General features: G+C 60.6%; 48 protein-coding genes and 6 pseudogenes (2 of these 54 cut by a window edge). 35 read left to right on the top strand and 19 right to left on the bottom strand.

Features of this window, described 5'->3' with window-relative positions; genetic code table 11:
• Positions 1-17 carry the 3' portion of a methyl-accepting chemotaxis protein gene (locus tag AO240_RS29435; protein WP_371918678.1) on the top strand. 748 nt of this gene lie to the left of the window's left edge, so only the last 17 of its 765 coding nucleotides appear in the window; its start codon lies off the left edge, out of view; it ends in the stop codon at positions 15-17.
• Between the two features lie 34 nt (positions 18-51).
• Here AO240_RS29435 and AO240_RS28695 read toward each other — a convergent pair whose 3' ends face one another.
• Both AO240_RS28695 and purU read right to left on the bottom strand, forming a co-directional pair.
• Positions 52-222: a hypothetical protein gene (locus tag AO240_RS28695; RefSeq protein ID WP_162839871.1), complete on the bottom strand. Its 171-nt coding sequence runs from the start codon at positions 220-222 to the stop codon at positions 52-54.
• A 95-nt stretch (positions 223-317) separates the two neighbouring features.
• Complete coding sequence (gene purU / locus AO240_RS24360) at positions 318-1,166, bottom strand: formyltetrahydrofolate deformylase (protein ID WP_058412500.1); 849 nt, start codon at positions 1,164-1,166, stop codon at positions 318-320.
• Positions 1,167-1,514: 348 nt separating this feature from the next.
• On the opposite strand from purU, the gene mvaT reads away from it, so the two are divergent.
• Positions 1,515-1,889: a histone-like nucleoid-structuring protein MvaT gene (gene mvaT, locus AO240_RS24350; RefSeq protein ID WP_058412501.1), complete on the top strand. Its 375-nt coding sequence runs from the start codon at positions 1,515-1,517 to the stop codon at positions 1,887-1,889.
• Between the two features lie 90 nt (positions 1,890-1,979).
• Here mvaT and sbcB read toward each other — a convergent pair whose 3' ends face one another.
• Positions 1,980-3,407: an exodeoxyribonuclease I gene (gene sbcB, locus AO240_RS24345; RefSeq protein WP_099239911.1), complete on the bottom strand. Its 1,428-nt coding sequence runs from the start codon at positions 3,405-3,407 to the stop codon at positions 1,980-1,982.
• A 181-nt stretch (positions 3,408-3,588) separates the two neighbouring features.
• On the opposite strand from sbcB, the gene AO240_RS24340 reads away from it, so the two are divergent.
• From AO240_RS24340 to AO240_RS24305, 8 genes are all read left to right on the top strand, one after another.
• Positions 3,589-4,281, top strand: coding sequence for an RDD family protein (locus AO240_RS24340; protein ID WP_099239909.1), 693 nt, complete (start codon positions 3,589-3,591; stop codon positions 4,279-4,281).
• Positions 4,278-5,258 carry a stage II sporulation protein M gene (locus tag AO240_RS24335; RefSeq protein WP_099239907.1) on the top strand — a complete coding sequence of 327 codons (981 nt, stop codon included), beginning with the start codon at positions 4,278-4,280 and terminating at the stop codon, positions 5,256-5,258. The genes AO240_RS24340 and AO240_RS24335 overlap by 4 nt, the downstream gene beginning before the upstream one ends.
• Positions 5,245-6,774, top strand: coding sequence for a DUF4129 domain-containing protein (locus AO240_RS24330; RefSeq protein WP_099239905.1), 1,530 nt, complete (start codon positions 5,245-5,247; stop codon positions 6,772-6,774). The genes AO240_RS24335 and AO240_RS24330 overlap by 14 nt, the downstream gene beginning before the upstream one ends.
• Positions 6,771-7,928 (top strand): DUF4350 domain-containing protein, encoded by a 1,158-nt coding sequence (locus AO240_RS24325; RefSeq protein ID WP_099239903.1) that lies wholly within the window; start codon positions 6,771-6,773, stop codon positions 7,926-7,928. The genes AO240_RS24330 and AO240_RS24325 overlap by 4 nt, the downstream gene beginning before the upstream one ends.
• A gap of 165 nt (positions 7,929-8,093) precedes the next feature.
• Positions 8,094-8,417 (top strand): hypothetical protein, encoded by a 324-nt coding sequence (locus tag AO240_RS24320; protein ID WP_099239901.1) that lies wholly within the window; start codon positions 8,094-8,096, stop codon positions 8,415-8,417.
• Positions 8,418-8,498: 81 nt separating this feature from the next.
• Complete coding sequence (locus AO240_RS24315; protein ID WP_099239899.1) at positions 8,499-12,272, top strand: hypothetical protein; 3,774 nt, start codon at positions 8,499-8,501, stop codon at positions 12,270-12,272.
• A gap of 13 nt (positions 12,273-12,285) precedes the next feature.
• Positions 12,286-13,605, top strand: coding sequence for a hypothetical protein (locus tag AO240_RS24310; protein ID WP_099239897.1), 1,320 nt, complete (start codon positions 12,286-12,288; stop codon positions 13,603-13,605).
• Between the two features lie 56 nt (positions 13,606-13,661).
• The gene (locus AO240_RS24305) at positions 13,662-14,420 is read left to right on the top strand and encodes a hypothetical protein (RefSeq protein WP_099239895.1); all 759 of its coding nucleotides are present in this window, start codon (positions 13,662-13,664) and stop codon (positions 14,418-14,420) included.
• A gap of 42 nt (positions 14,421-14,462) precedes the next feature.
• Here AO240_RS24305 and AO240_RS24300 read toward each other — a convergent pair whose 3' ends face one another.
• Entirely contained in the window at positions 14,463-15,905 is a 1,443-nt protein-coding gene (locus tag AO240_RS24300) for a tetratricopeptide repeat protein (RefSeq protein WP_099239893.1), read from the bottom strand.
• A 277-nt stretch (positions 15,906-16,182) separates the two neighbouring features.
• Between AO240_RS24300 and AO240_RS24295 the strand changes: the two genes are divergently transcribed.
• Together AO240_RS24295 and AO240_RS24290 are read left to right on the top strand one after the other, a co-directional pair.
• On the top strand, positions 16,183-17,199 hold the full coding sequence (locus AO240_RS24295) for an AAA family ATPase (RefSeq protein WP_371918674.1): 1,017 nt from the start codon (positions 16,183-16,185) through the stop codon (positions 17,197-17,199).
• A 7-nt stretch (positions 17,200-17,206) separates the two neighbouring features.
• Entirely contained in the window at positions 17,207-18,538 is a 1,332-nt protein-coding gene (locus AO240_RS24290; RefSeq protein ID WP_099239891.1) for a DUF58 domain-containing protein, read from the top strand.
• A 15-nt stretch (positions 18,539-18,553) separates the two neighbouring features.
• Here the strand turns inward: AO240_RS24290 and AO240_RS24285 are convergent, their stop codons facing one another.
• Positions 18,554-18,913, bottom strand: coding sequence for a pilus assembly protein PilZ (locus AO240_RS24285; protein WP_099239890.1), 360 nt, complete (start codon positions 18,911-18,913; stop codon positions 18,554-18,556).
• A 224-nt stretch (positions 18,914-19,137) separates the two neighbouring features.
• Positions 19,138-19,512, bottom strand: coding sequence for a tol-pal system YbgF family protein (locus AO240_RS24280; protein WP_058412509.1), 375 nt, complete (start codon positions 19,510-19,512; stop codon positions 19,138-19,140).
• A gap of 175 nt (positions 19,513-19,687) precedes the next feature.
• Between AO240_RS24280 and pyk the strand changes: the two genes are divergently transcribed.
• Positions 19,688-21,139: a pyruvate kinase gene (gene pyk / locus AO240_RS24275; protein WP_058412510.1), complete on the top strand. Its 1,452-nt coding sequence runs from the start codon at positions 19,688-19,690 to the stop codon at positions 21,137-21,139.
• A 186-nt stretch (positions 21,140-21,325) separates the two neighbouring features.
• On the opposite strand, the gene AO240_RS24270 is transcribed toward pyk, so the two are convergent.
• Together AO240_RS24270 and AO240_RS24265 are read right to left on the bottom strand one after the other, a co-directional pair.
• Positions 21,326-22,075, bottom strand: coding sequence for an enoyl-CoA hydratase-related protein (locus tag AO240_RS24270; RefSeq protein ID WP_099239888.1), 750 nt, complete (start codon positions 22,073-22,075; stop codon positions 21,326-21,328).
• Positions 22,076-22,105: 30 nt separating this feature from the next.
• Positions 22,106-23,038, bottom strand: coding sequence for an iron-sulfur-binding ferredoxin reductase (locus AO240_RS24265; protein WP_099239886.1), 933 nt, complete (start codon positions 23,036-23,038; stop codon positions 22,106-22,108).
• Between the two features lie 766 nt (positions 23,039-23,804).
• On the opposite strand from AO240_RS24265, the gene AO240_RS24255 reads away from it, so the two are divergent.
• The 5 genes from AO240_RS24255 (at position 23,805) to AO240_RS24235 (ending at position 31,192) form a co-directional block, all read left to right on the top strand.
• Entirely contained in the window at positions 23,805-25,328 is a 1,524-nt protein-coding gene (locus tag AO240_RS24255) for a fumarate hydratase (protein WP_099239884.1), read from the top strand.
• Between the two features lie 227 nt (positions 25,329-25,555).
• Positions 25,556-27,322, top strand: a complete 1,767-nt coding sequence (locus AO240_RS24250; protein WP_099239882.1) for an ATP-binding protein — start codon at positions 25,556-25,558, stop codon at positions 27,320-27,322.
• A complete protein-coding gene (locus AO240_RS24245; RefSeq protein WP_099239880.1) occupies positions 27,316-28,641 on the top strand; it encodes a sigma-54 dependent transcriptional regulator in 1,326 nt (441 codons plus the stop codon). Before AO240_RS24250 ends, AO240_RS24245 begins: the two co-directional genes overlap by 7 nt.
• Positions 28,642-28,926: 285 nt before the next feature.
• Positions 28,927-30,246 carry an MFS transporter gene (locus AO240_RS24240; protein WP_099239878.1) on the top strand — a complete coding sequence of 440 codons (1,320 nt, stop codon included), beginning with the start codon at positions 28,927-28,929 and terminating at the stop codon, positions 30,244-30,246.
• Positions 30,247-30,559: 313 nt separating this feature from the next.
• Positions 30,560-31,192, top strand: coding sequence for a flavin reductase family protein (locus tag AO240_RS24235; protein ID WP_099239876.1), 633 nt, complete (start codon positions 30,560-30,562; stop codon positions 31,190-31,192).
• A 49-nt stretch (positions 31,193-31,241) separates the two neighbouring features.
• Here the strand turns inward: AO240_RS24235 and AO240_RS24230 are convergent, their stop codons facing one another.
• Together AO240_RS24230 and AO240_RS24225 are read right to left on the bottom strand one after the other, a co-directional pair.
• Entirely contained in the window at positions 31,242-31,490 is a 249-nt protein-coding gene (locus tag AO240_RS24230) for a hypothetical protein (protein WP_058414762.1), read from the bottom strand.
• A 42-nt stretch (positions 31,491-31,532) separates the two neighbouring features.
• On the bottom strand, positions 31,533-31,874 hold the full coding sequence (locus AO240_RS24225) for an antibiotic biosynthesis monooxygenase family protein (protein WP_099239874.1): 342 nt from the start codon (positions 31,872-31,874) through the stop codon (positions 31,533-31,535).
• 328 nt (positions 31,875-32,202) lie between these two features.
• Here AO240_RS24225 and AO240_RS24220 point away from each other — a divergent pair, with 328 nt between their 5' ends.
• The 6 genes and pseudogenes from AO240_RS24220 to cmrA (AO240_RS24195) all read left to right on the top strand — a co-directional run.
• Positions 32,203-33,132 (top strand): AraC family transcriptional regulator, encoded by a 930-nt coding sequence (locus AO240_RS24220; protein WP_058414764.1) that lies wholly within the window; start codon positions 32,203-32,205, stop codon positions 33,130-33,132.
• A 222-nt stretch (positions 33,133-33,354) separates the two neighbouring features.
• Positions 33,355-33,612, top strand: a pseudogene (cmrA, locus tag AO240_RS24215) (AraC family transcriptional regulator CmrA); the annotation flags it as partial.
• 222 nt (positions 33,613-33,834) lie between these two features.
• Positions 33,835-34,092, top strand: a pseudogene (gene cmrA / locus AO240_RS24210) (AraC family transcriptional regulator CmrA); the annotation flags it as partial.
• Between the two features lie 222 nt (positions 34,093-34,314).
• Positions 34,315-34,572, top strand: a pseudogene (gene cmrA, locus AO240_RS24205) (AraC family transcriptional regulator CmrA); the annotation flags it as partial.
• Positions 34,573-34,794: 222 nt separating this feature from the next.
• Positions 34,795-35,052 (top strand): annotated as a pseudogene (cmrA, locus tag AO240_RS24200) (AraC family transcriptional regulator CmrA); the annotation flags it as partial.
• Positions 35,053-35,274: 222 nt separating this feature from the next.
• A pseudogene (gene cmrA, locus AO240_RS24195) lies at positions 35,275-35,532 on the top strand (AraC family transcriptional regulator CmrA); the annotation flags it as partial.
• A 177-nt stretch (positions 35,533-35,709) separates the two neighbouring features.
• Here the strand turns inward: cmrA (AO240_RS24195) and AO240_RS24190 are convergent.
• The 4 genes from AO240_RS24190 to edd all read right to left on the bottom strand — a co-directional run bounded on the left by AO240_RS24190 (position 35,710) and on the right by edd (position 40,836).
• Positions 35,710-37,137, bottom strand: coding sequence for an ATP-binding protein (locus AO240_RS24190; protein ID WP_371918677.1), 1,428 nt, complete (start codon positions 37,135-37,137; stop codon positions 35,710-35,712).
• Positions 37,138-37,168: 31 nt separating this feature from the next.
• Positions 37,169-37,903, bottom strand: a complete 735-nt coding sequence (locus AO240_RS24185) for a response regulator (RefSeq protein ID WP_058414766.1) — start codon at positions 37,901-37,903, stop codon at positions 37,169-37,171.
• Positions 37,904-38,056: 153 nt separating this feature from the next.
• Positions 38,057-39,013 (bottom strand): glucokinase, encoded by a 957-nt coding sequence (locus AO240_RS24180; RefSeq protein ID WP_099239870.1) that lies wholly within the window; start codon positions 39,011-39,013, stop codon positions 38,057-38,059.
• Complete coding sequence (edd, locus tag AO240_RS24175) at positions 39,010-40,836, bottom strand: phosphogluconate dehydratase (RefSeq protein WP_099239868.1); 1,827 nt, start codon at positions 40,834-40,836, stop codon at positions 39,010-39,012. Before edd ends, AO240_RS24180 begins: the two co-directional genes overlap by 4 nt.
• A gap of 221 nt (positions 40,837-41,057) precedes the next feature.
• Between edd and gap the strand changes: the two genes are divergently transcribed.
• The 8 genes and pseudogenes from gap (at position 41,058) to AO240_RS29425 (ending at position 50,049) form a co-directional block, all read left to right on the top strand.
• Positions 41,058-42,059, top strand: a complete 1,002-nt coding sequence (gene gap / locus AO240_RS24170; RefSeq protein ID WP_058414769.1) for a type I glyceraldehyde-3-phosphate dehydrogenase — start codon at positions 41,058-41,060, stop codon at positions 42,057-42,059.
• Positions 42,060-42,276: 217 nt separating this feature from the next.
• Positions 42,277-42,795, top strand: a complete 519-nt coding sequence (locus AO240_RS24165; protein WP_099239866.1) for an RNA polymerase sigma factor — start codon at positions 42,277-42,279, stop codon at positions 42,793-42,795.
• 74 nt (positions 42,796-42,869) lie between these two features.
• On the top strand, positions 42,870-43,838 hold the full coding sequence (locus AO240_RS24160; RefSeq protein WP_099239864.1) for a FecR domain-containing protein: 969 nt from the start codon (positions 42,870-42,872) through the stop codon (positions 43,836-43,838).
• A 116-nt stretch (positions 43,839-43,954) separates the two neighbouring features.
• Positions 43,955-46,519, top strand: coding sequence for a TonB-dependent receptor (locus AO240_RS24155; RefSeq protein WP_099239862.1), 2,565 nt, complete (start codon positions 43,955-43,957; stop codon positions 46,517-46,519).
• A gap of 141 nt (positions 46,520-46,660) precedes the next feature.
• Complete coding sequence (locus AO240_RS24150) at positions 46,661-47,269, top strand: biliverdin-producing heme oxygenase (RefSeq protein WP_099239860.1); 609 nt, start codon at positions 46,661-46,663, stop codon at positions 47,267-47,269.
• 99 nt (positions 47,270-47,368) lie between these two features.
• Positions 47,369-47,770 carry a YbaN family protein gene (locus AO240_RS24145; protein WP_099239859.1) on the top strand — a complete coding sequence of 134 codons (402 nt, stop codon included), beginning with the start codon at positions 47,369-47,371 and terminating at the stop codon, positions 47,768-47,770.
• A gap of 140 nt (positions 47,771-47,910) precedes the next feature.
• Positions 47,911-49,191: pseudogene (locus tag AO240_RS29430) on the top strand (HAMP domain-containing protein); the annotation flags it as partial.
• 102 nt (positions 49,192-49,293) lie between these two features.
• Positions 49,294-50,049, top strand: a complete 756-nt coding sequence (locus tag AO240_RS29425) for a methyl-accepting chemotaxis protein (protein ID WP_371918676.1) — start codon at positions 49,294-49,296, stop codon at positions 50,047-50,049.
• A 231-nt stretch (positions 50,050-50,280) separates the two neighbouring features.
• Here AO240_RS29425 and AO240_RS24135 read toward each other — a convergent pair whose 3' ends face one another.
• Positions 50,281-50,844, bottom strand: coding sequence for an NAD(P)H nitroreductase (locus tag AO240_RS24135; protein WP_058414776.1), 564 nt, complete (start codon positions 50,842-50,844; stop codon positions 50,281-50,283).
• A 139-nt stretch (positions 50,845-50,983) separates the two neighbouring features.
• Between AO240_RS24135 and AO240_RS24130 the strand changes: the two genes are divergently transcribed.
• The 3 genes from AO240_RS24130 to AO240_RS24120 are packed head-to-tail and all read left to right on the top strand — an operon-like array spanning position 50,984 to position 54,634.
• Positions 50,984-52,438 (top strand): di-heme oxidoredictase family protein, encoded by a 1,455-nt coding sequence (locus tag AO240_RS24130; protein ID WP_099239855.1) that lies wholly within the window; start codon positions 50,984-50,986, stop codon positions 52,436-52,438.
• A 31-nt stretch (positions 52,439-52,469) separates the two neighbouring features.
• Positions 52,470-53,534 carry an imelysin family protein gene (locus AO240_RS24125; protein ID WP_099239853.1) on the top strand — a complete coding sequence of 355 codons (1,065 nt, stop codon included), beginning with the start codon at positions 52,470-52,472 and terminating at the stop codon, positions 53,532-53,534.
• 2 nt (positions 53,535-53,536) lie between these two features.
• Positions 53,537-54,634, top strand: a complete 1,098-nt coding sequence (locus AO240_RS24120; RefSeq protein WP_099239851.1) for a DUF1513 domain-containing protein — start codon at positions 53,537-53,539, stop codon at positions 54,632-54,634.
• A 79-nt stretch (positions 54,635-54,713) separates the two neighbouring features.
• Here the strand turns inward: AO240_RS24120 and AO240_RS24115 are convergent, their stop codons facing one another.
• From AO240_RS24115 to AO240_RS24100, 4 genes are all read right to left on the bottom strand, one after another.
• Complete coding sequence (locus AO240_RS24115) at positions 54,714-54,941, bottom strand: hypothetical protein (protein WP_099239849.1); 228 nt, start codon at positions 54,939-54,941, stop codon at positions 54,714-54,716.
• Positions 54,938-55,657: a lipopolysaccharide kinase InaA family protein gene (locus AO240_RS24110; RefSeq protein ID WP_099239847.1), complete on the bottom strand. Its 720-nt coding sequence runs from the start codon at positions 55,655-55,657 to the stop codon at positions 54,938-54,940. Before AO240_RS24110 ends, AO240_RS24115 begins: the two co-directional genes overlap by 4 nt.
• Positions 55,658-55,661: 4 nt before the next feature.
• Complete coding sequence (locus AO240_RS24105) at positions 55,662-56,342, bottom strand: class I SAM-dependent methyltransferase (protein ID WP_099239845.1); 681 nt, start codon at positions 56,340-56,342, stop codon at positions 55,662-55,664.
• Between the two features lie 189 nt (positions 56,343-56,531).
• Positions 56,532-57,671: the 3' portion of a HAMP domain-containing sensor histidine kinase gene (locus AO240_RS24100; protein ID WP_099239843.1), read on the bottom strand. 141 nt of this gene lie beyond the right edge of the window; only the last 1,140 of its 1,281 coding nucleotides appear in the window; its start codon lies beyond the right edge, outside the window — the gene reads right to left on this strand; the stop codon is at positions 56,532-56,534.

Genomic DNA, 57,671 nt, shown 5'->3' with positions numbered 1-57,671 from the left:
GCAGTTTCCGCATCTGAGCACATGCCCGCCGCCGGGGTCGGCGGCGGGCGATTATTCTTCGCCGGGCTGGGCCTTGCTGCGCTCGCGCTGCCACAACTCGGCGGCACCGGGAAATTCGGTGCCGTCCTCCGCGTCCAGGTCGTCCGGGTCAAATCGACTCAAACAGCCCTCCCCCAACGTCGCAGGGGCTTTGGAAGTGGCTTTGTCCAGTGGGTCGCTCATCAGTCAGTCCTCGACGGCAGGCAAACAAAAAGGGCCTGAAACGATTTAACGCCCAGGCCCCCTGACTGTTCAATCAAAAACGTTGAATGCCCTGATCAGAACACCACGGTTTTGTTGCCGTGCACCAGCACGCGGTCTTCCAGGTGATAGCGCAGGCCACGGGCCAACACCATCTTCTCGACATCACGGCCAAAACGCACCATGTCTTCAATGCTGTCGCTGTGGCTGACGCGCACCACGTCTTGCTCGATGATGGGCCCGGCGTCGAGCTCTTCGGTGACGTAGTGGCAGGTTGCGCCAATCAGCTTTACGCCACGCAGCGAAGCTTGGTGATAGGGCTTGGCACCGACAAACGACGGCAGGAAGCTGTGGTGAATGTTGATCACCTTGCCTGCGTATTCGCGGCACAGCTCCGGCGGCAGGATTTGCATGTAGCGCGCCAGCACCACCACGTCAGCGTCGTGTTGCTTGACCAGGCGCGAAACCTCGGCGAAGGCCGGCTCCTTGTCCTGCGGGTTAACCGGGACGTGGTAATAAGGGATGCCATGCCATTCGACCATGCTGCGCAGGTCGTCGTGGTTGGAAATGACACAGGCGATCTCGCAGTCCAGCTCATCACTGTGCCAGCGGTGCAGCAGGTCGGCCAAGCAGTGGGACTCACGGCTGGCCATCAGCACCACACGCTTTTTCTGCTCGGTGTCGGTGATGTGCCAGGTCATCGAAAACTCTTCGGCGATAGGCGTAAACGCCTCACGGAAGGCTTCAAGACCAAAGGGCAGTGTGTCGGCACGAATTTCGTGACGCATGAAAAACCAACCGCTGAGATCGTCCGAGTGATGGCTCGCCTCGGTGATCCAGCCGTTGTGGGAGGCCAGAAAGTTACTGACTTTGGCAACGATGCCAACCCGGTCCGGGCAAGCGATCACCAGCCGAAAAGTGCGCATTAGGGGGAAACTCCAGAACTTCGCAAAGGCCGCCATTCTAGCGATTACGCAGAAAAACTGCAGTAGTCCTTGCGGCTTATTCGAGCTCCTTGCGCCGGCTACGCCCCCTGAGCGAGTAAGGTTTTACGCTCGCTATATGCACCCGCAAACGAACGCATGGGCTGTTAACAAAAATAAACGAGATTATTCTTAGGTAACCACCGACTAATTAACTCAATGGCAGCGCTTCACCGTAAACATTCAACGTAATTCACCTAAAAACATCCTTAAATGTTTACTTGCAGAGTTTGCCTGACTATTATTAGGCCACTTACCCTGACAATCAGCGCTCTCCATAAGGTAGCCCACATGTCCCTGATCAACGAATACCGAGCCACCGAAGAAGCTATCAAAGAGCTGCAAGCTCGTTTGAAGAACCTGTCCGAAGACGACAAGCTGCAAACTGAGCTGGAATTCGAAGGCAAACTGCGCGCCCTGATGGGTGAATACTCCAAATCCCTGCGTGACATCATCGCGCTGTTGGATCCAGAGTCGAAAGTTAAAGCGCCGCGCGGTGCTGTGAAAACTACCGGCACCAAACGTGCTCGCAAGGTTAAGCAATACAAGAACCCGCACAACGGCGAAGTGATTGAAACCAAAGGCGGCAATCACAAAACCCTGAAAGAGTGGAAAGCCAAGTGGGGCGGCGACGTCGTTGAAGGCTGGGCTACCCTGCTGGGCTAAGCCTGGTCGGGCCTTGGCCTGATAGACGCTACATAAGAAACGCCAGCATGCTGGCGTTTTTTATTGTCCGCATACTGTGTAATTAGCTGTCTACAGATTCAGCCGCGCGGCTAAAGAGTCGGCATACGCCTGCCATTGATCCAACACCTCGCGCTGAAACGATGTAGCACTTATCGCCAACTCCTGACGTGCCTGCTTAAATGCCTCAAGGGTATTCGGCGCGCCCCATTGCGACTTGGACAAACGCTGCTGACAGAAAAGTTTCCAGCGTTGTTGCTCCTCGTTGTTCAAGGTGTCAGGAAAGTTACGTGCACGGTAGCGAAATAATAATTCCGGTAAACGTTCATCATCAAAAGGCCATGGCTGGCGCGCGAGATGTACAGGCTCTGCCGCCCGGACTTGCTCGCACAGACGGCGGTCGCGGTCACCTATAAAACCATCGTAGAGCTGCTGCTCGGGGTCGCTACTCGGCGCAAAATCTTCCTCGGCATAAATGGCCGCCAACTTGTCGCGCCACACTTCCTGTGCGTCAGTTAGTCGCAGCGCGCGCGCCTGGCAAGCGTCAATATCCAATTGAAGCCGCTCACGGTCCTGCGCCCGCAGCACATTCAAGGGGGCAACCACCGGGCACCGGTTGATATGAATTAACTTGAGTGGCACTGGCAGCTCACCTTCCGCCAGCTCATCACGCCGCGTGTAGAGGCGCTGGCGCAAGGTAGCGGCGTCCAGATCAAGCAAGCCCTGCGGGTCGAGCCCGAGGTCACACACAATCAGCGCATTGCGATTGCGCGGGTGCCACGCCAGCGGTAGTACCACGCCGAGGTAATGCCGCTCAGCAGAAAACCGCCCGGAGATATGCACCATGGGTTGCAGCAACCGCACCTGATCCATCACCCGCTGCTTGCTGCGCAGGTGGAACAGCCAGTCATACAACTTGGGTTGTTTGTCCCGAACCAGACGCGCCAAAGCAATGGTGGCACGCACGTCCGACAAGGCATCGTGGGCCTGGCCATGGTCGATGCCGTTCGCCTCGGTCAAGCGTTCAAGCTTGAGGGTGACGCGCCCGTCCTGCTCAGGCCACACAAGCCCATCCGGGCGCAGCGCGTAGGCGGTGCGCACCACATCGATCAAATCCCAACGACTGTTGCCGCCCTGCCATTCACGCGCGTAGGGGTCAAAAAAGTTGCGGTACAGGCTGTAGCGCGTCATTTCATCGTCAAAGCGCAGGGTGTTGTAACCCGCGCCACAGGTGCCTGGCGCGGCCAACTCAGCGTGTACACGGGTCATGAAGTCAGCTTCAGCCAAGCCCTTCTCGGCCAGAATGCCGGGGGTGATACCGGTGATCGCGCAGGCGGCCGGGTGCGGCAGAATATCGTCGCTGGGCCGGCAATAAAGATTGACCGGCGGGCCGACCTCGTTGAGTTCGAGGTCGGTACGAATACCGGCAACCTGCAGCGGGCGATCGCTGCGCGGGTTGATACCGGTGGTTTCATAGTCGTACCAGAAAATGGAGGTCACGGGCTGTTCCTGTACTGAAGATCGACGAAGTCTAGGCGCTGTAAGGCGTCGGGGGCCAGCGATACCTGACTGTACAAACATCCAGCAAAAACTTGACCAGCAAAAACTTGAGTAGTTGCTTCCATCGGCGACACTGCTAGCATCCGTCTCTCCCAACCGCTTTGCACTGCCAGGGATTGCAATGCCACCAGCCCCTTTGGACACCCGCTATCAGATCGAGACGCCCGAGGGCATCGATCTGCCCTTGCGCCCGGCAGGCTTGCCCCCTCGCGCACTGGCCTTTGCCTTCGACCTGGGCGTGCGTGGGCTGCTCATGGGCACCCTGCTCGTACCGCTGGCGTTGCTCGGCAATATTGGTATTGGCGTGGGTTCATTGCTGCTGTTTCTGGTCAGTTGGTGGTACATGGTGCTGTTCGAAGTGCTCAATCAAGGCTGCTCTCCGGGCAAACAGGTGATGGGCCTGCGGGTGGTGCAGGACGACGGCACGCCGGTCGGCTGGTCCGCTTCGCTGATTCGTAACCTGCTGCGGTTTGTCGACATGCTGCCCTTCGGCTACTTCCTTGGCGCCATCAGTTGCCTGCAACATCCCCATTTCAAACGCCTCGGTGACCTGGCAGCCGGCACCCTGGTGATCTACCGCGAACGGCCCCTGGTGCGCCCGCAAATACCTCACGCTACGGCCCTGCGCCTGCCCTTTGCCCTGGAGCTGAGCGAACAGCGCGCCATCCTTGGCTTCGCCGAACGCCAGGCAGAACTGTCCGCCGAGCGGGTGCATGAACTGGCCGCAATCCTTGCCGAACCCTTGCAAGTGTCCCCGGCGCGCGCCGTCGAGCAACTTAACGGTGTCGCCCGTGGCCTGTTGGGGCCTGTATGAAACAGAGCCAGTTCGAGAGCCGTCACCAAGCCCAGTGGCAGGCCTTTGCAGAGCAACTGAAAGCATTGGAGCACGGTAAAGCCAGGCCCGGTGACGCGGCCGAGTTTCCTCATCACTATCGACGTTTATGTCAGCACCTGGCCCTGGCTCAAGAGCGCGGTTACAGCAGTTACCTGGTCGACCCGCTGGAGCAACTGGCGCTGCGTGGCCACCAACAGTTGTATCGCCATCGCAGCCAATTGGGCGCGAACCTGTTGGCTTTTATCCTGGCCGACTTCCCGCGTCTGGTGCGCGAACAATGGCGCTTCGTGCTGGTCGCCAGCCTGCTGTTCTTCGGCAGCCTGGTGGGCATAGCCCTGCTGGTGTATGCGTTTCCAAACTTGATCTACAACATCATCAGCGCCCAACAGGTCGCCGAGATGCAGAGCATGTACGACCCCGACGCCAGCCGCTTGGGCCGCGCCGCCGAACGCGCTTCCAGCGAGGACTGGATGATGTTTGGCTACTACGTGATGCACAACATCGGCATCGCCTTCCAGACCTTTGCCGCCGGTTTGCTGTTCGGCTTGGGCAGCGCGTTTTTTCTGATTTTCAACGGTTTGATCATCGGTGCCGTCGCCGGTCATCTGACCGAAATAGGCTATGGCCAAACGTTCTGGTCATTTGTTATCGGGCACGGTGCATTCGAATTGAGCGCCATCGCCCTCGCCGGTGCGGCAGGGTTGCAATTGGGCTGGGCGTTGATCGCGCCGGGGCCACTGGCGCGCAGTGAGTCACTGCGTTTGGCGGCGCACAAAAGCGTGCAGATGCTCTGCGGTGTGATCGTGTTCCTGTTGATCGCAGCGTTTATCGAGGCCTACTGGTCTTCCACCACCACCATCGCCCCCTGGGCCAAATACCTTGTGGGCACTGCGCTTTGGCTGCTGGTAGCTGCTTACCTGACCCTCGCTGGAAGGACTCGCCATGCGCCTGAGTGATGCCAGCGTGGTTATCCGCCCCCGTACCACTTGGGAAGCCATGGACCTTGGCATCTTAATGGCGCGCAAGTATCGCCTTTTATTGATGAGCAGTTGGGCGCTGGTCAGCTTGCCGGTGTTTGCCCTGCTCACGGCGCTGCTCTGGGAACACCCCTCTGTCGCACTGTTGGTGTTCTGGTGGCTCAAGCCGGCTTTCGAACGCTTGCCGCTGTACATCCTGTCCAAGGCCCTGTTTGGTGAAACGCCGAGTATCAAACAAGCCGTACGCCATTGGCCAAGCCTGCTCAAAAGCCAGTTGCTGGTCAGCCTGACCTGGCGCCGCCTCAGCTTGAGTCGCAGTTTTGTGCTGCCGGTGAGCCAGCTTGAAGGCCTGGCTGATCAGGCGCGCCAACAACGCCTCGGGGTGTTGCTACGGCACAACGCCGGCGCCGCGCGCTGGCTGACCCTCATCGGTATGCACCTGGAAGTCGGCCTGTGGCTTGGCGGCATGACACTGCTCTACCTGTTCATTCCAGAACAGGTTGAACGCGATTGGGACTGGCAACAGCTCGCGCTTGCGGTGGGCTCGGACTGGCTTTGGCTGGAACACCTGACCAACGCCTTTTATGCACTGGTTCTGGTGTTCTGGGAGCCCATTTATGTGGCCTGCGGGTTCAGCCTGTACCTCAACCGACGCACTGTACTGGAAGCCTGGGACCTGGAACTGGTTTTACGCCGGTTACGCCAGCGCCTGAGCAACAGTGCGCCTTTACTGGTGCTGGTTGTGGGCCTGTTGCTAATACCCGCCAGCCCGCCAGCGATGGCTGATGGCGCAAGCGAGCAGCCACCGCTCAGTACTCAAACCGCCAGCCAATCGATCAAGCACGTGCTGGAACAGCCGCCCTTCAAAAACCCGCAAACCGTTACCCGCTACCGTTTTGGTGACGAAAAAACCGTGACTGAAAAGCAGGCACGCGGCGACGGTAAATTACCCGCGTGGCTTCAGGCGTTGCTGAACCAGTTCAACAGCAACACCTTTAAAACGCTTGGGCAAGGGTTGGAAATACTCCTCTGGAGCGTGGTGATCGGCGGCGTCGCGCTGCTGCTCTGGCGCTACCGTGAGTGGCTGCGCGCGTTTGTCAGCCGACGCCCGCAGCGCAGCCCCAAAATAGCCAAAGCGGCACCGGCGCAGATGTTCGGCCTGGCGCTGGGCACAGAGACATTGCCCGAAGACATCGCCAGCGCCGCTGAACAATTATGGCCGACGCAGCCGCGCGAAGCCCTTGGCCTTCTGTACCGGGGCCTGCTCAGCCGCTTGTTGCATGACTTCAACCTGCCACTGAAAAGCGCCGATACCGAAGGCCAGGTGCTGCAGCGTGTTGACCAACTGCAACAACCGCAACTGCTGGCGTTCAGTGATGAACTGACCCGGCACTGGCAGAACCTCGCGTATGGTCACCACCTGCCGCCTGCCTTTGCCCAGCAAAAACTCTGCAACGATTGGCGGGCGCTGTTCGGTTCGGAGGCCGCGCAATGAACCGGCCGTGGATATACGTCGGGCTGCTGCTGGCGTGCGTGCTGGGCGCTGGCGCTTTTTATGCGTGGCACAAGGCAATCCCGTATGACGAAGTGGTCGATCGCGGCCCCTCGCCACTCGCCCAGGCGAACCCCTACCTGGCGGCAGAATACTTTCTGCGCCAACAAGGGCTGGCCGTTGAGCACGCCAATAGCCTTGAACGACTCACCAACCTTCCCGCCAAAGGTCATAGCCTGTTACTGCTGGGCGAACGCAGCAACATGAGCCCACGCCAAGTGGATCAATTGATCGGCTGGGCGAATTCAGGCGGCCACCTGCTGGTGGTCGCCGAAGCACTGTGGGATGAAGAAACCGGCAAAAGCGCTGACCTGCTGCTTGATCGGTTGAACATCCACTCAGTCATGAGTGAGGCCGTTGACGCGCCAGCGCCGCCGCGCAAAAAGAAAGCGCCGGACCTGACCAAACTGTACGTCGACAACGAAACCGCCCCGGCGTATTTCAGCTTCGATACCGACTTCAACCTCACCGACCCCAAGCACCTGGCACAATTTTCCGCCAACAGCGCCCGGTCCAGCCACCTGATGCAACGCGGCCTCGGCCAGGGCACCGTGACGGTTGTAACCGACAGCGACCTGTGGAAAACCGCTGGCATCGGCAAACACGATAACGCCTGGTTGTTGTGGTACCTCAACCAGGGCACCGACGTGACCCTGCTGTTTAACAGTGACGAAGACAACCTGCTGAGCCTGTTGCTGCGCAATTTCCCGCAAGCCCTGGTGGCGCTCGTCGCGCTGATTGCCCTGGCGCTCTGGCAGGCCAGTGTGCGCCAAGGTCCGATCCAGGCACCTGCGCCCAAGGCTCGCCGGCAATTGCAGGAACACCTGCAAGCCAGCGCCGACTTCCTGCTGCGCCGCTGCGGCCAAGGCAGCCTGTTGCAAGCCTTGCAACGCGACGTGCAACGCGCAGCAAGGCGTCGTCACCCAGGCTTTGAACACCTCGACAGCGCTGAACAGTGGCAGGTGCTTGAAGGCCTGACGCGCCAACCCTCCCACCTTATCCGCCAGGCCCTCGGCCCACTCCCGGCAAAACGGCTCACCAGCGCCGATTTCAGCCGTCAGGTGGCGTGCCTGCAAACGCTCAGGAATGCCCTGTGATCCGGCACTTGGTTGCCTCTTAGGAAAGTTGGGTAAAGACCGACTGTCGGATGGTGATTTGCTAAACAAAAGGACGCCTACTACAGTAGCAAAGCGCCACTACCGTGTGCCGGGAAGCTGGTCACACACCGCAATCGCTAGTCAATGCAGAATGGAGTTCTAATAATGGCTATCAGTGCTGTCGTTAACGCCGTCTTCAACATCGACAACAAAATCTACACCGCCTCGCTCGCCATCCCAAGTTCCGCGCCCACCAAAGAAGTGCCGTTCCTGTTCAGTGTCATCTCCCAGGCTCCCGCAGCTGGCGGCACGACTCCGCCCCCTCAAACCCTGCTCGCCGTCGCAGTGGGTGGCACCAGCGAGGTGTATGTCGCGGTGTCGCCACCGATGGACATCATCTCGGGCGCCATCGGCAGCGATGTAGTGCAAGACCTGAACGTAGTCGTCTCGGAAGGCACTTACGATCCCAAGACCCATACCTTCAGCTGATCCGCGCTCGCTCACTTGGCGGGGCAATGGTCATTGCCCCGCTGCTTCGAAGTACCTTGCCTGCGGGAGGGCCACTCGCCCATGGATATCCGCGTCTCGGCACATTTTGCCTGGTCACAGATTTTTGGCGGCACGTTCGCCACCCAGAGCAAGTGCCAACTCGACCTTTCAAGCCAATACAGCCTGATCTACGCAGATTTGGCCGCCGCGAATGCTGGCGGGATGGATGTCCTTGAACTGATCAACAAAGCCTTCAATACGCAACTGCCTACCGGCAGCTTGCTGGTGCAGGATGCGGGTTTCTTCACCTTCAGCCATTTCGGCAACGGTACGCCGCCCAGTGGCACTAATCTGTTCAGCATTTTTCCACAGACTCCGGTGCCCATCAGTGTGGCCAAAACCACCCTGACCATGGCCAACACTTGTGGGTTCTGGCTCACGGTAAGTCTAAAGGACATAAAACTGTTCGGCAGCTTGCTGCAGATCGGTTACGACACCTCGACGGGTGCCGGTGACACACTCTCGTTGTCCGCCCTGCTAACCAGCGGCAGTACAGCCGGCGCCGCAGTCCAACAGGCGGTCTACTCTGCAGCGCTGCCAAACATTAAGTTGTTCGGCCTGTTCGGCTTCGAGAACGTCAATATCCTCTACCAGTTCACCACGGCCAGTAAACTCAGCGTCAACGGCAATCTCACTGTCTCGCTGTTCGATAACAACTATGTCTTCAGCGGTGCGCTGGTTTCCGATGATGTCACCCAGACATTCGCCGCCTGCCTGCGGACCGCCAAGCCCGATAACATCCCGGAACTGTTCGGTGGGGCCATGAGCGGCATCTCGTTCAGCAACCTGATGTTCGGCGTCTTTGCTCGTTATGGCGACGCCACCGCGCAGAAAAACTTCCAGGTACAGGGCACAGTCAAGGTGGGTTCGGCCCAGCTCACCGGGTACATCTACCTGCAAAACAGTACCCCTCAAGTTGCCAGTGTCAAAGTCGACAAGACCCTTTCGATCGGTGATGTGTTCAACCAGTGCATCGGTAGCGCGGTATGGCCCACCTCTTTGATCGACATCGTTTTCAAGGCTGGCAGCCAGCTCTACTACTGCAAAACGGCGAGCAGCCAACCGCTGAGCCTGGATACGTTTGCCTGCCCTGCCACGGCCGGCACCTTGCCTGCCGCTCCGCCGGCCAGCAGTATCGTCTACCAGCCGGGTTTTAATATTCAGGCACTGTTCGACCTGACACTGGTTACCACCTTCGAAGTGGTGGGCAACATCCAGATCGCCAAAGACGGCGTCACCGCCTCCATCGCCCTGGCCAACCCCATCGACATCTACATCATGACCATCGCCGCGCCCAAAGCGACCAGCGCCAGCGGTGGCCCGGCGCTGGCGATATCCACGGTGGCGGGCAAACAGTCGATGGGGTTTGCCGGCAGTGTGTGGTTCATGCAGGCATCATTCGGCGTCGATGTCAGCGTGATGAGCAGCAAGAACAGCAAGGGCAACATGCAAATCGACGGCACGCTCACCGCGCTGTCCGATTACTCACCGTTCCTGCCGAAAAACACCTCGCTGGGGGTGCGCTACAGCAAAGATGATGGCGGTTTCCAGGTCACCAACTGGCCGAGCTTCGACTACCTGACCAAGGCGATCGACTTCATCAAGACGCTGCAAGAGCTGTCCGAGCAAGGCAGTTCCGGATGCGGCAAGTTGGCAGACTTCGCCTTCAAGTCCTTGCTTGCATCGACGTTCAACATAAGCGTGTCGTTCAGCACACAGGACGACGGCGTGAGCCTGCAACTGAACGGAAAATACACCCTGTCGGTTGCAGGCACTTCACTGACCGCGGTGGCGATCCCCTTTCCTGCGATGGTTTCGATCCCACTGCCCAACTCGATCAATTTTTCGGAATTGGGGGGTTACATCGACCGCGCGCTCGCCGGCGCCGCAGAATCGTTCGTCAAAGGCTTGGCAAGCAACAGCGAGGCCATCGCAGCAGTGATCGGCCTGACGGCTGGCAAGGCTGCAGCGTCCTACGCCGCCACACTGGCCTGCCAAAGCCTGATCGACGGCGCAGCCGCCGACGCCGTCGCGGCAACCGAGGCCGCAGCGCTGGCGGCAGCCGAAGCGGCCGCCGCCGGAGCAGCGGGCGCAGCTGCAGCGGTAGCCGGTACGGTTTTGGCTATCATCTCGATCGTTGGCGGGACAGGTACCGGGACAGGAACGGGAACGGGAACCGGGACAGGCACTGGGACGGGTACAGGAACGGGTACAGGTACCGGAACAGGCACAGGCACAGGCACCCAAAGTGCACCTGACCACCCCAGCATCAGCATCGCCAACCGAGTAGTGACACTTACCTGGGGTGGTGGCCAGGGCAACGCCGGCTATAACGCGCAATTGCTCGACAGTGCCGCAAAAGTGCTGCTCGACCAGCCTGGCCTGAACATGACCGCGCGCGCGACCCAGTTCGATTTCGACGCGCAATGGTCCGCCGGCCCCTATAAGGCCCAGGTACAGGGTGTCCATGGCGACGCCAAAACTCAATGGGCCGACGCAACGTTCCAGCGTCTTGCCGCGCCGACAGCCCTGCTGGCGCACGCCGACAGCAGCATTATCGCGCCTGACTGCGGCGTAGTGCTGAGCTGGACAGCCGTGCCCGAAGCGCAGTCCTATGTGCTCTCCAGCACACATGCAGGCGGCACCTGGGTAGCTGACCGTCAGATCGAACCGGCGCAACCACAACAGGCGCCGCCCACGCAGTGCTCGATCACCTTTGATGTGGCGGCACCTGTCGGCGACTTCGGTTTCAGCCTGGTCACACAAGGCAGCAATACCACCGTGGCTAGCCCTGCAAGCGCAGTGCTGACCCTGAATCGTTTGGGTCAGCCGCAGAAGCTGCAAGCCAGCAGTGCCGGCAGCAGCGCCACGCTGCGCTGGCAGGCAGTCGCAAATGCCACGCGCTACCAGGCGGTCATACACAGCGCCGACAGCCCGTTGCAAGTCACCGAGTTGCAGACAAGCGCACAGGGCGACGAGTTGATTGCCGCGCTGACACTGACCGGCATCGCTGGCTCGCCACGGCTTTACCACCTGCTGGTGCAGGCCATCCCTGCCGTGGGCCAAGAAGGCATCCTGCCCGGCGTTCCTTCGACCACGGTGGATATCACCATCACGCTATACGCCAACGCCGTAGAGATGACGACCGCGCTCAATGGCCAGAAGGTCGAGGCCACCCTTTGCGCCCAACAGGTGTTGCAAGCGTTCCCGAGCCTGAACCTCGAGACCCTGGCCAGCGCCATGGCCCAAGGCGGTTACGCGCTGGCCGACACCAGCAAAGGCCTTATGGCAGTGTGGCCGCAGACCTCACCACAAGACCTGGCGGCAGCGCTGGCACAGGCTTACGCAGATCCGGAGCAAATGGCCAGCCGTCTGTTTGCGCAGGGCGTGACGGGCGCCGACTGCGGGCCTCAGCTGTTGCGCACGTTCCCCACGCTAACCCTCGACACCCTGGCCAGTGCCATGGCCAAGGGCGGTTACGTGGTGGCCGAGACCAGCAAGGGCCTGCTCGCCGCTTGGCCACAAACGCCGCCGCAGGCGCTGGCAGAGGCGTTGATCCAAGCCTACCCCGGCCCGGTACAGACGGCGCGTGGCCTGCGTGCCCAAGGCGCAAACGGCGTGGCCTGTGCAACCGGTCTGCTCAAGGCATTCCCCAAACTGGTCGATACGGATTTGGCCGCGGCCATGGCGCAAGCCGGGTACCCGGCAGCGGACACCGGCGAAGGACTCAAGGCTGCGTTCCCCAGCCTGTCACCCCTGGACCTGTCCATCGCGCTGGTCAGCGCTTATCACTGAAGCAAGGAGCCTTATGACAACTGATATCCCGCACCTGATCAGCCTTCTAGAACCTCTGCGCCAGCAAGGCATGCCCGCCGTGCAGGCAGCGAGCAGCGTGCTGGCGCAACTCGACGCCCACGCCTCGATCACGCGCCGAGCCGATACTGACGCACAACGCTCAGCGTTGGCCCAGGCGCTGTCTCAGGCCTATGCGCCGGTCACACTCAACGAGATGGCCAGCATTCTGCACCAGCTCTACCCAGCGCTTGGACCAATCGATATCGGCAAGATCCTGCTGGCACCGGGGGTGTTCCCCGCAGCCACAGCCGTGCAGATGCAGAGCGCACTGGTCGCAGCGGGCTTTTCAGCGGCGGCGGTGGCCGATGCCATCAAGGTGCTCTATCCCGCCCCGCCCGTTCAGGAGCCGTTCGCAACAATCGCCACCTCAATGCAAGCCGGCAACCGTGGCATCGAATTGTGGGTAGCCAGCACATCGGGGCAGGTCTGGACCCTGTACCAACGCAGCGCCGGTGACAACTGGAGCAACTGGGAAGGCCCTGGCTTCAAAAACCAGCCGACGCCGTTGCACCAACTGGCAGCGGCACTACAAAACAATGGCAACGTACTGTTTGCCGGGCTCGACGGCGCAGGCAGTGTCTGGACCTGCAGCCAGGGCAGCCCCGGCGGTGACTGGAACGCCTGGAGCGGCCCCAAAGTGGGCGTCCAGCCGTGTGCCTTCGAGCAACTGGCGGCATCGCAACAGGGTGGCAGTCGTGGCGTCGAGCTGTGGGCGGCGGGCGCTGACGGTCAAGTCTGGACCTTGTACCAAATCACCGCGGGCGGCCGTTGGAGCCAATGGGAAGGCCCCGGCTTCAAGGGCCAGCCAGCCCCGCTGTTCAAGCTGGCCGCTGCGCAACAGAGTAATGGCAGCGTGATGTTCTGGGGGCTGGACCGCGAGGGCAAGCTGTGGGGTATCAGCCAGCACTCGGCCGGTGGCGACTGGGACGCTTGGCAAGGCCCGGGTTTTGTCGGGCAGCCCGAAGCCTTTACCTCTATTACTGCCTCGCAACAACAGGGCAACCGAGGTGTGGAGCTATGGGGTGTCGGCGCCAGCGGCCAGGTATGGACGTTGTACCAAACTGCCCCTGGCGGCCCCTGGAGCAAATGGGAAGGCCCGGGTTTCAAGGGGCAGCCGAAGCCGATGAAGAACATCGCAGCGGCTTTGCAGAACAATGGTTGTGTACTGCTGTGGGCTGTCGACAACGACAATCAGCTCTGGCATATCGCCCAAGGTTCAGCGGGTGGCGACTGGTTGGGCTGGGCCAGCACCAGCCCGCCACCGCAAGGCTGATCGGCCGCTCTGACACGCACAAGGCAGGCGTCATCCCCACCTAAAGGAGCACCCGCATGACAATCGATGTACAACCCTTGATTGGCCTCCTGCAACCCCTTAAGCAGCAAGGCCTTGGCGCAAGTGACGCGGTGCGTACCGCGCTGGCGTCGGCGTCAACCGGTATCGGCGCCATGGCGTTCGCACTGCCGCACGAGGAACTGGTTCGTAACGGCGCCGTGGTGGCCGAAGCGGTACACGAAGTGTTCGCACCCATCACTGCGGCGGCACTGGCAATCACCCTGCATGACATCTATCCGGCTCTGACGGCATTCGACATTGGTACGATCATTCTTGGCCCTAAAGTGCTGCCCGGTACGCCGGCGCCTGAAATGGCCAGCGCCCTGTCCGGTGCAGGTTTCGATACCGCCAGCACCAGCGATGCCGTCAATGTGCTTTACCCTATCACGCTAACCGTACAGGCCAACCAAGCCTGGCAAGCCAGCGGGCTGACGGTGACCGGCCGCCAGGTCACGCACATCAGCGCCCAAGGATTGTGGACCGCCAACCCCGCCACCGGCATGGTTGGCCCCGCAGGCAACCCCGCTTACAGAGCTCCCGCACGCTACACGCTGCCCGGTGCGCCGGAAGCCGCATTAATCGGCCAAATCGGCAGCAATCCGCCATTCCTGGTGGGCGACGGCGTGCAAGCACCGGCGGGCCAGTCGGGGCCGCTGCAGTTGTGTATCAACGATGACCTGGACGGAGTCTACGGGGTAGGTTTGCGCGACAACGTCGGCACGCTGCAGGTGAACCTGCAAACCCAAGGCAGTTGAGGCCTGCCTGCCCGGCGCCGCAAGGTGCCGGGCGTTCCTGTATTACGCCTGATCAGCACGCGCGCGCTCACCGTAAAGCAGCGTGATGTTGATGCGCTGATTGGCGTAGCCAGGACGAAATGCAAGCGGCGCAGTGGCATGGAACAAGTCCGAATTAAAGATGATCGCGCGATTGCAGCGGTAAGGAATCACCAGCGGCTGAGCGCCCGACGCCTCCAGGAACGCGGCGATCCGATCACCTTGCCGGTTGTAGGTGTCGAAGTCCCAGTCCTGCGGTGCTTCAACGTCGTAGATCAGCATGCCGCCTGAGCTTTTATCCAGGTTCGCTTCATCAGGAGTGATCCAGAAATTCACGTTCACCGCGGCGAAGTCGGCATGTGGGTAAGTGGCCGGCTGGTCATGCCCGTACTTGAACCCCCACAGCTGCAACAGCGGGTGCCGGGGGCCGATCACCTGCGCAAAGTACTGCTGGATTTCTTCGGCAACCTGCAGCAGCAACGGGCAGTTAAAACCTTCCCTGAAGAATGCCCCCAAGCGGCCATGCGCGTAACGGTTGGTATGCCATACGGTGGATTGCAGGCAGAACTCTTGCAGTTGCTTCAACGCGTGTGGCGTCAGGAAATCATCGATCACCACCACGCCCAGCGGGCTCTGCTGGTAATCCTGCTGCGCTCGGCGCAGCGCCTCGCCAGCGTTTAACGCACCCGCGTCCTGGCGTGCGACCGGCAGATGGTGAATGACTCGACCATAGGTGGATTTCAGCGGCGTGGCCTCGTACAACCGCTGCTGCAAAATACTGTCGCTCTCATTGAAGCACTGCAGCGCGGCGTCATAGTCGTCGATCACGGCAGCCAATTGCGCACTGATTAATTGCCGATCACGCAAGTAGCGCAACTGCTCAAGATCATGCTTCAGCTTGCCTCGGCTGAGCTTGGGCGCAGGCATGGGAACCTCCGGTATATCGCCTGGTAACGAGTGCCAGACACTGCCGCGCGTGACCGCCGCGTGGCGCAACGCCCATTGCCCTGCATCGGCCAGGTCATTGGCTCGCAGCGCCGTGCTGGTGAGGTTGTCCAACACTTCGGGGTCATGCGGATACAGCTCGACCAGCACCTGCCACATGCTGCGTGCGGTATCGTACTGGCCCGTGTGCACATACAGATGGGCAAGCAGATAAGCCAGATTGGCACGAGCCAACACGTAACCTGGTTCCAGACGCAAGGCAGACGTGTAACTGCCGATGGCGTCTTCGTTGTGGCCCTGAGCCTGCAAGGCCCAGCCTAAATTGTTGTGCGCGACAGACCAGTCGGGCTGGTGTTGAACAGCGTACCGAAAGCAGACCTCGGCAGCCTCGAAACCGCCTTGCAGACACAACCGATGCCCTTCATCGTTCTGCGCCAACACACGCTCCGAAACGCTTTGCGCGGGCAGCATGCCCGGGTTGGCCTGTGCGGTTCCGTAGCGTGCGCTGGATGCTGGCGCCATCAAACGAACCCCCTGAATTTTTCCAGGCCAAGGCTCAAAGTTATGCACAGGCCGAGGCCTTTAACGTGCGGCGTGAAGCGGCTGTTGTGTTCTGCGTTCATGCTCACGTCCTTGTGAAAGTGCCAGTGAATGCCCCATGGCAAGCATAGTCGAGAAACAACCTCGGAAGGCATGAGGGTGTTGATGCGTTAATGCAATTGCTATTGTGCAGGCAGGCAGTCACTTACTTGCGCCTTGAACAATACGAGAACCGTTAAATAAGGTCAGTACCTGAATTATGGAAGATGAAAAAATCAGTAACGGCCCGGACGTTGTGAGCGATGCACTCACCGCAGACAACCTCCAGCACGCCAGCCAACAGGCACAGGCCCTGCGCGTTGAACTGCGCAAGGCGGTGATCGGCCAGGATCAGGTGATCGACGATGTACTCACCGCGTTGATCGCCGGCGGTCATGTGCTGCTCGAAGGCGTACCCGGCCTTGGCAAGACGCTGCTGGTGCGTGCGCTGGCGCGGTGTTTTGGTGGCGATTACGCACGTATCCAGTTCACCCCGGACCTGATGCCCAGCGATGTCACCGGCCACGCCGTGTACGACCTGCACACCGAACAATTCAAGCTGCGCAAAGGCCCGGTGTTTACTCACCTGTTGCTGGCCGACGAAATCAACCGCGCCCCGGCCAAAACCCAAGCCGCACTGCTCGAAGCGATGCAGGAGCGCCAAGTGACGCTCGAGGGTGAAGCGCTGCCCATTGGTCAGCCGTTCATGGTGTTGGCGACCCAGAACCCCATCGAACAAGAAGGTACGTATCCGCTGCCCGAGGCTGAGTTGGACCGCTTCATGCTCAAAGTGCGCATGGACTACCCGGACGCGCAGCAGGAACTGCAGATGGTGCGCGAGGTGACGCGCTCATCCCGGGCCGACATGTTGGATGTGCACCCTTTGCGTACTGTGTTGCAGGCCCAGGACGTGCTGCACCTGCAGCAGATCGCCAGTGAGTTGGCCCTGGATGAACAGGTGCTCGACTACGCCGTGCGCCTGGCTCGCGCCACCCGCACGTGGCCTGGGCTGGCCATCGGCGCGGGGCCCCGAGCGTCCATCGCCCTGGTGCGCGGCGCCCGCGCCCGGGCTTTGTTGCGCGGTGGCGTGTTTGTCACCCCGGATGACATCAAGGGGTGCGCACTCGCGGTACTGCGTCATCGGGTGCGCATTGCGCCGGAGCTGGACATCGAAGGTCTGGAGGTCGACCAGGTGCTCAAGCAGTTGCTGGACCAGATTGCGGCCCCGCGTCAGTGACTCGCCGATGAAGCCGACCCGACTGTTGTTGAGCTGGCTGGGTGTGCTGCTGGGCCTGAACATCCTGCTCGGCGCGGCAGTGGCGCTGCAGTTCAACGTGCCCCGCACGTTGCACTCGATAGCCTGGGGTTTGCTGCTGGCGCTGTTGCTGCTGACGTTACTGGATGCCGTGCGCCTGCGCCGCCGCCCCGCTGTGCAGGTGCAACGGCAAATGCCCGGCAGCCTGGCACTCGGGCGTTGGGGTGAAGTTCGCCTGACCCTCACACACAGTTGCGCGCAGCCGCTGACGGTGCAGGTGTTCGATCACGTCCCGGATGGCCTGAGCATGCAAAACCTGCCTCAGACCCTTGAGCTGCGCCCCGGTGAAAGCAGCGAAGTCGGCTATCGCCTGCGCCCTCTGCGCCGTGGGCACTTCAGTTTCAGCCGCTGTGAAATTCAATTGCCCAGCCCGTTTGGAATGTGGTCGGCGCGACGCTTTGTCGAGGTCGAGGATGCCACCCGTGTTTACCCGGATTTCGCCCGCTTATACGGCGCACAGTTGCTCGGTGTGGATAACTGGCTGAGCCAGCTCGGCGTGCGTCAACATCAGCGGCGGGGGCTGGGGCTGGAATTTCATCAACTGCGTGAATTTCGTGAAGGCGACAGCCTGCGCCAGATCGACTGGAAGGCCACCGCACGCCAACGCACACCGATCGCTCGGCAATACCAGGATGATCGCGACCAGCAAATTGTATTCATGCTTGATTGCGGCCGGCGCATGCGCAGCCAGGACGGCGAGTTATCGCACTTCGACCATGCGCTTAACGCTTGCCTGTTGCTGAGTTATGTCGCGCTGCGTCAGGGCGACGCGGTGGGCCTGTGCACCTTTGCCGGTGATGCGCCGCGCTACCTGGCGCCCGTCAAGGGCAGCAGCCAGCTGAACCTGCTGCTCAACGCGGTGTATGACCTGGATACCACCCGGCGAACCGCCGACTATCAGGCTGCGGCCAGCCAGTTACTGGCCCGGCAAAAACGTCGAGCCCTGGTGATCGTAATCACCAACCTGCGCGATGAGGACGATGATGCACTGATCACCGCGGCCAAGCGCATCGGTCGACAGCACCGGGTACTGGTGGCCAGTCTGCGCGAGGAGGTGCTTGATCAACTGCGCCAGGCGCCTGTGCAAACCTTGCCTGAAGCGCTGATTTACAGCGGCACGGTGGACTACCTGAATACCCGCAACGAATTGCATGATCGCCTGAGCGCGCATGGTTTAGCGGTACTCGATACTCCACCCACAGAGCTGGGCGCTGCGCTGGTCACACGCTATCTGGGCTGGAAAAAAGCCGGCGCATTCTGAGTGAACCTGCGGGGTTCAGGCGGATGCCTGTAATGGGTCGAAACTGAAGTAGTTGACCAAGGCGTTGATCACCTGCACGTATTCATCGCAGGCCTGAACCACACGGAACCCCGAGTCATAATGCAGCGGGTTGATGTCTTCATGGCTCCACAAACACGTCGCCGTGAGGTCAATGATGTGGAACTCGCCGTCTGCGCCAGGAATTTTCAAGCACAGGTCGAAATCAGCGTCGACCATCATCGGCAAGTGGCTGATCAGCATCAGCGCCTGTTCGGAAGCATTGCCGAGGAAGCCGATGGGTTTGTCGGTAATACGATTGAATACCTGCAGGAAGCAGGATAATTCATGCCGCTCGATCCGTCGGTGGGTAAACATGTGAGGTCGCCATCCAATGGCCATGCCTTGGCCGTGCCTATGATTCGGAACGAGCCAATGGCTCACTCTCCCTGAGGCTCGGCGTGACAAAAACATCGTATTGGTCACTAAACAAATGCCGAGTCAGGTTTAAGCATTCGTATGAATATAAACCTCTACAAACGAACATTTAAACAATAGCCCAATACCGGCATCGAGCCACCCACTCAGTCACAAATATATAATTACAACGACGCCGGGCGTGGCTGCGCAACACTGGCGCCGGGGTAATGCCCTAACTGCTGCAGCGTATCGAGCCTGGCGCGGGCACGGTAAGCGTATTCGCTTGCGGGGTATTGGCTGATGATGAACTGATAGGTTTGGACGGCGTCAACAAACAATTTTTGACGTTCCAGGCATTGCCCGCGCAACATTGAAACCTCGGGTTGTACGTAACGACGGGTGCGACTCTCGCGGTCGACCTGCGACAACTCCAGAGTAACGCGCTGGCAATCACCCACCCCGTAGGCGCGGTAAGCGTTGTTCAAATGGTGGTCCATCGACCAGCGGGTACAGCCGACAACACTGACGGCCAGGGCAGCAACGAGCAAAATTCGCATAGGGGTTCTCCTGTCTTGTGCAGTGTATCGACCCCTCGCCGAAAATCTTCAAGGATGTTGGTCTATTCAACCGCAGCAAAAACAAGCCGATCGTCGATAAGTAGTGCAAACGAACAATGACTACAACGAAAGAGCATAGTAGCCTTCCCCAGCGCTTGAACTCAGGAGTCTGTGCATGTCCGTCCGTCGTACCAAAATCGTCGCCACCCTTGGCCCGGCCAGTAACTCGCCGGAAGTCCTCGAACAGCTGATTCTGGCTGGTTTGGACGTTGCCCGTCTGAACTTCTCCCACGGCACCCCGGACGAGCACAAGGCTCGCGCCAAGCTGGTGCGTGACCTGGCCGCCAAGCATGGCCGTTTCGTGGCATTGCTGGGTGACCTGCAAGGCCCGAAAATCCGCATCGCCAAATTCGCCAACAAGCGGATCGAGCTGAAAATCGGTGACAAATTCACCTTCTCCACCAGCCACCCGCTAACCGACGGCAACCAGGAAGTCGTGGGTATCGACTACCCGGACCTGGTCAAAGACTGCGGCGTCGGCGACGAGTTGCTGCTGGACGACGGCCGTGTGGTCATGCGCGTCGACACCGCCACCCCGACCGAGCTGAACTGCACCGTGATCATCGGCGGCCCGCTGTCCGACCACAAAGGCATCAACCGTCGCGGCGGTGGCTTGACAGCCCCGGCACTGACTGAAAAAGACAAGGCCGACATCAAGCTCGCCGCCGAAATGGAAGTGGACTACCTCGCCGTGTCCTTCCCGCGCGACGCTGCCGACATGGAATACGCACGTAAACTGCGCGATGAAGCCGGCGGTACTGCCTGGCTGGTGGCGAAGATCGAACGCGCCGAAGCCGTGGCCAATGATGAAACCCTCGACGGCCTGATCAAGGCTTCCGACGCAGTAATGGTTGCTCGTGGCGACCTGGGCGTGGAAATCGGTGATGCCGAGCTGATCGGTATTCAGAAGAAGATCATCCTGCACGCACGCCGCCACAACAAAGCGGTGATCGTTGCGACCCAGATGATGGAGTCGATGATCCAAAACCCGATGCCGACCCGCGCCGAAGTGTCCGACGTGGCCAACGCCGTGCTCGACTACACCGACGCCGTAATGCTCTCGGCTGAAAGTGCTGCTGGCCCCTACCCGCTGGAAGCTGTTCAAGCCATGGCACGTATCTGCATCGGCGCCGAAAAGCACCCGACCAGCAAGACCTCCAGCCACCGCATCGGCAAAGAGTTCGAAAGCTGCGACCAGAGTATCGCCTTGGCCGCCATGTACACCGCGAACCACTTCCCGGGCGTTAAAGCGATCATCGCCTTGACCGAAAGTGGCTACACGCCGCTGATCATGTCGCGCATCCGTTCCTCGGTGCCGATCTACGCGTTCTCCCCGCACCGCGAAACCCAAGCGCGCGCGGCGATGTTCCGTGGCGTGTACACCGTACCGTTCGACCCGGCGTCGTTGCCGCCGCATGAAGTCAGCCAGGCTGCCATCGACGAGCTGATCAAGCGCGGCGTAGTGGAGAAAGGCGACTGGGTCATCCTGACCAAGGGCGACAGCTACCACACGATCGGCGGCACCAACGGCATGAAAATCCTGCACGTTGGCGACCCAATGGTCTGATGTGACAGGCTGAAAAACCAAAGCCCCGCCAGTGAATGGCGGGGCTTTTTGCGTTTTTGAGCCGATTTTTGTGTGGGCGGTATTGGCCTCATCGCGGGCAAGCCCGCTCCCACAGTGGGCGGTGTTCACAGATCAAAATGTGGGAGCGGGCTTGCTCGCGATGAGGCCCGACCCATCAACCCACCTTCACCGCCGGGTGATAAACCCCGACAACGCCGCAATCGCCTCCGGCGACTTCAAGCGCTGGGTGAACAATGCGCCCTCTTCTTCGATCACCTGCCGCAACTGCTCACGATCAACACTTCTCATCAGCTGTTTACTGACCTGCACGGCTCCCGGCGCCAGGGTTTCGAAGCGCTCGGCGATTTCCCGCGCCTTGGCGAGTGCCGCCTCACCACTGCCCAACGCCTCGGTGGCAATGCCCCACTGCGCCGCCTGCTCACCGGTAAAGCCTTCGCCCAACAGCAACAATTCAGCCGCTTTCGCATGCCCCAACAGGCGCGGCAGAATCAGGCTTGAGCCAAATTCAGGGCACAACCCAAGGTTGACGAACGGCATGCGCAAGCGCGCATCGCGGCTGATGTAGACCAGATCGCAATGCAGCAGCAACGTTGTGCCAATCCCCACCGCGGCACCCGCCACGCCGGCCACCACTGGCTTGCGGCAATTGAGCAGGCTCTGCATAAAGTGAAACGGCGGGCTGTCGAGGTCGCTCGGCGGCTGTTCGAGAAAGTCGCCAATATCGTTGCCTGCGGTAAAACATTCACTGCTGCCCTGGATCAGCACGGCGCGAATGTCTGCCTGCGCATCGGCTTGCTCCAGCGCCTCGGCCAGTTGCGTGTACATCGCGCGGGTCAGGGCGTTTTTTTTATCGGGGCGGTTGAGCTGCAGCGTCAGCAGCCCGCGCTCGCGCTGGACTAAAATGGCATCGGTCATGGCGAATCTCGCAACTGGAACGTTCAGCGCTCAACCACGCGGCAGGAACACATCGGCCAGCAGTTGATTGCGCGGCAACCCCGCCAAAAACAGGCGCTTGGAAAACGCCTCGACGCTGGCAGGGTGTCCGCAGAGTAAAGCCAGAGTTTGCCGCGAAACAAGCCGAAGTTGTGCCAATGCCTGGGTCAATTCAGCCGCGGTCCATAGCTCCACGCTCACGTTGGGGTGCTGCGCGGCCAGCGCCGCCAAGGGCCCGGCCAGGTAATGCGCGTCGGCGTCATGCGCCAGGTGAATCACACGGATAGCGCCTTGGTGTTCTTGGCGCAACGCTTCGCGCAACACGCCCCACAAAGGCCCAAGGCCAGTGCCGGAAGCCAGCAGCCACAACGGCCGCGATTGCCAATCGCAATCGTATTGCAGCGCGCCGCCGCGCAATTCGCCGAGCCGCAGGTAATCGCCTACCTGCAACTGCCGCGCAATAGTGCTGAATTCGCCAGGTTGGCGGCAATCGAGATGAAACTCCAGAAACGCATCTTCCTGCGGCAAGCTCGCCAGGGAATAAGGCCGCGCCACCTGCCCCGCCCACACCACCAGATGCTGCCCGGCGCGATAACGCAGGCCGCGCTCCGGTTGCAGACGCAGGCGCAGCACCGACGCACTGAGCCAATCAGCGCCAACGACTTGAGCGGGCAAACCGTCACGCACCGGGTCAAACGTTTCGACCTGCACATCACCGGTGACCTGGCACTGGCAGGCCAAACGCCAGCCATCCTGACGTTGCGCCGGGCTCAGGGCGTCGGGTTGCTTGTCCTCGACATCACCCTGGCAGCGCACCAAACACGCATGGCAACTGCCCGCCCGGCAACTGTAAGGCACGGCCACACCGGCCTGATTCAAGGCATCGAGCAAATTGCTGCCGGTGGCTACCGACCAGTGGCGTTCGCCGACGTGCAGTTCAGGCATATAGGTCTCAAGCATTTAAAAGTTCACTAACCATAACGCGAGGCGCCTGGCGCAACCCGACTTTTTTGTGAGCCGGGCATGCCTGCGCTGCAACTGCCCCGGAACATCAGGCAGACCCGGTTGATGCCATCGCGAGCAAGCCCGCTCCCACAAAAAGCAAAAAAAAGCAGATCGGCCGTGTATGCAAAACCCGCCCTTGATCCGCTTCAACCACTCAGGTCGGCTTTCAGGCCGCCGTGCTTTTGCTCTTGATCTTTGTGATCTTGATCTTAGAAGCGCCCCGTTAAACCACGATGGCCGCACGCAGGCTTGAATCCGTGGGTAACCCGGCAGGACGCCGGGTTAGCCGCGCTGGGCCAAGGATGGCCCATCGCGGCGGCCCACGGATTCAAGCCTGTGGGCGGGCATGCCGAGCCCAAGCGAGGCACCGAGTGGTGGGGCGAGGACCTTTTGGTTACTTTTGGGTCCTTTCAAAAGTGACCCGCTGTAAGAGCGGAACCGATACAAGCCATCACCCAAATAAAGGATATACACCCAACCTGAAGAACACCCCAAGCGCGACAGCGCTACATCAAAGATGCAGTAAAACCTCCCACAGACTTTGACCATAGTCGGGTGTATCAGCTACCGCACCGGGTTATACTGCCGCGCCTTTTTAGCGTCGCGCCTGCACCACTTTGGCGTGCCTTGGAAAGGTGGCTTCAGCCGACCGATGCAACACTGAAGCCACCTTTATTGAATGTTCCCTTATAGAGGAGCGCGACTCATGACCGTGATCAAACAAGACGACCTGATTCAGAGCGTTGCCGACGCCCTGCAATTCATTTCCTATTACCACCCCGTTGACTTCATCCAGGCGATGCACGAAGCCTACCTGCGCGAAGAATCGCCGGCAGCGCGTGACTCCATCGCACAGATTTTGATCAACTCGCGCATGTGCGCCACCGGCCATCGCCCGATCTGCCAGGACACCGGTATCGTCACCGTGTTCGTGCGCGTGGGCATGGACGTACGTTGGGACGGCGCCACCATGGGCCTGGACGACATGATCAACCAAGGCGTGCGCCAGGCGTACAACCTGCCGGAAAACGTGCTGCGTGCATCGATCCTCGCCGACCCGGCAGGCGCGCGTAAAAACACCAAGGACAACACCCCGGCGGTGATCCACTACTCCATCGTCCCGGGTAACACCGTGGAAGTGGACGTGGCGGCCAAGGGCGGCGGTTCCGAGAACAAGTCGAAAATGGCCATGCTCAACCCGTCCGACTCGATCGTCGACTGGGTGCTCAAGACTGTTCCGACCATGGGCGCCGGCTGGTGCCCACCGGGCATGCTCGGCATTGGCATCGGCGGCACCGCCGAGAAAGCGGCGGTGATGGCCAAGGAAATGTTGATGGAGTCCATCGACATTCATGAGCTGAAAAAGCGCGGCCCGTCCAACCGTATCGAAGAGATGCGCCTGGAGCTGTTCGAGAAGGTCAACCAACTGGGCATCGGCGCCCAGGGCCTGGGTGGCCTGACCACCGTGCTCGACGTCAAAATCATGGACTACCCGACCCACGCCGCCTCGCTGCCGGTGTGCATGATCCCCAACTGCGCCGCCACCCGCCACGCGCACTTCGTGCTGGATGGTTCCGGCCCGGCGTCGCTGGAAGCGCCATCGTTGGACGCCTACCCGGAAATCGTTTGGGAAGCCGGCCCGTCGGCCCGTCGCGTCAACCTCGACACCTTGACCCCGGAAGACGTGCAGAGCTGGAAGCCGGGCGAAACCGTGTTGCTCAACGGCAAGATGCTCACTGGTCGCGACGCGGCGCACAAGCGCATGGTCGAGATGCTGAACAAGGGCGAAACCCTGCCGGTAGACCTCAAGGGACGCTTCATCTACTACGTTGGCCCGGTTGATCCGGTGCGCGAAGAAGTGGTTGGCCCTGCTGGCCCGACCACCGCGACGCGGATGGACAAGTTCACCCGTCAGATCCTTGAGCAAACCGGCCTGCTGGGCATGATCGGCAAGTCCGAGCGCGGCCCAACCGCCATCGAAGCGATCAAAGACCACAAAGCTGTGTACTTGATGGCCGTCGGCGGTGCTGCTTACCTGGTGGCGCAAGCCATCAAGAAGTCGCGCGTCGTCGCGTTCGCTGAACTGGGCATGGAAGCGATCTACGAGTTCGACGTGAAAGACATGCCGGTCACCGTTGCGGTGGACAGCAAGGGCGAATCCGTACACATCACTGGTCCTGCCATCTGGCAGAAAAAAATCAGTCAAAGCCTCGCGGTAGAAGTGCAGTAAGCACCCTACCCGCAAGGACAAACGCTGAACGCAGTAACATGTGGGAGGGGGCTTGCTGCCGATGAGTGAGTGTCAGTCAGCCTGTGCGCAGCTGACACACTGCCATCGGGAGCAAGCCCCTTTCCATACAAGCCCCCACACAAGCCCCCACACAAAAGCCAGGCCCCACCAGTTCCAGGCCGCGCATGCTATGGTGCCCACCCCTTACCGTGCCTGCCCATCACCGTATGATCGTGATCCCTCGCCCGCTGCGCCTGACCTTCTACTCGCTGCTGATCATCGCCGGCGCGGTGCTGGCCGCTGCCTTGGCCACGCGCCATGCCGAGCGCCAGGCGTTGGTCGACGACGCCGCCCGCGCCCATCAACAGCTCACGCTGTACGGCAACTCGCTGCACACCCTGATCGAACGCTACCGCGCCCTGCCCGCCGTATTGGCGCTGGACTCGGAAATGATCAGCGCGTTGAAAAGCCCGCTGGATGCCACCACCCAAGACGTGCTCAACCGCAAACTGGCGCGCATCAATGGCGCCGCGCAATCTTCTACCCTCGAGCTGATGGACCGTACCGGCCTGGCCGTGGCGGCGAGTAACTGGGACCTGCCGAGCAGTTACGTCGGGCACAACTACGCGTTTCGGCCTTATTTCAGCCAGACCTTGAGCCAGGGCACCGGGCGTTTTTATGCGGTGGGGGTGACCACCGGCATTCCGGGTTACTTCCTCTCAAGCGCCGTGCTTGACGAACATCAACAGTTCCTCGGCGCCATGGTAGTCAAGCTGGAGTTTCCCGAACTTGAACGCGAGTGGGCGCAAGGCAATGACCTGCTACTGATCAGCGATGCGCGCGGCATTGTGTTTATCGCCACCCAGCCCGGCTGGCGTTATCGCAACCTGCGTGCGTTGACGGCGGACGACCTCGCCGACCTTGCGGCCACTCGCCAATACGACAAAAAACACCTGCAACCGCTGGAGACTCAAACGTTGCAGCGTTTTGACGAAAACAGCCTCCTGATGCGCGTCAACGGCCCCGACGGCAGCGCCAATTACCTCTGGCAATCTTTGCCCTTGAAGGCCGAGGGCTGGACCTTGCACCTGCTGCGCAAACCGCAGTTCGCCTTTGAAGACCAGCGCAACGCCGGCCTCGCGGCTGCAGGTTCCTGGCTGGCCCTGGTGTTTCTGGCGCTGTTTCTGACCCAACGCTGGCGCCTCGGCCGTTTGCGCCAACGCAGCCGCGAAGAGCTTGAACAGCTTGTAGAAGAGCGCACTCAGGCGCTGCGCACCGCCCAGGATGGCCTGGTGCAATCGGCCAAGCTGGCGGCATTGGGGCAGATGTCGGCCGCCCTCGCCCACGAAATCAACCAGCCGCTGACCGCCCAACGCATGCAGTTGGCAACTCTGCGGCTGCTGCTCGACCACGGCCGCGTGGACGACGCCTACAAGGCGCTGACGCCACTGGACGAGATGCTCACACGCATGGCCGCACTCACCGGCCACCTCAAGACGTTCGCGCGCAAGAGCCCGAGCGGCCTGCGCGAACGGCTCGACCTGGCGACCGTGGTCGACCAGTCCCTGCACTTGCTCGACGCGCGCTTGCGCGATGAAGCCATCGGCGTGGTGCTAAACCTGACCCGCCCGGCCTGGGTACGCGGTGATGCAATCCGCCTGGAACAGGTGCTGATCAACCTGCTGCGCAACGCCCTTGATGCAATGGCCGGCAAGCCGCGCAAACGCCTGGAAATCCGCCTGCACAGCGATGAGCAACTGTGGCAGCTTAGCGTCAGCGACAGCGGCGGCGGGATTGCCGAAGCACACCTGAACAACGTGTTCGACCCGTTCTTTACGACCAAACCCGTGGGCGATGGGCTCGGCCTTGGGTTGGCGGTGTCCTACGCCATCGTGCACGAACTGGGCGGGCGCTTGGTCGCCGGCAACCATGGCGACGGCGCCGTATTTACCCTGACCTTGCCTATTGCGCTGGAGACGCCCGAACCATGTTGAACGCAGTGATTGTGGTGGATGACGAAGCCAGCATTCGCACGGCCGTCGAGCAATGGTTGAGCCTCTCAGGGTTTGACGTGCAGCTGTTCAGCCGCGCCGAGGAATGCCTGGCGCAACTGCCCAAGGATTTCCCCGGCGTGATTCTCAGCGACGTGCGCATGCCGGGGCTAAGCGGCCACGACCTGCTGGCCGAAGTGCAGCGCCGTGATGCCGGCTTGCCGGTGATATTGCTCACCGGGCACGGCGATGTGCCGATGGCCGTCGAAGCCATGCGCGACGGTGCCTACGACTTTTTGGAAAAGCCCTTCAGCCCGCAGGACTTGCTCACCAGCCTGCGCCGCGCCCTCGACAAACGCGGGCTGATTCTGGAAAACCGCCGCCTGCATCAACAGGCCGACCATCGCGCGCAATTGGAATGCAGCCTGTTGGGTGTGTCGCGCAGCGTGCAAAACCTGCGACGCCAGGTGCTGGACCTGGCGACCTTGCCCGTCAACGTGTTGATTCGTGGCGAGACCGGCAGCGGCAAGGAATTGGTCGCGCGCTGCCTGCATGATTTTGGCCCACGCGCCAAGAAGCCCTTTGTGGCGCTCAATTGCGCAGCCATCCCGGAACAGCTGTTTGAAGCAGAGCTGTTCGGCCACGAAAGTGGCGCGTTCACCGGCGCGCAAAGCAAGCGCATCGGCAAACTCGAATATGCACATGGCGGCACACTGTTCCTCGATGAAATCGAAAGCATGCCGCTGGCCCAGCAAGTCAAACTGCTGCGCGTGTTGCAAGAGCAGAAACTTGAACGGCTGGGCTCCAACCAAAGTATTCAGGTGGATTTACGCATTATTGCGGCCACCAAGCCCGACCTGCTGGAAGAAGCCCGCGCCGGGCGTTTTCGCGAAGACCTGGCGTATCGCCTGAATGTCGCGCAACTGCGCCTGCCGCCGCTGCGCGAGCGCCGCGAAGATATTCCGCTGCTGTTCGAGCACTTTGCACACAGCGCCGCCGAACGCCTGGGCCGCAGCGTCGAGCCGTTGAGCGGCGCGCAACTCGGGCGGCTGCTCAGCCATGACTGGCCGGGCAATGTGCGTGAGCTGGCGAATGTCGCCGAACGCCAAGTGTTGGGCCTCGGCGAGCCTGAGCCGGAAGGCATTGAGGCGGGGCAGTCGTTGGCGGCGCAGCAGGAAGCCTTCGAAGCCCACTGCCTGAAAGCGGCGCTGATGCGGCACAAGGGCGACATCAAGGCGGTGCTGGCCGAACTGCAACTGCCGCGTCGCACCTTGAATGAAAAGATGCAGCGGCATGGGTTGGTGCGCGAAACGTTTATCTAGGCTGGTTTGTGTGTTGCCTGGCAGGACGCCATCGTGAGCAAGCCCACTCCCACATTGGGCGGTATTCACCAATCAAACTGTGGGAGCGGGCTTGCTCGCGATGAGGCCCACAACCATAAGCGGATTTCCGCTCACATCCCCAAAACCATCAGCGACTTTCCGCTCAAAAGTATTCTGCAACCCTTCCAAACCGGGCCTTCATCTACTTGGCACAGCTCCTGCTATAGCCCGAACCAGGCAGCGTTCGCGCCGCTCCACAAAAACAATTAGATGAAGGATCCTTCAATGGATAACTCCAACACCTTGCCTTTGGGGTCGGCGGCTGCGCCGGCAAAAGAACGCACTACGTCGAGCCGGATCAAATCGATCTTCAGCGGCTCCGTCGGCAACATGGTCGAGTGGTACGACTGGTACGTCTACGCGGCCTTCTCGCTGTACTTCGCCAAGGCCTTCTTCCCTGCTGGCTCCTCCACCGCTCAGTTGATGAACACCGCCGCGATCTTCGCCGTGGGTTTTATCATGCGCCCGATCGGCGGCTGGTTGATGGGCCTCTATGCTGACTACAAAGGCCGCAAGGCCGCGCTGATGGCCTCGGTATTGCTGATGTGCTTCGGCTCGCTGCTGATCGCGTTGACCCCGGGTTACGACACCATCGGCATCGGCGCACCGATCCTGCTGGTGTTCGCACGCTTGCTGCAAGGCCTGTCGGTCGGCGGCGAGTACGGCACCTCGGCCACCTACCTGAGTGAAATGGCGACCAAGGAACGTCGCGGGTTCTTCTCCAGCTTCCAGTACGTGACCCTGATCTCCGGCCAACTCATAGCGCTGGCGGTACTGATCGTGCTGCAACAAACGCTGACCACCGAGCAGTTGTATGCCTGGGGCTGGCGCATTCCGTTCGCCATCGGCGCGTTGTGCGCAGTGGTCGCGCTGTTCCTGCGTCGCGGCATGGAAGAAACCGAGTCGTTCACCAAAAAGGAAAAATCCAGGGAAAGCGCCATGCGCACCTTGATGCGCCACCCCAAGGAAGTGTTGACCGTGGTCGGCCTGACGATGGGCGGCACGCTGGCGTTCTACACGTACACCACTTACATGCAGAAATACCTAGTGAACACTGTCGGCATGAGCATCTCCGACTCCACCACCATTTCGGCGGCCACGCTGTTTCTGTTCATGTGCCTGCAACCGCTGGTCGGCGGGCTGTCGGATAAAGTCGGGCGGCGGCCGATCCTGATCGCTTTCGGCATCCTCGGCACGCTGTTTACCGTGCCGATCCTCACCACGCTGCACACCATTCAAAGCTGGTGGGGCGCGTTCTTTCTGATCATGGCGGCGCTGATCATCGTCAGCGGCTACACCTCGATCAACGCGGTGGTGAAGGCCGAGCTGTTCCCGACCGAAATTCGCGCCTTGGGCGTGGGCCTGCCGTATGCGCTGACCGTGTCGATCTTCGGCGGTACCGCTGAATACATCGCGCTGTGGTTCAAGAGCATTGGCATGGAAACCGGTTATTACTGGTATGTGACGGCGTGTATCGCGGTGTCGCTGGTGGTTTATGTGACCATGAAAGACACCCGCAAACATTCTCGGATTACCACGGACTGACGCTGCGCCGCAGCAAAAAGTGGGAGCGGGCTTGCTCGCAATGAGGGTGTGACAGCCAACACATCAATTGACTGTTACACCGCCATCGCGAGCAAGCCCGCTCCCACATTTCGGGCAGTTCAGTTCAGCTCTGCAGAGCTCAGTCTTTCAGTGGGCCGACTTATACGGGGGTGTCGACCTGGCGGGCAGACTGAACGTGGCGCTGTGAAAAATAGGCGGGTAATCAATGAAAATTGCATGCAGCAGATGGAAATTCGCCGCCACGGCTTTCATTATGAGCGCCTCACCGAACTGACTAGCAGGAACCCCGGCCATGCCTGACGATATTCACTTTTACGAACCCGCCAACGGCCACGGCCTGCCGCACGACCCGTTCAACGCCATCGTCGGCCCACGGCCCATTGGTTGGATCTCGTCGCACGACAGCGAAGGCCGCCTGAACCTTGCACCCTATAGCTTCTTCAACGCGTTTAACTACGTTCCGCCGATCATTGGGTTTTCCAGCGTCGGGCGCAAAGACAGCTTGAACAATATCGAACAGACCGGCGAGTTTGTGTGGAACCTGGCCACCCGCCCACTGGCCGAGCAGATGAACCAGAGTTGCGCGGCGGTAGCGCCCCAGGTGAATGAATTCGAGTTGTCCGGCCTGACGCCGGTGGCCTCAAGAGTTGTCGGCGTACCACGCGTCGGCGAGAGCCCGGTGTCGTTCGAGTGCAAGGTGACGCAGATCATTCAGCTGCAACGTGCCGACCAACAGTTAGTGCCAAGCTGGCTGGTGCTCGGCGAGGTGGTGGCGGTGCACATCGCCAAGTGGCTGCTCAAGGACGGGGTGTACGACACCGCCGCGGCCGAGCCGATCTTGCGCGGCGGTGGCCCGGCGGATTACTTCCAGTTGGGGCCGGAGGCGTTGTTCAAGATGCATCGCCCTGGCGCCAGCAAAAGCTGACAGCAGAGCCATAAAAATCCTGAAGCGGCTTGCCGCCTCCAGGAGTGGGTTAGTTGGCCGCTGTGGCCCAGGCCAACTGGCCTTCTTCATCCACATCCAGCAGCCGTTCAAGCTGCACGGCAGCCGCATCGTCAGCGTCGGAGGCGGTCTTGAAGGTCTGCCCCTCAAGGATTTTGTGAAAGCGTGGCGCGCCCATGCCATCCAGTGCCTTGACGGCGATGGCTGCGCTGTAGCCACCCTCTTCTTCACGCACCAAGGCGGAAACGGCTTCGTGGTGGGCAAACTCTTTACGTGCCATGTTGCAGGTCCTGGCCAATGGGAAAGTCGACCATTCTAAACCTTAACCGGCGAGTTGCAGGTACTCGCCGTACGCATTCGCGGCGGATGCATCGGTAAAGGTCTGGAAGTCGATGCTACGGACCACGCCGTCGTTCAACAGCTCGGTAAAGATCATCAAGGCCGGGGAATTGAAGTAGGCGCTCATCGCCTGTTCGCTGCTCCAGAAACCCGCGACCAGCCACACATCGGGGTCAACCTGGGAATGCTGCAACGAAAATTGCAGGCAGCCCTGCGCCTCGCGGCCAGGTTCAAGCAAGCTGCTCAAGCGTGCACCGAGTTCGGTGCTGCACCCGGTACGGGCGCGGACAAAGGCCATATGGCTCGCGGGAATGGGGGTTGGCATGTTCGACTCTCCCGTTGAGAAGTGATGCTCGGCAAACACTGTGAGGGCGTGTTGCCACAGGATCAAAGATAACGGCGCGGCGGTGGGCGCGGTTAGTCAATTCCTGCAGGCTTATTGCACAATCCTGCCGTACGCGTAGATAAGCCGTGCAGCCCACTGTTTTTATTCCCGCCACAGGCTCAATGTTTCAGCCAGATGACAGGCGCCAAACTTGCCTGATTCACGCTTTATCGCAGGATCAGGCAAGCATTAGGCAGAATCGAAGTAACACCTTTTGAAACTCCGCCGCTAATCTGGGCGCATTAACGCAACTCGCAGAGGACGCCTCATGTCGTCGAATGCCCCTAACGCCATGCCCCTCGATACCGAGATGGAAAAACAGCGCGCCGAGCTGGCCAGCATCGTGCAGCGCCACACGTGGGAAGATGGCTCTTACGGCACGGCGATTACCTCGCTGTTTCTGAACCGCCACAACGCGCCGCGCAACTTCATGCCGGTGCTGGTGGAGCCGGCCTTGTGCATCCTGGCCAGCGGCAGCAAGGAAGTGCGCCTGGCCGACGAGATTTTTGCCTACGACCCGCTCAACTATTTAGTCTTCTCGGTGGCGATGCCGGTGGCCGGCCGGATCATCGAGGCCACGCCAGAAGCGCCGAACCTCTCGGTGCGCATCAACATCGACACGGCGCAGCTTACTGCGCTGATCGCCGAAGCCGGGCCGATGGGCGTGCCTTCGCGCCCGACATCGCGCGGCATGTACGTCGACCGCATCGACAGCCAATTGCTCGATGCCGTGCTGCGCCTGGCGCGCCTGCTCGACACACCGAAAGACGTGGCAATGCTCGCGCCACTGATCAATCGTGAAATTCTTTACCGTTTACTGCGTGGCCCGCAGGGTTATCGGCTGTATGAAATCGCCGTGGCCAACAGTCAGAGCCATCGCGTGAGCCAGGCGATCAAGTGGTTGAACGGCAACTACGAACAGCCCTTGCGTATTGATGACTTGGCCAAGGAAGTGAACCTCAGCGTCTCGACGTTGCACCACCGCTTCAAGGCGATCACCGCCATGAGCCCGCTGCAGTACCAGAAGCAACTGCGTTTGCAGGAAGCGCGACGGCTGATGATTGCCGAAGGGCTGGAAGCCTCGGCGGCGGGGTATCGGGTGGGGTATGAAAGCCCGTCGCAGTTCAGCCGCGAATACAGCCGGCTGTTTGGTGCACCGCCGTTAAGAGATTTGGCCAGAATGCGCCAGAGTATCTGACCCAACCAAGATCAACAGGTGGGAGGGGGCTTGCTCCCGATGGTGGTGTGTCAGCTAGAGATGAGCTGGCTGACCCAAGGCTATCGGGAGCAAGCCCCCTCCCACATTTGATCTGCAGAGCTCTGGCGTGCAGCGTTTTTTTGCCCAGCGTTGTTTGGCTCTGCGGTTTAGCGCTGTTTAGTCCAGGGTTCGGGGCAGTTGCAAGGTCACCCGCAGGCCTCCCTCGCGCAGGAAGTGAACCTCAGCGTCTCGACGTTGCACCACCGCTTCAAGGCGATCACTGCCATGAGCCCGCTGCAATACCAGAAGCAACTGCGTTTGCAGGAAGCGCGACGGCTGATGATTGCTGAAGGGCTGGAAGCCTCGGCGGCGGGGTATCGGGTGGGGTATGAAAGCCCGTCGCAGTTCAGCCGCGAATACAGCCGGCTGTTTGGTGCACCGCCGTTAAGAGATCTGGCCAGAATGCGCCAGAGTATCTGACCCAACCAAGATCAACAGGTGGGAGGGGGCTTGCTCCCGATGGTGGTGTGTCAGCTAGAGATGAGCTGGCTGACCCAAGGCTATCGGGAGCAAGCCCCCTCCCACATTTGATCTGCAGAGCTCTGGCGTGCAGCGTTTTTTTGCCCAGCGTTGTTTGGCTCTGCGGTTTAGCGCTGTTTAGTCCAGGGTTCGGGGCAGTTGCAAGGTCACCCGCAGGCCTCCCTCGCGCAGGAAGTGAACCTCAGCGTCTCGACGTTGCACCACCGCTTCAAGGCGATCACTGCCATGAGCCCGCTGCAATACCAGAAGCAACTGCGTTTGCAGGAAGCGCGACGGCTGATGATTGCTGAAGGGCTGGAAGCCTCGGCGGCGGGGTATCGGGTGGGGTATGAAAGCCCGTCGCAGTTCAGCCGCGAATACAGCCGGCTGTTTGGTGCACCGCCGTTAAGAGATCTGGCCAGAATGCGCCAGAGTATCTGACCCAACCAAGATCAACAGGTGGGAGGGGGCTTGCTCCCGATGGTGGTGTGTCAGCTAGAGATGAGCTGGCTGACCCAAGGCTATCGGGAGCAAGCCCCCTCCCACATTTGATCTGCAGAGCTCTGACGTGCAGCGTTTTTTTGCCCAGCGTTGTTTGGCTCTGCGGTTTAGCGCTGTTTAGTCCAGGGTTCGGGGCAGTTGCAAGGTCACCCGCAACCCACCCTCGCGCAGGAAGTGAACCTCAGCGTCTCGACGTTGCACCACCGCTTCAAGGCGATCACTGCCATGAGCCCGCTGCAATACCAGAAGCAACTGCGTTTGCAGGAAGCGCGACGGCTGATGATTGCCGAAGGGCTGGAAGCCTCGGCGGCGGGGTATCGGGTGGGGTATGAAAGCCCGTCGCAGTTCAGCCGCGAATACAGCCGGCTGTTTGGTGCACCGCCGTTAAGAGATCTGGCCAGAATGCGCCAGAGTATCTGACCCAACCAAGATCAACAGGTGGGAGGGGGCTTGCTCCCGATGGTGGTGTGTCAGCTAGAGATGAGCTGGCTGACCCAAGGCTATCGGGAGCAAGCCCCCTCCCACATTTGATCTGCAGAGCTCTGACGTGCAGCGTTTTTTTGCCCAGCGTTGTTTGGCTCTGCGGTTTAGCGCTGTTTAGTCCAGGGTTCGGGGCAGTTGCAAGGTCACCCGCAGGCCTCCCTCGCGCAGGAAGTGAACCTCAGCGTCTCGACGTTGCACCACCGCTTCAAGGCGATCACTGCCATGAGCCCGCTGCAATACCAGAAGCAACTGCGTTTGCAGGAAGCGCGACGGCTGATGATTGCCGAAGGGCTGGAAGCCTCGGCGGCGGGGTATCGGGTGGGGTATGAAAGCCCGTCGCAGTTCAGCCGCGAATACAGCCGGCTGTTTGGTGCACCGCCGTTAAGAGATCTGGCCAGAATGCGCCAGAGTATCTGACCCAACCAAGATCAACAGGTGGGAGGGGGCTTGCTCCCGATGGTGGTGTGTCAGCTAGAGATGAGCTGGCTGACCCAAGGCTATCGGGAGCAAGCCCCCTCCCACATTTGATCTGCAGAGCTCTGGCGTGCAGCGTTTTTTTGCCCAGCGTTGTTTGGCTCTGCGGTTTAGCGCTGTTTAGTCCAGGGTTCGGGGCAGTTGCAAGGTCACCCGCAACCCACCCTCGCGCAGGAAGTGAACCTCAGCGTCTCGACGTTGCACCACCGCTTCAAGGCGATCACTGCCATGAGCCCGCTGCAATACCAGAAGCAACTGCGCTTGCAGGAAGCGCGACGGCTGATGATTGCCGAAGGGCTGGAAGCCTCGGCGGCGGGGTATCGGGTGGGGTATGAAAGCCCGTCGCAGTTCAGCCGCGAATACAGCCGGCTGTTTGGTGCACCGCCGTTAAGAGACCTGGCAAGAATGCGCCAGAGTATCTGACCCAACCAAGATCAACAGGTGGGAGGGGGCTTGCTCCCGATGGTGGTGTGTCAGCTAGAGATGAGCTGGCTGACCCAAGGCTATCGGGAGCAAGCCCCTTCCCACATTTGATCTGCAGAACTCTGGCGTGCAGCGTTTTTTTGCCAAGAGTTGTTTGGCTCTGCGGTTTAGCGCTGTTTAGTCCAGGGTTCGGGGCAGTTGCAGGGTGACGCGCAATCCACCCTCGCGCAAATTCTGCAAGCTCACTTCACCGCCGTGGCTGTGGGCGATGTTGCGCGCAATGCCCAAACCCAAGCCGTAGCCTTGCTGCTGGCCAGAGAGGCGAAAGTGCGGCTCGAAGACTTGCTCAAGGCGCTGCTGCGGTACACCCGGGCCTTCGTCGTCGACATGCAGGATGAACTCCGCGCCGTCGTCCTCGATATACAAATGCGCGTTCTGCCCGTACTTCAAGGCGTTGTCGATCAGGTTGCCGATGCAGCGTTTAAGCGCCAGCGGCTTGCCCGCGTACGGCGCCAGCGCGCGGCCGTGCTGGGTGATGCGGCCGTTGCCATTGGGCGCCAGGTACGGTTCCACCAAGCAGTCGAGCACGTGATTAAGGTCGACCGGCTCAATGTTTTCGTGGATGTCGGTGTCTTTCACGCATTGCAGCGCGCCTTTCACCAGCAGCTCCAATTCGTCCAGGTCACGGCCGAATTTGGCTTGCAGGTTCTCGTCTTCAAGCAGCTCAACGCGCAGGCGCAGGCGGGTAATGGGGGTGCGCAAATCGTGGGAAATCGCGCTGAACAATTGGCTGCGCTCCGTCAGGTAGCGGCTGATGCGTTCGCGCATCGCATTGAACGCTCGGCCCACTTCGACCACTTCACTGCCACCGCCTTCGGCCACCGGCTCTACATCGGCGCCCAACGACAGGTCGCGCGCGGCCCGCGCGAGGCGCTTGAGCGGCCGGCTCTGCCAGTGCACCAACAGGCCGATAAACAACAACAGAAAACCACTGGTCAGCACGATGAACCACACCTGCTGCGACGGCAGGCCTTGTTCTTCAAGGCTGGTGTAGGGTTCGGGCAACAGCGAGGCGATGTACAGCCACTCGCCCGCGGCAAGTTGGATCTGCGTGACCAGCACCGGCGGGTTAACCGGCTCAAGGGTCAGCGCGTAATGCGCCCAGGAACGCGGCAGTTCATCGAGCTTCAAACCGGCGTTGAAAATGCGCAGGTCTTCTGCGCTGACGAACTCCACCGAAATATCCACGTCGCTGCCGAGGGTCTGGCGCAGCACTTCGTCCACCACGTTGAGCACCGCTTGTTTGCGCGGGGTCTGCGGCAGCAGCTGCATGTCCAGCGGACGGTCATTGAGCGTCACCACAAAGCGGGTGCCGCCCATGCTGCGCAACTGATCAAGGACTAACGGGCGATAGGCCACCGGCAGCGAGCGGAAGTAACTCACGCTGGCGGTCATCGAATGCGCCAGGCTGCGTGCGCTGGTGACCAGACCTTCAAGCTGGGTGGCGCGCAATTGCGAGACCCAAATCACGCTGGACAGCGTTTGCGCGAACAGCACCGCGAGCAAGGTCAGCAGCAACATCCGCCCCAGCAGCGAGCGCGGCACCGGGAAGCGTCGGCGGCGCTCAGTCAGATGCTCAGTGGGCATTGCCGGCAACCACGCTGGCTGCCAACTGATAACCGCTGCCGCGTACCGTGCGGATCAGCCTTGGGGGTTTTTCGGTATCGCGCAGGCGTTGACGCAAACGGCTGACGGCCATGTCGACGATACGGTCCAGCGGCATCAGGTCGCGGCCACGGGTGGCGTTGCCGATGGTGTCGCGGTCGAGAATTTGTTGAGGGTGATCAAGAAACAGTTTGAGCAGGGCAAAGTCGGCGCCGGAGAGAATCACCTCTTCGCCATCAGCGTGAAACAGGCGATGGCTGATCATGTCCAGGCGCCACTCATCAAACACCCACACATCGCCGGCGCTGCTGCGTTCCTGACCGAATTGGGCACGGCGCAACAAGGCCTTGATGCGCGCCTGCAACTCGCGGGGGCTGAACGGCTTGCCAATGTAGTCATCGGCGCCCAGCTCCAGGCCAATCACGCGGTCGGTTTCGTCGGAGCTGGCGGTGAGCATGATGATCGGCACCTGCGCCTGGCGCGGGTGCTGGCGAATCCAGCGGCAGAGGCTGAAACCGTCTTCGTCCGGCAACATCACATCAAGGATGACCAGGTCGCACGGCGCCTCGTTCATTGCCTGGCGGAACCGCGCGCCATCCGGCACGCCACGCACCTGGAAACCGGCGCGACTGAGGTAGGTTTGCAGCAATTCGCGGATTTCCTGGTCGTCGTCGACCAGAAGAATCGATTTACTGATTACGCTCACGGGTCCCCCTTGTTGTTATGACCAAACCTGAGTCATGTGTTGCTTTCAAGGCCCCCTTCGCGAGCAAGCCCGCTACCACATTTAACCGCATTCCAGCTGGATGAATGCGGTTGAATGTGGGAGCGGGCTTGCTCGCGAAGAGGCCATCACTGCCTACGCAAAAGCCTGCTCAAGTGCCACACCGGCGCCCGTCAACCCGGAATACGGCGCGGTCACCAACCACACCGGGATGCCTTTGAAGTAGTCGCTCATGCAGCCTTTGTCAGCAAAACTCTTGGCGAAACCACTGTTGATAAAGAAGTCGGCAAACCGCGGAATCACGCCGCCCACAATATACACGCCACCGCGCCCACCGGTGGTCAGCACGTTGTTACCAGCGACGCGGCCCAGCCAGATACTGAACTGGTTGAGTACTTCCATCGCCACCGGGTCGCCCGCCAAACCCGCGGCAGTAATGGCTTCGGGCGTGTCGAGCAGCGGTGTATGCCCATCAACCGCACAAATCGCGCGGTACACGCGTGGTAGCCCGCCACCGCTCAAGGCGGTCTCGGCGCTGACGTGGCCGATCTCAGCGTGAATATGCTGCCACAACCGGGTTTCACGCGGGCTGCTCAGCGGCAGGTCGACATGCCCGCCCTCCCCCGGCAGCGCCGCCCAACGGCCTTCACCCAGGTTCAGCAAAGTGCCGACACCGAGGCCGGTGCCTGGGCCGATCACCACCGCCGGGCGCAACGGTTCCGGGGTGCCCTCGCAGACCACGCGGAATTCGTCGGGTTTTAGCCGGGTCATGCCCAAGGCCATCGCCGAGAAGTCATTGATCAGCAGCAACTCGTCGACCTGCAAGGTTTTGCAAAACGCCGTTTTGCTCAGCCGCCAGTGGTTGTTGGTGAATTTGAATTCATCGCCACTCACCGGCCCCGCGACCGACAGGCACACCGCGCCGATGTCGCCGATTTGCAGGCCTTCTTCCTTCAGGTAAGCCTTGATCGCTTCCTCAGGGCTGGTGTGATCCACCGTGGCATGCACACGAATCGAATGCAGTTGCTGGTCCCGCCACAACGCAAAACGCGCGTTGGTACCACCGATGTCACCGACCAGCGCTAGCTTCACTTAAGCGTCTCCAAGGCACAGATAAAGGCGCTGGCGCCTTGCTCTGCGGAGCTTGCGGCCAAGCGCATAAATGCAAACAGCTCGCGACCGGCACCCACGTTGTTGCCCAACAGGCCCGTGGCAGGAATGCGCGCTGCAAATTCTTCGGCGTCCACCTTAAGCTCCAGGGTGCCCTTCACGCCATCGACGCGAATAATATCGCCATCTTTGACGCGTGCCAGCGGCCCGCCACTTTGGGCTTCGGGGTTAACGTGAATCGCCGCAGGGATCTTACCCGAGGCGCCGGACATACGCCCGTCTGTCACCAACGCTACTTTGAAACCACGGTCCTGCAACACGCCAAGAAACGGCGTCATCTTGTGCAGTTCCGGCATGCCGTTGGAACGCGGGCCCTGGAAACGCATCACCGCGACGAAGTCTTTTTCCAGCTCGCCGGCTTTGAACGCATCGGCCAAATCCTGTTGATCCTGGAACACCACTGCCGGTGCTTCGACGATCTGGTGCTCCGGCGCCACGGCCGACACCTTCATCACGCCGCGCCCCAGGTTGCCTTCCATCACACGCAGGCCACCTTCGGGCGAAAACGCACGGGCCACCGGGCGCAGGATGGTTTCATCAAGGCTTTCAATCGGGCCATCGCGCCAGACCAGCTCGCCGTCGACCAAAAACGGCTCTTGGGTGTAACGACTCAAGCCTTTGCCCGCCACGGTGTTGACGTCTTCGTGGAGCAGGCCGGCCTCAAGCAGTTCGCGGATCAGGAACGACATGCCGCCCGCTGCCTGGAAGTGGTTGATGTCGGCTTTGCCGTTGGGATACACGTGGGACAGGGTCGGCACCACCTCGGAGAGGTCGGCCATGTCTTGCCAGGTGAGGATGATGCCCGCCGACATCGCGATGGCCGGCATGTGCAGGGTGTGGTTGGTGGAGCCGCCGGTCGCGTTGAGGGCGACGATGGAGTTGACGATGGATTTTTCGTCGACGATCTCGCCAATCGGCGTGAAGTTGCCGTTGGCCTTGGTCAAGCGGGTGACCTGGTGCGCCGCTTCGCGGGTCAGCGCATCACGCAGCGGCGTGTACGGGTTGACGAACGAAGCGCCCGGCAAGTGCAGGCCCATCACTTCCATCAACAATTGGTTGGTGTTGGCGGTGCCATAAAAAGTGCAAGTGCCGGGGCTGTGGTAGGACTTCATCTCCGATTCCAGCAGTTCTTCGCGGCTGGCTTTGCCTTCCGCATAGCGCTGGCGCACGTCGGCTTTCTGTTTGTTGGAGATGCCCGAGGGCATTGGGCCGCCGGGTACGAAAATCATCGGCAGGTGGCCGTAACGCAGGGCCCCCATCATCAGGCCGGGGACGATTTTGTCGCAGATGCCCAGCATCAGCGCGGCGTCGAACATGTTGTGGGACAGCGCTACCGCCGTGGACATGGCAATCACTTCACGGCTGAGCAGGCTCAGCTCCATGCCGGGCTCGCCTTGGGTCACGCCGTCGCACATGGCGGGGGTGCCACCGGCAAACTGGCCAACCGAGCCGACTTCGCGCAGGGCTTTTTTGATCTGTTCAGGGAAATGTTCGTACGGCTGATGCGCCGAGAGCATGTCGTTATATGAAGAAACAATTGCCACGTTGGCGGCATTCATCATGCGCAGGCTATTTTTGTCTTCAGTGCCACAACCGGCCACGCCATGGGCAAAGTTGGCGCATTGCAGCTTACCGCGCATCGGACCGTCGCTGGCTGCGCCGCGAATGAGCGCAAGGTAAGCCTCGCGGGTTGCACGACTGCGGGCGATAAGCCGTTCGGTGACCTCAATAACGCGGGGATGCATGTGTAGAACTCCAGGCTAACGGATGTGGCGACCCTGGATCCTTTGCGGGTCAAAAGCGCGCGGCGCAGGTGCTGGCAGCGTTTCTTTTGACTCATCGGACCAGTTGATTCAGGTCACTAATTGTAGATTGAACAAAATATTGCCACTAAAAAGGCTTGTTTTCTATTTTTATGCGAATAATCTTGTAATTCTTACAACAAATCGACGATAGGCACTTTCCAATGACTCTTCGTATCGCAATCAACGGTTTTGGCCGTATCGGCCGTAATGTCCTGCGCGCACTGTATACCCAAGGCTACCGCCAGGATTTGCAGATCGTCGCCATCAATGACCTCGGCGACAGTTCGATCAATGCCCATTTGCTCAAATACGACACCGTGCACGGTACTTTCGATGCAGAGGTCGCCCACGATCAGGAAAGCCTGACCGTCAATGGTGACCGGATTGCTGTCAGTGCCATTCGCAACCCTGCCGACCTGCCGTGGGCTGCGCACAAGATCGACGTGGTGTTCGAATGCACCGGTCTGTTCACCGACCGTGACAAGGCTGCCGCGCATATTACCGCTGGCGCGCGCAAGGTGATCATCTCGGCACCGGCCAAGGGCGCCGACGCCACCGTGGTGTACGGCGTCAACCACGACATCTTGCGTCAATCCCATCAGATCATCTCCAACGCCTCGTGCACCACCAACTGCCTGGCACCGGTGGCCCAAGTGCTGCACCGCGAACTGGGGATCGAAAGCGGCTTGATGACCACCATTCACGCCTACACCAACGACCAGAACCTGACCGACGTTTACCACACCGACCCGTACCGCGCGCGCTCGGCCACCCAGAACATGATCCCGAGCAAGACCGGCGCCGCCGAAGCGGTGGGCCTGGTGTTGCCGGAACTGGCGGGCAAGCTGACCGGCATGGCCGTGCGTGTGCCGGTGATCAACGTGTCGCTGGTCGACCTCACCGTGCAGCTGAAAAAAGAAGCCACGGCCGAGGAAGTCAACGCGCTGCTTAAAGAAGCCAGCCAGCACTCTAAAATTCTCGGCTACAACACCTTGCCGCTGGTTTCGAGTGACTTCAACCATAACCCGCTGTCGTCGATCTTCGACGCCAACCACACCAAGGCAAGCGGCAAGCTGCTCAAAGTGCTGGCGTGGTACGACAACGAGTGGGGCTTCTCTAACCGTATGTTGGATAACTGCCTGGCGCTCTGCAACGCAGAATAACCCTGTGGGAGGCGGCTTTTGTGGGAGCGGGCTTGCTCGCGAATGCGGTGGTTCAGTGGGCATATTCGTCGACTGACACGCCGCATTCGCGAGCAAGCCCGCTCCCACATGGGGTTTGTGCAGGGCCTTGCACCTGGGCAGGTTCAGAGGAATAGCCACTTGCCATTTGTGTTGATGATAAGCATTATCATTCACTGCAAATCGAGCTGGTATCACTGTGAGCCAATCCCGCTTTAACCAAGTCTTTCTCACCCAACGGGTGATTCTGCTACGCACCTTGCAGCGGATGGTGAACAACCACAGCACCGCCGAGGACCTGTTGCAGGAAACCTACCTGCGCGTCACCCGGGCGCTCAGCGAGCGGCCGATCGAGCACCTCGAACCCTTCGTCTACCAAACCGCGCGCAACCTGGCGCTGGATCACCTGCGCTCACGCAGGATTCAAGCCCGCACGCTGCAGGAAGATGTGCCGCTGGACATCCTGCAAAGCGTCGCCGCCGCCGTCAGCACCCCGGAAGATGCAACCCAGGCCGAGCAATTGCTTGAGCACCTGAGTGTCAGCCTCGGCCAGTTGAGCGCCCGCCAGCAGCAGATTTTTATCCTCAGCCGCCTGCACGGTTACAGCTACCAAGAGATCGCCGATCAACTGCAAGTGTCCCTGAGCACCGTGCAAAAGGAACTGAAATTGATCATGGCCATCTGTGTAGGTGTGGCCGAACGCCTGGATCAGCCTTAAGCTTTACCTGACAGCTATACCGATCCAGCCTGTAGGAAAGATCAATAAAACGTGGCGAAGACCCGAGGAACACCGTGACCGACCCGAATAAACTGCGCGCCCATGAGCTGGCTCATGAGGTGTTGCAAGACACGGCTATGGACCAGGCCCTCGACTGGCTCATCGTCTTGCAGTGCCCGCAACCCGGGCAGCAGGCCGAGTTCGACGCGTGGCTGGCCAGCGACCCGGCGCACGTCCACGCGTTTAACAAAGCCCAGGCGGCTTGGGGTGGCGCGCCCGTGCACAGCGCCGCCGTAGCCCTGGCGGCGCCGCGCAAGCCTTCAGCCTGGCGCCGCATCAAGCCGCACTGGAAACCGCTGGCCACCGCCGCCGTGCTGGTGCTCGGCCTGTTCAGCTTCAGCAATTTGCCCGTGCGTTTGCAGGCCGACCACCTCACCGTGGTCGGCGAGCGCCAGCGCTTGCAGTTGGACGATGGCTCAAAGGTGTTGTTGAACACCGACTCGGCGTTCTCCAGCAGCATCAAGGATAACCAACGCGTCGCGCGGCTGTATCAGGGCGAGGCTTTTTTTGAAATCACCGCCAACCGTGGCCTGCCGCTGGAGATCGACGCCGGCCCGGTGCGTGCCAGCGTGCGCGACACCGACTTTGCCGTGCGTTACCTCAACGGCGAGGCGCAAGTGCAGGTGCAGCGTGGCGACGTCGACCTGAGCAATACCTTCAACGATGCGCGTGTGCGCCTGAGCGCCGGTGAGAGCATCCGCATCGGCCCCAAAGGCTTCGGGCCACCGGCCAAGCTGGAGGCCGGCAAAGACCTGGCCTGGGTTCAGGGTCGGCTGGTGTTTGAAAACTGCCCGATGAGCGAAGTGCTCGCCGAGTTGCGCCGCTACTACCCCGGCTGGATCGTCAACACCAACGACACGCTCGCAAGCACCGCCGTCACCGGCAATTATCGCCTCGACCAGCCGCTGGACGTGGTGCGTTCGCTGGCGCACATCACCTCGGCCAAACTGTCGGAATACCCCGCACTGGTCATCTTGAACTAAATGAGAATTATTTTTACTCGATAGCTGCCGGTGGTACGTCTCGTCTTAGCCAATGCAACTGATTCCTATTTGATTCAGCTCGCAACTATAAGATTCGTATTCCCGGAGCGCTCTCGATGTCGTCTTGTTTCAACCACCGGTCTTCTTCACCCGTGCTGTCCTTGCTGACCGCCGCCCTCCTGTTGGCCAGCGCGCCGGTTATGGCCGCCACCGCCGCCGAACCGGTCGCGCGCAGCCACGGCAATTACACGTTCAGCATCGAGCAGCAGCCGCTGGTCTCGGCACTCAATGCCTTTACCGCCGTGACCGGCTGGCAAGTCGGTTTGCCGGCGCAATTGGGCCAAGGTGTGTCTTCGCCTGGCGTGCGTGGCGCGTTGTCGCCGGAAAAAGCCTTGGACCGGCTGTTGGTGGGGACCAACCTGAGCTACCGCAAACTGGGCAACAACAACATCGTGCTGGAAAAGCGCGCGGCGGGCAGCACCCTCAACCTGCAACAAGTCACGATCAGCGCCACGCGTAACGAGCAAGACGTCAGCAGCGTGCCGAGCACCGTCAGCGTGCACGACCGCGAGACGCTGGACCGCCAGACCGTCAACACCACTCGCGAACTGGTGCGCTATGAGCCCGGCGTGTCCGTCGGCGGCGCCGGCACCCGCTCCGGCAACGCGGGCTACAACATTCGCGGCATAGACGGTGATCGCATTCTGACGCAGGTGGATGGCGTAGAAGTGCCCGACAATTTCTTCAACGGCCCTTACGCCAAGACGCGCCGCAACTACGTTGACCCGGAAATCGTCAAGCGCGTCGAAATCCTGCGCGGTCCGGCCTCGGCGCTGTATGGCAGCAGCGCCATCGGCGGTGCGGTTAGCTATTTCACCCTCGACCCGGACGACATCATCAAGCCCGGCGAGGACGTCGGGGCCCGCCTGAAAACCGGCTACAGCTCGGCCGATGAAAGTTGGCTGACCTCCGGCACCGTCGCCGGCCGTGTGCAGGATGTTGACGGTTTGCTGCACCTGAGCCAGCGCAACGGCCATGAAATGCAGGCCTACGACGGCAATAACGCCACGGGCCTGTCCCGCACCGGCGCCAACCCGGAAGATGCGCGCACCACCAACGTACTGGCCAAGCTGGGCTGGAATTACGCTGACGATAACCGCTTGGGCTTGACCTATGAAAAGTACAAGGATGATCGCGACGTCAACTTGAAGAACGCGGTCGGCGGCCCGTTTGTGGGTGGCCAGGGCTTCAACCTTTATCGTGACCGTCGCGGTAACGACACCATCACGCGTGAGCGTTTCGGCCTGGAAAACACCTTGGCGCTTGAATCGCCGATCGCCGACCGCATCAAAACCAGCCTCAATTATCAGATCGCCAAGACCGACCAGACCACTGCCGAAATCTACCAGCCAGGCCGTCGTGTACTGCGCACCCGTGACACGCTTTACGAAGAAAAACAGTGGGTCTTCGACGCTCAGTTGGACAAGGCATTCAGCCTCGGCGAAACCGACCACCAAGTGACCTACGGCACCACTCTCAAGCAACAAAAAGTCACCGGGTCACGCGAAGGATCGGCCACCTGCCTCGCCGTCGGTGCCGGTTGCACCGCCATCGGCGCGCCCAGCCCGTCAGCCAGCGACAGTGTGAAGAAGGTCAGCGATTTCCCGGACCCGACCATCAACACGTATTCGTTATTCGCGCAGGACCAAATCAACTGGGGCAAATGGACCTTCCTGCCTGCCGTGCGCTACGACTACACCCGGCTCAAACCCAAGCTGACCCAGGAATTTCTCAGCGGCGTCGACCCGACCGGCCTGTTACCGGTCAGCGACAAGGAAAAAACCTGGCACCGCGTGACCCCCAAGTTCGGCCTGACCTATGCGCTGACCGATCAATACACGCTGTTTGGCCAGTACGCCGAGGGCTTCCGCACGCCCTCGGCCAAGGCGCTCTACGGGCGCTTTGAAAACCTCAACCAGGGCTACACCGTCGAGCCCAACCCCGACCTCAAGCCGGAAACCAGCAAAGGCATCGAAACCGGGATTCGCGGCAAGTTCGATGCGGGCTCCTTTGACATCGCGGTGTTTTACAACAAGTACCGCAACTTTATCGATGAAGACAACGCCGTGGTCGGCGGCACCGTCGAGCAGTTCCAGGCGGTCAATATCAAGCGTGCCACCATCAAGGGCGCAGAGGCCAAGGGCCGCTTGAACCTGGATGCATTCGGCGCACCGCAAGGCCTGTACAGCCAAGGCGCGGTCTCGTACGCCTACGGCCGCAACGACGCTACCGGCAAACCGCTGAACAGCGTCAACCCGCTCAAGGGTGTGTTCGGCCTGGGCTACGATCAGGACAACTACGGCGGCCTGCTGAGCTGGACCCTGGTGAAAAAGCAGAACCGCGTCGACAGCACGACCTTCCACGCGCCCGACGGCAGCACCGACGGCCCGTTCAAAACCCCGGGCTTCGGCATCCTCGACCTCACCGCGTTTTACAAAGTCACCAACGACATCACCGTCAACGGCGGCCTGTACAACCTCACCGACAAAAAGTACTGGAACTGGGATGACGTGCGCAGCTACGACAGCGTCGGCGAGGCGGCGGTGACCGGCCCGGCCAACCTCGACCGTTTGACCCAGCCTGGCCGTAACGTTGCGATCAACGTGATCTGGGACATCTGATCAAACCCGCACTCACCTCGTCGATATTTCAGCGGCGAGGTGAGGTTTTTTTACTGTGCCACGTCTCCTTGTTCGTCTAGTTGATAACCCCCTCTGCAACACGTCAGAGCATCAAGGCGCTCCCCTTCTCAAGGACTTTTCATGACCGCTTCCAATACCGCAGAACGCCCAAGCCTGCGCTCGCAGCGCCTGAACCAGATCACGCACGTGCCGCACACCACGCTGGATGCGCTGGTCAAGGCCCACGCCCCGTTTGAAACACAAGCCAACTTCGCGCGCTTTGTGGTGGCGCAATACCTGTTCCAATCGGAACTGGTGGCGCTGTACAACGACCCGGAGTTGATCAAGATCGTGCCTGACCTGGCCGAGCGCTGCCGCGCCGACGCCGCCAGGCTGGACCTCGCCGACCTGCACACCGACGTGCCGGCACCGGTCGCCGGCGCCGTGAACAACCCGGGCAAGGCCGAAGCGCTGGGCTGGCTGTTCGTGTCCGAAGGCTCCAAACTGGGCGCCGCCTTCCTGATCAAACGCGCCGTGGGCCTGGGCCTCAGCGAAACCTTCGGCGCGCGCCACCTGGGCGAGCCAGCCGGTGGTCGCGCCGAAGGCTGGAAACGCTTCACGCGTACCCTCGACGGCCTGCACTTGAGCGCCGAGGAAGAAGCCGCAGTAGAAAAAGGTGCAATCGACGCGTTTGTGCGCTTCACCGTGCTGCTGGAACAGGCGTACGCTACGCTCCCAGAGCTAGCCTGACTCCAGAATTGAAACGCGGTCACCTGTGGGAGCAAACCCCTCCCACATTTGAGTACCCTTTCAAACTGATTTTTTGATCCCTTTACATTGCCCAAGCCCATGACCCGCAACACCCAATCCACCTCAAAAATCGCACGAGTGCTCTTCGGCCTGCTGGCCTATGTCAGCCTGGGCATTGGGTTGGTGGCGATTGTGATACCGGGTTTGCCCACCACCGAATTCATCCTGCTCGCCGCCTGGGCCGCGACTAAAAGCTCGCCGCGCCTCAGCGCCTGGCTGGAAAACCACCGGTTGTTCGGGCCGATCCTGTCCAACTGGCGCAATGGCAAAATCATCGCGCGCCGCGCCAAAATCAGCGCCACCGCAAGCATGCTGCTGTGTGCAGGGTTGATGCTGGTGATGCTCGATCACGGCTGGCCGATCTACTTGGCGATTGCCGGTATGAGCCTCGGCAACCTGTGGATATGGTCCCGCCCGGAACGCCTTGCCGCCCATCCATAGCGCCGCATGCAGGCGTTTAGCTACCATTCATCGCCTTTTCCTCACGAAACATATTGTTACGCCGATATTTCAAACATCACGCCGAATGGACTTGGCTCGCCCTGCTTGCCCTCTAGAAAAGTCCAATCGCGAGTGATCCCATGTTCGACACCCTCTCTATCCGCCTGAAAATCGTGCTGCTGTCCGGCCTGTGCCTGTTGGGGGTGATCGCACTGATTGTTGGCATCAACCTGCACGAGGCCGATAAAAATAACCGCCTGGTCAGCGATTCCAGCTCGAGAATGCTCACCAACAGTGTGCAAAACCTGTTGCAAGCCAAAGCTGGCGAACAAGCGGTACAGCTGCAAAAAAACTTTGGCGAAAACCTCGTCGCACTCACCGCATTGGCCGACCAGATCAAGGGGCTGCGCATTACGGCCGCCAAACGTGGGTTGGACGCCGGCGCGCTGCGTGAAGAACTTAACCAAAGCCTGAAGACCGCCTTTGAACGCAACAACAAGGTACTCGGCATCTGGCTTTCATTTGAGCCCAATGCCCTGGATGGCAAGGACAGCGAGTTTGTTGACGACAAAGCCCGCGTTTCGAATCAGAGCGGCCGCTTCGCCAGCTACTGGAGTCGTGCGGGCGGCGATGGCCTGAACACCGTGATGGTCGAAGAAGACCTGACCAAGACCGCGCCCACGCCCAGCGGTACGCCCTACAACATTTGGTACACCTGCCCACGCGACACCCGCGCTACGTGCCTGCTTGAACCCTACGAACACACGGTAGCCGGCAAACCGGTATTGATGACCACTATTTCCGTGCCATTGCAGGTGGACGGTAAGGTTATCGGCGTGGTGGGTGTCGACATCGCCCTCAACGCGCTGCAAGCCACCACTGACAGCGCGCAAAATGACCTGTTCGACGGCGCCGCGCATTTGGAGATTCTCTCCAGCAGCGGCGTGATCGCGGCCTACAGTGGCGAACCGGCCAGAGTCGGCAAAAACCTCAGCGACATCATTGGCGCTGAAGGCAAAGAGATCGTGCAACTGTTAGCCAACGATACGCGCAAGGTCCGCGAACAGGACGACACCATTCGCGCGGTGTACCCGGTCAAGCCGATTGCCGATGCCAAGTCGTGGGGTGTGGTGATCAAGCTGTCAAAAGCGGTGATGCTGGCTGACACCGTAAAGCTGCAAGCGGTACTCAACCAGGCCCAAGACGCCGCCACGCTCAAGGCATTGTTGGTCGGCGCCGCTGCTGCCTTGTTGGGTTTGCTGTTGATCTGGCTGACCGCTACCGGCGTGACCCGCCCTATCAACAACGTGGCCGCAATGCTGAAGAATATCGCCAGCGGCGAAGGCGACCTCACCCTACGCTTGACCTATGCGAAAAAAGACGAATTGGGCGAGTTGGCGAACTGGTTCAACCGCTTCCTCGACAAGCTGCAACCGACCATCGCGCAGATCAAGCAAAGCATCACCGAAGCGCGCGCCACGGCAGATCAATCCTCAGCCATCGCACGCCAGACCAGCGAAGGCATGCAGGTGCAGTTCCGCGAAATCGACCAGGTGGCCACTGCCTCGAATGAAATGAGCGCCACCGCGCATGACGTCGCCAGCAGCGCGTCGAACGCCGCCAGCGCGGCACGCGGCGCGGACCAGTCGGCGCGTGAAGGCATGTCGATCATTGAACAGAGCACCCGCGACATCACCACGCTGGCTGAAGAAGTCAGCAAAGCGGTCACCGAAGTCGAGGCGCTGGCGGTTAACAGCGAGCAAATTGGCTCGGTGCTGGAAGTGATCCGCAGTATTGCCGAACAGACCAACCTGTTGGCGCTCAACGCCGCCATCGAAGCTGCGCGCGCAGGCGAAAGCGGGCGTGGTTTTGCGGTCGTCGCCGACGAGGTGCGCAACCTCGCCAAACGCACACAGGACTCCGTGGAAGAGATTCGCCTGGTGATCGAACGCATCCAAAGCGGCACGCGTGGCGTGGTTGCGACCATGCATTCCAGCCAACAGCAGGCCCAAAGCAATGCCGGGCAGATTCATCAAGCGGTGCAGGCATTGGGCAAGATCAGTGATGCGGTGACGGTAATCAGCGACATGAACCTGCAAATCGCCAGCGCCGCCGAAGAACAAAGCGCCGTGGCCGAAGAGGTCAACCGCAACGTCTCGGCGATCCGCACCGTGACCGAAACCCTCACCGGGCAGGCTACCGAGTCAGCGGCTGTCAGTAGCCAACTCAACGCGTTGGCCAGCCAGCAGATGAAGTTGATGGATCAATTCAAGGTGTAAGCCAGCCTGCCGTGATGAGCTGTTGTGGCGAGCTGTTGTGGCGAGGGGGCTTGCTCCCGTTGGGCTGCGCAGCGGCCCTAAAACCAGGCACCGCGTTCGTAACAGTAGAAACGGGTGGTGTTTAGAGGGGCCGCTGCGCGACCCAACGGGAGCAAGCCCCCTCGCCACATAAGCCACCTCGCCACAAAAGCGCCCTCGCCACAGTAGGCACGCTCTCCACAACACGCTCTTTTAGAGCCCGGTCCAGGCCTTAACAAACGGCGCCAGCTGTTCTTTCGGCGCAGTACGCGGCGGGTTCTGCGGCGTGCCCAAATAGAGGAAGCCAATCACTTGCTCCTCCGCCGTCAACCCCAAGCCTTTGGCGACGTGGGCCGAGTAGGACAGTTCGCCAGTGCGCCACACCGCACCAATCCCCTGCGCATAAGCGGCCAGCAGAATGCCGTGGGCTGCACAGGCGGCCGCTAGTAATTGCTCGGACTTCGGCACTTTGAAGTGCTCCTGCAAACGCGCAATTACTACCACCACCAGCGGGGCGCGCAGCGGGCCGTTCTGGGCCTTGTCGATGGCGGCTTGCGGGGCTTGGGCGTCGTGCAGGCGCGCAGCTTCGGCCAGCAGCGTGCCCATTTGCTCACGCGCGGCGCCTTCCACAGTCAGGAACCGCCAAGGGCGCAACTGCCCGTGGTCGGGCGCACGCATGGCGGCGGCGAACAGCACATCGCGCTGCTCTTGGGTCGGCGCCGGTTCCAGCAAACGCGGCACGGAAACACGGTTGAGCAAAGCGTCGAGAGCCTGCATTGGCCACCTCCAGAAAAAAATGTGCGGTCATTCTAGCGGGAATGAATCGGATTCCACCAAACGATAATTGCTCTTATTCAATCTGGCCCGCCCTGTTAGACTTTGCGGCCTGATTTTTCGCCTCCGCTCGGGAAACTCGATGTTCCGTTCGCTTTTTCGCCTGTCCGCAGCGTTAATGGCATTGTGCCTGACCGCCTGCGACGACGCCCCGCGCTTCACCCAAGCAGAGCCCGGTGAAGCGCGAGCCGGCGGCGCGACGACCGTGAACAAGCGCGACCAGAATGCGTTTTCCCTGCCCTCGGCCAACCTTGCACCCACGCGCCGCCTGGATTTCAGCGTCGGCAACAGTTTCTTTCGCAGCCCGTGGGTGGTCGCGCCCTCCACCACCACGGCGCGCGACGGCCTCGGCCCGCTGTTCAACACCAATGCCTGCCAGAACTGCCACATCAAGGACGGCCGCGGCCATCCGCCGCTGCCCGATGCGCCCAACGCGGTGTCGATGCTGGTGCGCCTGTCGATCCCCGCGCCAGCACCGGATCTGCCGGCCTACGCCAAGCTCATCGAGCAGATCGGCGTAGTGCCCGAGCCGGTTTACGGCGGGCAGTTGCAAGACATGGGTGTGCCTGGCGTAGCGCCCGAAGGCAAAGTGCGGGGCGACTACACGCCCNTCGACTACACGCCCGTCACTGTGACCTTCAAAGATGGCACTGTGGTTGAGCTGCGCAAGCCGGACCTGCAAATCACCCAACTCGGCTACGGCCCGATGCACCCGGATACACTTTTTTCTGCGCGCATCGCCCCGCCGATGATCGGCCTCGGCCTGCTCGAAGCGATTAGCGATGCTGATGTGCTGCGTAATACCGACCCTGAAACCGCCGATAAACACGCCATCATCGGCCGCGCCAACTGGGTATGGGATGACGCGCAGCACAAAAGCGTACTCGGGCGTTTTGGCTGGAAAGCCGGGCAACCCAACCTCAATCAACAAAATGTTCACGCGTTCTCTGGTGATATGGGCCTCACCACGTCGCTGAGACCGTTTGATGACTGCACCGACGCCCAAGTTGCCTGCAAACAGGCGCCCAATGGCAATGGCCCCGAGGGCGAACCTGAAGTCAGCGATAACATCCTGCGCCTGGTGCTGTTCTACACGCGCAACCTGGCGGTGCCGGCACGCCGTGGCGTCGACACGCCGCAGGTGCTGGCCGGGAAAAACCTGTTCTACCAGGCCGGTTGTCAGGGCTGCCACAAGCCGACCTTCACCACGGCCGCAAATGCCGCCGAACCCGAACTGGCCAACCAGGTGATTCGCCCCTACAGCGACTTGTTGTTGCACGACATGGGCGCCGGCCTGGCCGACAACCGCAGCGAATTCAAAGCCACTGGCCGCGACTGGCGCACCCCGCCGTTGTGGGGCATTGGCCTGACGCAAACCGTCAGTGGCCACACGCAGTTTTTGCATGACGGCCGCGCCCGCAACCTGCTGGAAGCCGTGCTGTGGCATGGCGGTGAAGCGCAAGCGGCGCAGCAGCATGTGTTGTCTTTTAATGCCGAGCAGCGGGCTGCGTTGCTGGCGTTCCTGAATTCTTTATAAGCTGTGCCCCACTTACAGAAGGGAGCTCGACATGTTCCGTCCCAAGTTGTTGTTCACCAGCCTGGCGGCCCTCGCCCTCGGCGCCTGCTCGCCGCAGGACCCGCAAGCAGTGACCTCGGCGGCCATCGCCAAGCAAGTGATCCTGCCGACCTACAGCCGCTGGGTTGACGCCGACCGTCAACTGGCGGTCAGCGCCCTCGCCTACTGCCAGGGCACTCAGAGCCTGGACACCGCCCGCGCCGATTTCCTCCACGCGCAAAAGGCCTGGGCCGAGTTGCAACCCTTGCTGATTGGCCCGCTGGCCGAGGGCAACCGCTCGTGGCAAGTGCAGTTCTGGCCGGACAAGAAAAACCTCGTGGGCCGCCAAGTCGAGCAACTGGTCAGCGCCCAGCCGCAAATCGATGCCGCCGCCCTGGCCAAGTCCAGCGTGGTGGTGCAAGGCCTGTCGGCCTACGAATACATTCTGTACGACGCCAAGACCGACATCGCCGAGCCAACCCAAAAGGCCCGATACTGCCCACTGCTGATGGCCATCGGCGAGCGCCAGAAAGCCCTGGCTGAAGAGATTCTGGCGAGTTGGAACAGCACCGACGGCATGCTCGCGCAGATGACCACGTTTCCCAACCAGCGCTACGCCGACTCCCACGAAGCCATCGCCGATCTGCTGCGCGTACAAGTGACGGCACTCGACACCCTGAAGAAAAAGCTCGGCACGCCGATGGGCCGCCAGACCAAGGGCATTCCGCAACCGTTCCAGGCCGATGCATGGCGCAGCCAATCGTCCCTGCAAAGCCTGCAAGCCAGCCTCGCGGCGGCCCAGACCGTGTGGGCCGGGGTCGACAACAAAGGCCTGCGCGGCCTGTTGCCGTCGGACCAGAAACCCTTGGCCGACAAGATCGACGCCGCCTATGCCGCCTCCCTGAAACTGTTCGCCAGCACCCAGCGCACCCTCAACGAATTGTTGGCCGACGATGCCGGGCGCCAGCAACTCAACGACCTCTATGACAGCCTTAACGTGGTCCACCGCCTGCACGAAGGTGAGTTGGCCAAGGCGCTGGGCATCCAACTGGGCTTTAACGCCAACGACGGTGACTGATGATGCTCAGGCGACAGGCTTTGGCCGTTGGCAGCGTGCTGCTCAGTGCACTCACATTGGGTGGCTGGACGCTTTTCAAGCAAAAGGACAAAGGCCCGCTGCTGCTGTCGGCGCGCGATGACGCCGACGGCAAGCACTACGCTGTCGGCTTCCGCCTGGACGGCAAACGTGTGTTTGCCACCGAAGTTGGCCAGCGCTGTCACGACATCATCAACCACCCGACGCTGCCGATTGCACTGTTCGTCGCCCGGCGCCCTGGCACCGAGAGTTACCTGATCAACCTGCGGGATGGCGCGCTGCTGCAAACCATCACCTCGAACGCCAATCGCCATTTTTACGGGCACGCGGTCATTCACAAAAGCGGCGACTGGCTGTACGCCACCGAGAACGACACGTCTGACCCTGGGCGTGGCTTGCTCGGCGTGTACCGCTTCGAGGGCGAACGGCTGGTGCACAGCGGCGAAATATCTACCCACGGCATTGGGCCACATCAAGTGTCGTGGATGCCCGATGGCGAAACCCTGGTGGTGGCCAACGGCGGCATTCGCACCGAGGCTGAAAGCCGCGTAGAGATGAACCTCAACGCCATGGAGCCGAGCCTGGTGCTGATGCAACGTGACGGCACGCTGATCAGCAAGGAGACGTTGGGCCAGCAGATGAACAGCGTACGTCATATGGGAATTGCCAGCGATGGCACCATTCTTACCGGGCAGCAGTTCATGGGGCCGTCGCAGGAGCGCTCCGAGTTGCTTGCGATCAAGCGGCCGGGGCAACCGTTTGTGGCGTTCGCGGTGGCGGACGAGCAATTACAGGCGATGGGGCACTACACCGCCAGCGTCGCGGTGCACAGTGAATTGCGGCTGGTGGCGTTGACTGCGCCACGCGGCAATCGTTTTTTTATCTGGGACATGGACAGTGGTGAATTGCGGCTGGATGGGCCTTTGCCCGACTGTGCCGGCGTCGGCGCGGTCGAGGATGGGTTTGTGGTGACTTCCGGGCAAGGCCGTTGCCGCTTTTACGATTGTCGCCAGACAGCGTTGGTGGCTAAGCCATTGGAGTTGCCGTCGGGGTTTTGGGATAACCATCTGCACCTGGTCTGACGGCATCGTTTATCCCAGCCAAAAAAAAGGCCTCGCATCGCAAGGCCTTTTCAGGGGGTTTGAATCTTCAACGCTTTAATCAACTCTGCGGCCGCATGCCTTGAGACATGCCGAACATGAACAACAACAAGTCATGATCAGGCCTGGCCGCCACACTGGCCTTGGCGATGCGCGGCAGCAGGCATTGCCCGCCACCTTGCGCCGCACTGAGCACTTGTGTGCGAGGTTGTTCCCACGCAGCCAGGGCAAGGGCTGCAACGCCCAACGCCCCGACCAGAAACAAACCTCGTGCTGTTTCTAGCTTCATCTGGTTAAACCCTTGATAGCGCTGCCAAACGCCGTCTCGTAAAAGTAGCTGAGTTTTTTCCAGTCGGTAGCATTCCACGACGAATGGCGGCGCAGTTGCAGCATGTCGTGGGAGGCCGCGCGATAAGCGGTCAAACGCTGACGGCACTTCTCGAAATCCAGCAACGCCACTTCCACATTGGCCGAATCGCGCTCGCCGGTTACCCGTACAAAAATGTGCTTGATGTACAGGCAACCATGCTGCCAGCGGCCCTTGTGCATACGTGCCAGGGTGCCCGCCAATTCTTTCAGTACACGCTCGTGTACCTGCTCGCCATATTGCTCACGGCCACCTGCGGCGTACCAGTTTTCGATTTCGTCGAAACCGTCGAGGGACGCGGTTACCAACAGCGCTTTCCATTGGTGCTCAGGGTCGCGACGCGCCTCGCAAAACACCAATTCCGGCACACGTACATCCAGTGAACGCAGGCCTTTCAGGGCATCGCGTTCACGCAACACGGTCGGGCGACCAAACGGGTGCAGCCAACTGCGGTAGATATGCCCGGTCTGGCGCTTGCAATAGAGCAAACGACCATTTGGGCTCTTCACGCGTTGCACACCGCTTTCACCACCGCGTCGACGATTGGGTTCTTCGACCCACTCGCCCTGCTGACGCCAAAAAAAATCAAATCGTTCTTCGGGAGCTACATGACTGCCAACTGCGCACTCAATTGCCATCCTGTTACCTCTTACGCAAGACATAAACTCGCCACATGGCGTAGAGCGGTATGAAGTCCAGGGATTCCTGAACACGGAAACCGGCCTGCTCAAACTCTGCCTCGACAGTAGCAGCCGGTAACACGAACCGGTTTTGGTAACCTTCCTGCTCACCTTTATTACGACGTTTCACTTCTGCACGCTTGCGTTTCCAGGCCTTGAAATTGCCATCTACCCACAGCGAAAGAATCACGCTGTCACGCGTAACTCGCTGAAATTCCCGCAATATCGTCAGTCTATGCGCCGGGTCACCAATGTGGTGCATCAAGCGCATACAAAAAATGCTGTCGACCGAATTATCGGGCAAATCGATATCGAAGGCAGATGTTTGCAAAGGCCGTACCCGTTTCACCACATCGGCAGGCTGAGCGGAAGTTGCGACCTTTAACATCGATGCCGAATTGTCGGCGCCGATAATCACACGGTTGGGCTTTTCAGCCAACAGCGGCCAAAAACGTCCGGCCCCGCATGGCAGGTCCAACACCAGGCCGGGTTCGCCAGCCATGGCCAGCGCACCGCGCGCCAGTTGCTCGTCGCGCTTGTGGGACAACCGGCGAGCCAGATTGTCCTGATGTTTGAGCAAATAATTCTGCGCGTGCTGATCGTCGTACTTTTCAGAAAAATCGAGCTTGATCGGGGTAGGCATCAACGGATCTCCAGTAGCTGATGCCTACAACCTTAAGCAGCAAACTGTGATCAACAGGTCAACTCGTTGTGAAAATCTTGTCCTGTCCAATCTCATACATTTCAAGACTTTACAGACACAAGCAGTGGCATGGGGCCATCTTCGCCGAAAAACGCGGTGCCTGCCACAGGACAGTGGCAGGGTGTACGGTCAAGGGTTGACCTGGCTCAACTCGACGTGAAAACGGCAGCCGTTAGGCTCCATGTTACTCAGGCTGACACTCCAGCCCTGGCTTTCGCAGATCCGTTGCACCAGCGACAGGCCAAGGCCCAGGCCTTCACCGCGTTTTTCGCTACCGCGTACGAAAGGCTCGAACATCGCTTCACGCTTGTCTTCAGGAATACCCACGCCGGAGTCTTCCACCACAAAACCGCTGGGTTCGAGGGTCAAGCGGATAAACCCGTGTTCGGTGTAATGCAGGGCGTTGCGCAGCAGGTTGCCCATCACCGCGTGCAAGAACGTGGTGTTGTAGCGGGTATCCAGCGGCGTACCCGGCTGGTAAATCAGTTCAAGGCCCTTTTGCTTAACAGGCTCGCGCCAGATGCCGAGCAAGTCCTCTGCCACCTGCGTCAACGTGACCTGGGCCGACATCGCCGAATCATCGTGTTTGGCGCGGGCCAGCATCAGGAACGTTTGCACCAGTTCACGCATCTCTTCGCAGGCACGGGCAATCCGTTCGACTTGGTTACGCCCGCGCTGATCAATCGCCGGGTTTTCCAGCAGCAGTTCGCACGAACTGGCCAGCACCATCAACGGCGTGCGCAATTCGTGGCTGACGTCACTGGTAAACAATTGCTCGCGAGACAACGCCTGGCGCAAGCGGCCCAGCGTGGCGTCGAAGGCCACCGCCAGTTCGCCGACTTCATCGGCCGCGTAATCCGGTGCCAGCGGCGGCGCCAGCCCCAGCAACTGGTCGCGATGACGCACCTGGCGGGCCAGGCGCACGACCGGAGCCATCACCTTGCGCGCAAGCACCCAACCGAGGAACACCGCCAGCGCCAAGCTGAGCACGAAGCCCACCAGCACCACGGCAAACAGAACGCGCTCGCGCTCCTCGAAATCACTTTGGTCCTGCAACAGCACATAGCGCCGACCATCCACCACTTCGACCATGGCGTGGTACGACAGCGCCTCGCGAAACACTTCATGAAAGCCCGGTTCGAGGTGGCGCAGATCTTTGGGCAGCTCGAAATCGCCACGCCCGCCGCTGAAATAGAACAGTTGATCCGGCTCCGGGCGATGGCTCCAGTCCTCAACGCTGTCCATCAACAGCAGGCGTTGCAAGTCGCC

The organism is Pseudomonas sp. ICMP 460 (assembly GCF_002723595.1).
In the GTDB taxonomy this organism is placed as follows: Bacteria; Pseudomonadota; Gammaproteobacteria; order Pseudomonadales; family Pseudomonadaceae; genus Aquipseudomonas; species Aquipseudomonas kitaguniensis.
The sequence above is the reverse complement of the archived record's forward strand: the minus strand, read 5'-3'. Positions and strand labels throughout refer to the sequence as shown.

Coding starts and splice junctions, on each gene's coding strand:
- AO240_RS24305 (WP_099239895.1), top strand. CDS start 13,662: ATGACAATCGATGTACAACCCTTGATTGGCCTCCTGCAACCCCTTAAG.
- AO240_RS24255 (WP_099239884.1), top strand. CDS start 23,805: ATGACCGTGATCAAACAAGACGACCTGATTCAGAGCGTTGCCGACGCC.
- AO240_RS24330 (WP_099239905.1), top strand. CDS start 5,245: ATGCGCCTGAGTGATGCCAGCGTGGTTATCCGCCCCCGTACCACTTGG.
- edd (WP_099239868.1), bottom strand. CDS start 40,836: ATGCATCCCCGCGTTATTGAGGTCACCGAACGGCTTATCGCCCGCAGT.
- AO240_RS24150 (WP_099239860.1), top strand. CDS start 46,661: ATGACCGCTTCCAATACCGCAGAACGCCCAAGCCTGCGCTCGCAGCGC.
- AO240_RS24325 (WP_099239903.1), top strand. CDS start 6,771: ATGAACCGGCCGTGGATATACGTCGGGCTGCTGCTGGCGTGCGTGCTG.
- purU (WP_058412500.1), bottom strand. CDS start 1,166: ATGCGCACTTTTCGGCTGGTGATCGCTTGCCCGGACCGGGTTGGCATC.
- AO240_RS24285 (WP_099239890.1), bottom strand. CDS start 18,913: ATGTTTACCCACCGACGGATCGAGCGGCATGAATTATCCTGCTTCCTG.
- AO240_RS24265 (WP_099239886.1), bottom strand. CDS start 23,038: ATGCCTGAACTGCACGTCGGCGAACGCCACTGGTCGGTAGCCACCGGC.
- AO240_RS24155 (WP_099239862.1), top strand. CDS start 43,955: ATGTCGTCTTGTTTCAACCACCGGTCTTCTTCACCCGTGCTGTCCTTG.
- AO240_RS24250 (WP_099239882.1), top strand. CDS start 25,556: ATGATCGTGATCCCTCGCCCGCTGCGCCTGACCTTCTACTCGCTGCTG.
- AO240_RS24335 (WP_099239907.1), top strand. CDS start 4,278: ATGAAACAGAGCCAGTTCGAGAGCCGTCACCAAGCCCAGTGGCAGGCC.
- AO240_RS24110 (WP_099239847.1), bottom strand. CDS start 55,657: ATGGCAATTGAGTGCGCAGTTGGCAGTCATGTAGCTCCCGAAGAACGA.
- AO240_RS24270 (WP_099239888.1), bottom strand. CDS start 22,075: ATGACCGATGCCATTTTAGTCCAGCGCGAGCGCGGGCTGCTGACGCTG.
- AO240_RS24280 (WP_058412509.1), bottom strand. CDS start 19,512: ATGCGAATTTTGCTCGTTGCTGCCCTGGCCGTCAGTGTTGTCGGCTGT.
- AO240_RS24220 (WP_058414764.1), top strand. CDS start 32,203: ATGTCGTCGAATGCCCCTAACGCCATGCCCCTCGATACCGAGATGGAA.
- AO240_RS24120 (WP_099239851.1), top strand. CDS start 53,537: ATGCTCAGGCGACAGGCTTTGGCCGTTGGCAGCGTGCTGCTCAGTGCA.
- gap (WP_058414769.1), top strand. CDS start 41,058: ATGACTCTTCGTATCGCAATCAACGGTTTTGGCCGTATCGGCCGTAAT.
- AO240_RS24145 (WP_099239859.1), top strand. CDS start 47,369: ATGACCCGCAACACCCAATCCACCTCAAAAATCGCACGAGTGCTCTTC.
- AO240_RS24105 (WP_099239845.1), bottom strand. CDS start 56,342: ATGCCTACCCCGATCAAGCTCGATTTTTCTGAAAAGTACGACGATCAG.
- AO240_RS24240 (WP_099239878.1), top strand. CDS start 28,927: ATGGATAACTCCAACACCTTGCCTTTGGGGTCGGCGGCTGCGCCGGCA.
- AO240_RS24115 (WP_099239849.1), bottom strand. CDS start 54,941: ATGAAGCTAGAAACAGCACGAGGTTTGTTTCTGGTCGGGGCGTTGGGC.
- AO240_RS24320 (WP_099239901.1), top strand. CDS start 8,094: ATGGCTATCAGTGCTGTCGTTAACGCCGTCTTCAACATCGACAACAAA.
- AO240_RS24230 (WP_058414762.1), bottom strand. CDS start 31,490: ATGGCACGTAAAGAGTTTGCCCACCACGAAGCCGTTTCCGCCTTGGTG.
- AO240_RS28695 (WP_162839871.1), bottom strand. CDS start 222: ATGAGCGACCCACTGGACAAAGCCACTTCCAAAGCCCCTGCGACGTTG.
- AO240_RS24135 (WP_058414776.1), bottom strand. CDS start 50,844: ATGCAGGCTCTCGACGCTTTGCTCAACCGTGTTTCCGTGCCGCGTTTG.
- AO240_RS24125 (WP_099239853.1), top strand. CDS start 52,470: ATGTTCCGTCCCAAGTTGTTGTTCACCAGCCTGGCGGCCCTCGCCCTC.
- AO240_RS29425 (WP_371918676.1), top strand. CDS start 49,294: ATGCAGGTGCAGTTCCGCGAAATCGACCAGGTGGCCACTGCCTCGAAT.
- pyk (WP_058412510.1), top strand. CDS start 19,688: ATGTCCGTCCGTCGTACCAAAATCGTCGCCACCCTTGGCCCGGCCAGT.
- AO240_RS24290 (WP_099239891.1), top strand. CDS start 17,207: ATGAAGCCGACCCGACTGTTGTTGAGCTGGCTGGGTGTGCTGCTGGGC.
- AO240_RS24225 (WP_099239874.1), bottom strand. CDS start 31,874: ATGCCAACCCCCATTCCCGCGAGCCATATGGCCTTTGTCCGCGCCCGT.
- AO240_RS24235 (WP_099239876.1), top strand. CDS start 30,560: ATGCCTGACGATATTCACTTTTACGAACCCGCCAACGGCCACGGCCTG.
- AO240_RS24300 (WP_099239893.1), bottom strand. CDS start 15,905: ATGGCGCCAGCATCCAGCGCACGCTACGGAACCGCACAGGCCAACCCG.
- mvaT (WP_058412501.1), top strand. CDS start 1,515: ATGTCCCTGATCAACGAATACCGAGCCACCGAAGAAGCTATCAAAGAG.
- AO240_RS24340 (WP_099239909.1), top strand. CDS start 3,589: ATGCCACCAGCCCCTTTGGACACCCGCTATCAGATCGAGACGCCCGAG.
- AO240_RS24245 (WP_099239880.1), top strand. CDS start 27,316: ATGTTGAACGCAGTGATTGTGGTGGATGACGAAGCCAGCATTCGCACG.
- AO240_RS24295 (WP_371918674.1), top strand. CDS start 16,183: ATGGAAGATGAAAAAATCAGTAACGGCCCGGACGTTGTGAGCGATGCA.
- AO240_RS24315 (WP_099239899.1), top strand. CDS start 8,499: ATGGATATCCGCGTCTCGGCACATTTTGCCTGGTCACAGATTTTTGGC.
- AO240_RS24310 (WP_099239897.1), top strand. CDS start 12,286: ATGACAACTGATATCCCGCACCTGATCAGCCTTCTAGAACCTCTGCGC.